Origin of the sequence: Croceicoccus esteveae (genome assembly GCF_031846435.1) — a bacterium.
GTDB classification, from domain to species: domain Bacteria; phylum Pseudomonadota; class Alphaproteobacteria; order Sphingomonadales; family Sphingomonadaceae; genus Croceicoccus; species Croceicoccus esteveae.
In genome coordinates, this window is sequence record NZ_JAVRHS010000011.1 from 1 (window position 1) to 57,671 (window position 57,671).

Sequence of the window (57,671 nt, forward strand, 5' to 3'; positions counted from 1 at the left end):
ACGTTAGACGTGAGAAGCTCGATGAAACCGTTTTCCGCGCTGTTGAGAAGCGCTTACTCGGGCGTGGGCGCCTGGAAGAGCTCCTGAAGGAAGTTCTGGAACTGGCCGACGACAAGCGCCAGCGTATGGAGCAGGAGCTCACCCAAGCCAATGCAGAGCGCACCAGGAGGCGCACTGCCATCGATCGCCTGCTTGGTCTGATCGAAGAGGGTATTATGAAACCCAGCGATCCCGAGTTCGCACAGCGGCTGAGCGAGAATCGCGAAGCCGTCGCGGCGATCACATCCCGTATCGATGTTCTGGAAAGCCAGCTTGTGCGAGGCTCCAGAAGAATCACTCCCGCCGTGTTGAAAAAATTCTCGCGGCAATTGTCGGCCAAGCTGCATGATGAAGACAGCACCCTGCGGAGCGCCTACCTGCGGATGCTGGTATACGAGGTGAGAGTGTCGAAGGATCGCGTCACGATCACGGGCTCGAAATCGGTGCTGGAGCGGGGACTGGCGAAGGGACTCCCCCGTTTGGAAGGGAGTGTTCCCATCTTTGACCAGAAGTGGTGCCGCTTACAGGACTCGAACCTGTGACCCCCGCATTACGAATGCGATGCTCTACCAACTGAGCTAAAGCGGCAATGTCGTGCGCCTTATCGCCTGATCCCGCTCCGGGCAACGGTTTTGATGCTGCTCGAGGCAGTTTGCAAAGGCAATCTTCAACTTGGAAAGTTAATCTTTGTAGCTCGTGTTTTGTTTGTGTCAGGCTTAGTTTAGATCCTCAGCACTGGCTGAGTCATCGCCATTCCAGCCGTCACGATTGGTGCACGCGCAGGCTTCTGGTAAGTGCCAGTTGCAAATCTGGTTCCGCGCTCTGATCCTGATATGTTTTGACGAAAAAAATTGATGAATGCAAAACGTCTGAAGTTTTTCTACCAGTAGAAACTTTTTTGAGTGCGGAAAATTCGACGCGGTGCGAAGGTTTCCGGACTTCTCTTCCCAATGCAGCAATATCGTGAGCCGTTCCTGATATGGGGTGATGAGAGTAATTAAGAACTTGCCGAATTGGGAGGCGATCCGCCTACTCGGTATTTTCATTCAGACCCAAATTTTCGTTCCTAGGAGCGCTAATCTTCATCATCCGTATGGAATGAATGTTTGTAAGCAGATCGACTGCGCAGGCTAACGGACATCCCGATTTAATCATCGTATCCGGCAACGTAACTGTTTTAGTTACCCATCCAGACAATCTTATGACGGAATCATTTTGTGTTCCTTTGAATTTACCAGCAGATGCCTCTGACGATTCTTCTATCGGGTTTCGCGAATGGTCAATTGTCACGGACCACATGGGTGATGAGATTGAACTATGGAGCTCTTCCCGACAATCGCCCAAATCCGATCAGTAGCTGACCTTTCAACTTGGCCAACAGGGCAGTGCTAAAGACGGTTTTCCGTCACGCACAGAAAATACCTTTCGGGATCAATGATGACTGATCTCCTAGCTGCTCTCCGGCAGTAAACCTCAAAATTGCTGGAGGCAGATAGCAATGCGGTTGGAAGTGGCACTGGCTACGCGCCTGATTGGGTAAAGATAGCCGAGTGGTTCGTTTGCGAACACATAGGAGAGGAGCGTCAGCGCGCTGTAGCGCTCTTCGACCAGATACCTCGCGTACGACCTCCAATACCTATACTAACATTGTCCACCTTCGGGCCCGACAATATCGAGCAACGTAGCTGGGCCGAAGCTGCCCTGGAACCCTCCGGATCGGATCAACAGGAGAAAAGCATTGGAGGCCCGAGCCGGAATCGAACCGGCGTGCGAGGATTTGCAGTCCCCTACGTAACCACTCCGCCATCGGGCCTCTCGAACGCGCACGCATGCGTGTTCACAAGGCGCAATTAGCGTGCAATCTGCAGCTGTGCAATGCGGCAGCGGGGAAATTTATGCGCCGCCAGGTTGATTGACCCCCATGGTCTGAAGCCAGCGTTTCACATTCCGGGCAGCCTGCCGCAGGCGCTGCTCGTTTTCAACCATGGCAATGCGCACGAAGCCTTCGCCCTGCTCGCCGTAGCCTACGCCGGGGGCCACCGCCACTTCGGCCTCGGTCAGCAACTGCTTGGCAAATTCCAGACTGCCCATCGCCTTGAGCGCCGGTGGCAGCGGTGCCCAGGCAAACATGGACGCACGCGGCGGCGGGATATCCCAGCCGGCCCGGCCAAATGCCTCCACCATGACATCGCGCCGCTTGCGGTAAAGCTCCCGGTTGCGTTCCACAATATCCTGCGGGCCGTTAAGCGCGGCACAGGCGGCGGCCTGTATGGGGGTGAAAGCGCCGTAATCGAGATAGCTCTTCACGCGCGTCAAAGCTGAAATCAGCTTGCGATTGCCAACGGCGAATCCCATCCGCCAACCTGCCATCGAGTAGGTCTTGGAAAGAGAGGTGAACTCGATTGCAATATCCTTTGCGCCCGGCACTTCGAGTATCGAGCGAGTCGGATTGCCATCGTAGTAAAGTTCGGAATAGGCCAGATCCGACAACACCCAGACCTTGTTTTCCCGCGCCCAGGCGACGACCCGCTCATAAAAGGCAAGGTCGACTGTCTCGGCCGTGGGATTGGACGGATAGTTGACGATCAGCACCGTGGGTCGCGGCACTGAATGGCGCATGGCGTTATCCAGTGCGCGAAAATAGTTCTCGTCAGGCGTGGTGGGCACTTCGCGGATGGAAGCGCCGGCAATGATGAAGCCGAAGGTGTGGATCGGATAGGAGGGGTTAGGCGCCAGGATGACGTCGCCCGGTGCCGTGATCGCCGTGGCAAGGCTTGCCAATCCTTCCTTCGACCCCATCGTGACGACAACTTCGCCATCGGGGTCAAGATCGACGCCGAACCGTCGGTCGTAATAATTGGCCTGCGCCCGCCGCAACCCCGGTATGCCGCGCGATTGCGAATAGCCGTGCGCCCCTGGTTTTGCCGCCACTTCGCAGAGTTTCTCGATGACATGAGCAGGTGGCGGCAGGTCGGGATTGCCCATGCCAAGATCGATGATGTCCTTGCCCGACTGGCGTGCCGCGGCTCGCATCGCGTTGACTTCCGCGATCACGTAAGGGGGAAGGCGCTTGATGCGGTAGAATTCGTCGTCCATCGTCCGGTTTCGGGTTTGCGGGGGTCTGAACCCGGCAGGTGAAACAAAATTGCGCAGAATGCAGGCTTTGGGTTGAGAAACGAGACTGTTCAAGGCAATTCGGCATGACCCTGAAAAAGTTTCGCGCGATCCTGTGACCAGGACAAGGCGCAACGGCTATCTGGCCGGCGGAGCAGGCGCAAGTACGCACACAGAGCGGGAGAGATCACATGACCAGCACACCTTCCAATGAAGGCACGACGCAAGAAAGTGGTGCGCCTTCAGACAGCCCGGCGCCAGACAGTGCGAATGCAGATCACGCACAGGAAGGCGGCCCGCAGGCGAGGTCGGGTGGCTGGTTGCCGACGATGATGGCAGGGCCGTTTGCTTCCATGATGGCCGGGCCAATGAAGGAGATGGTTGCGATGCAATCTTCGGCAGCGCAGGCCATGTTCAACGCCATGCTCGGCACGCCTGAAGCAGGCGCTGGCGGCGACAAGGGTGCCGACGCGCAGGATCAGACGCAAGAAGCGTGGCAGCAGGTAAGCGAACAGCTCGCTGACATGTGGGCGCGGTTCCTTGAAGAACGACCGGGCAGCGGTGATGGGCCTTTCGCCGATCCGGCCCGGTGGATGGAGCTTGCCACCGGCTGGATGAGCGGGTCTGCACTATCCAGTGCAAAGGCGCAGCAGCGTTTCATGAGCGACAGCATCGCTCTTTGGCAAAGTGTGCTTGGTCAGTACGGCCTCACCGGTGATCGAACGGACGAAGATCGCGAGCAAGGTGGTGTGCAATTGCCACGCTCGGACCGTCGGTTCAAGGATGACAAATGGCGCGAGCAGCCTTTGTTTGCCATGTTGCACCAGGCCTATCTGTTGATGGCCGAACAGATGCTGTCGGCGGCGGACAAGGCAGAAGGCCTGCCGGCCGACCGTAAGGCGCAGATGCAGTTCTTCACCCGACTGGTTGCCGAATCGCTGTCTCCGGCACATTTCCCGTTAACCAATCCGCTCGTCATTGAGCGCACGCTGGAAACAGGTGGTAAGAACCTGCTGCGCGGAATGCAGCATCTCATTGCTGATTTGAAAGCGGGGCAGCTCAGCCACACTGACAAACAAGCCTTCGAGGTGGGTGTCCACATTGCCGCAACACCGGGCAAAGTGGTTCATGAAACCCCTCTGTTCCAACTGATCCAGTATACACCCACCACGAAGGAAGTGCTCAAGACGCCGCTTGTCATCTTTCCGCCCTGGATCAACCGGTTCTACATCTTGGATCTCGGGGAGAAGAAAAGCTTCGTTCGCTGGGCGGTCGAGCAGGGCCTGACGGTATTCATCGTCTCTTGGAAATCCGCCGATGCAGCCATGGCTGAACTGACGTGGAGTGACTACGTCCGCGCGCAGATCGAAGCGGTCGACCTCGTACGTGCACGCCTGAAGGTGCCGGCCGTGCACACGGTAGGTTATTGTGTCGCCGGCACTACGCTGGCCGCCACACTGGCCGTTCTGGCCCGCAGGAAGGAAGAGGAGCGCGTCGCCTCGGCCACCTTCTTTACCGCGCAGGTGGATTTTTCCGAAGCAGGTGAGCTCAAGGCTTTCATCGATGATCAGCAGCTTGCGATGGTGGATGCGCTGGCGAGCGACGGGGTGGTCGATGGCCGCTATCTGGCAGCGGCGTTCAACCTGCTACGCAGTCCCGACCTCATCTGGAACTATGTCATCGACAATTACTTGCTCGGCAAGGAATATCGAGCGTTCGACCTGCTGCACTGGAACGGTGATGTCACCAATCTTCCCGCGCGCTGGCACCGCGAATATTTGAAAGACCTTTACAAGGACAACCGGCTGGTTCAGCCCGATTCGATGGTCGTGGACAACACACCGGTCGATCTGCGTCTGATCAAGACACCCTGTTACATCCAGGCCGGTCGGGAAGATCACATCGCTCCGCCGCAAAGCGTCTGGAAAATGACAGGGCATCTGTCGGGACCGGTGCGCTTCATGCTGGCAGGTTCGGGGCATATCGCAGGGGTGGTCAACCCGCCGGAAAGCGGGAAATACCAATATTGGACGCTCGATGACGAGAAGCTGCCTGACACGCTGGATGCGTTTTGCGAACAGGCGCAGGAGCGGCCGGGCAGTTGGTGGGGCGACTGGATCGACTGGATCCGCAGTCAGGATGAAACGACCGTGGCAGCGACAGGCCGACGCAAACCCGGCGGTAAAAATGATGCAATCATCGAGGATGCGCCGGGCCGCTATGTGAAAACCCGCTGACGAGCACCATCCCGTGGTGAAGCGGTAGCTTCTGCGTGCTGCACCGCACAATGCCTGTTGACACTGGTCGTGCGAAGTTATATTGTTGCAGCGCAGCATATGTCGAATTGGCTGGATTGCCGCTGCGGTTTCGTCGGGATCGTGCGGTATCAGTCGTATTTGATAACGCAGAAGAATTATTGGAGTTCAGGCCCATGGCTGATGACAAGACAAACGGCTCGCCCATTCCCGCTCCGCAAGAGGCGCTTGCAAATGTGCCTGAGGAAAAGGCAGCAATCGACATTCTCGCGGCCGTGAATTCGGCTGGGCAGGATCGCCCCGTGCTGCATAATGCAGGCAGCGGATCACCGGTTCTTGCGGCTGACGCGACGCGCGACATGGCGACCGCGTCAGTTGCAGTAGCCCGTCAGATCGTGCGCAACAAGCCTGCGGCAGTCAAAGGTAGCGGGCAAGGCAGCGGCGCTGCTGTCGATGTTCCCGAAGCCAAGCCTGCTCCGGTTCCGGTCAAGCGCAACGACGAGACCCGCAAGAGCCAGCCGGCAAAGGGTGCTGCCAAGAAGGACAAGGTGCAGCGTCAGGCAAACATGATCAAGGCTTCCGCAAGACGTGATGCTGCTGTCAGTGCGGGTACGCGCGGTCATTCCGGCAATTCCGATGCTGCAAAAGCGGCCATCACCACGAAAACCAAGACATCCCCTCAGGAGAATACCAAGATGAGCACTTCCGAAACGATTGGCAACAACATGAAGGCCGGCATGAGCGAGATGAACGCTCGGACCCGCAATGCCTATGAAAAGAGCACCGAGCTTCTGTCGCACGCGGGTGAATTTGCCCGTGGCAACATGGAAGCCGTTGTCGAGGCGAACAAGATCCTGGCCGCTGGCCTGCAGGATATGGGCCGTACGGCGCTTGCCGATGGCAAGACGGAGTTCGAGGCATTGACCGCTGACATGCGGGAAATGGCCGGTGTGCGTTCACCGACTGATCTGTTCCAGCTGCAGAGCACGATGATGCGCAAGCAGTTCGACAAGGTAGTGGCGCTGGCTTCGAAGAACACCGAATCCATGCTGAAGCTGGTCAATGATGCGTCGCAGCCACTTTCCAACCGGGTAAGCCTGGCGATGGAAAAGAGCCGCGCCGCCTGATCGGATCTTATTGGCGATTGCAGGGACGGGCGGGGAGGCCACCATGCCTGTTCCTGCGATCCCAAACCGATGTTGCGAAGCCGGCAGTGGAACACCCGCTGCCGGCTTCAGCTTTGTGCAAAGCGGACGCAGGGAGGTCATCATGACAGGTGTCATCATGCCGGCAACAATGCCTCATTTTTCAAAAACGGCGCTGCACCTCTTGTCCCATTCGCATGCAATACGATATTCTGCTCAGGTTATGATAATCGATCGTGAACTTTGGGGCATTGTGCCTGGCATGGACCGGGGCTGTAGCTTGGCGCTGCGGCCATGTCTGCCGTGCGCGACCTGCAGTGCCGAGCGGTCCTGCGGAAAAACCTTGGGTCAGGTGTGCAGCAGCGATGGCGACACAGATGGCGACAACGGTCAGCCTGGTCAGGGACAGTTGGGTGTAGCGACCCGGACGCGGGCAAAGCCCAAGAAGCCAAGCCAGTTCAAGGTCCTGCTGCTCAACGATGACTATACACCCATGGAATTTGTGGTTCTGGTGTTGAAGCGGTTCTTCCGCATGGACATGGAGCAGGCCACTCAGGTCATGCTGCACGTCCATCAGCGTGGAGTCGGGGTCTGTGGCATCTATCCTTACGAGATTGCCGAAACCAAGGTAAACCAGGTGATGGATTTCGCCCGCGAGAACCAGCATCCGCTGCAATGCACGTTGGAAAAAGCGTAGCGAGAAAGGCGCGCTTTGCGTCTGATACGGCGACGCCTTGCCCGCACCATGGCGGGTGACCCCGGCTTGCCGTAAATCGGGTGACCCGGCAGCGGTTTGTCTATAGAGGGTTCAAACGCAAACGCCTCCCTGATCAAAGCAGCAAGATTTGTTTACCAAGCTTTTCCCGGCCATCGATCGCTACATCTTCCGGCTCGTGCTGGTTCCGATGATCGGAACGCTGCTGCTGGCGGCATCCCTGCTGATCCTCGACAAGATGTTGCGCCTGTTCGAAGTCGTGGCCGACGAAGGTGGACCGATTGGCGTGGTGTTCCGCATGCTGGCCAATCTGCTGCCCGAATACATGGGGCTTGCCATTCCGCTGGGACTGATGCTGGGCATCCTGTTTGCATTTCGCAAGCTGGCCACGTCTTCAGAGCTGGACGTGATGCGGGCCGTCGGGCTGAGCTATACCAGACTGCTGCGCATACCATATCTCATCACCTTGCTGCTGGCGGGATTGAACCTTTTGATCGTCGGCTATCTGCAACCGTTGTCGCGTTATGATTACCAGCGGCTGTCCTTCGAACTGTCGTCAGGCGCGCTTGGCGCATCAATCAAGGTCGGAGAGTTCAATACGCTGCAAGGGCGCACTACGCTGCGGATCGAAGAGAGTAGCGACAACGGGCGGCGGCTTGGCGGGGTCTTTGCCCGCGTTACGCAGGACAGCGGCGACATGCTTTCCATATCTGCGCGCGAAGGGCGCTTCATGGCGCTTGAGAGCGAGCCCAACACCATCGTGCTTCGGCTGAACGACGGCACGATCATCCAGGACCAGCAGGCCAATGAGATGCCGCGGGTGCTGACCTTTTCCAGTTATGACCTGCCGATCGACCTGCCTGCTGTCGAACGGTTCCGCACCCGCGGCGGGGAAGAGCGGGAATATGTCCTGCCTGAACTGTTCAAGCTTGGCTGGAGCCAGGACGTCGACGCCGGCACCCGCGACGTGACGCGGGCCAGCCTCAATTATCGACTGGTCGAGGTGGTGATGATGCTGCTGTTGCCTTTGCTCGCAGTGGCGCTGGCGATTCCGCCCAAACGGTCGAGTTCCGCGCTGGGCGTCTTCGTCTCCATCGTCATGGTCGTCGCCTATCACAAGATCAACCAGTACGGGCAGGATGTGGCGGCGCTGGGGCTGGTCAGTCCGCTCGTTTCATTGTGGGTGCCGTTCCTGGTATTCGCGGCGCTGATCGTGTGGATGTACTGGCGGGTCGCGTATGTGCCCGGCGGACAGGCGATTGGCTGGTTGGAAACGGGCGCCGCGTTCGTCGGCCGCCGGATCATGCGGCTGTTGCGCAGGTTCGGCATGGGGCGGCGGGCATCCAGGTCCGGCGTAACGGAGGAGGCGCCCGTTGCGGCTTGATTTCTTCCCGTCCCGGCGGTTGACGATCTATCTCGGCAAGCTTTTCATCGTGCGGATCGTGGCTGTACTCGCCATGCTCGTGCTGATCCTGCAGATCCTCGATCTGCTCGGCGAAAGCGGCAAGATCCTTGGTGCGCCAGGAAATGGCGAAGCACAATTATGGACCTACGTGTCGCTTCGCGTGCCGCAACTCGTCGCCCGGTTCCTGCCGTACTCGGTGCTGCTTGCCACCTTGCTGACGCTCGTCACGCTCAATCAGAACAGCGAGGTAATCGCCATGAAGGCGGCCGGGCTTTCCGCGCATCAGATCCTGGCGCCGCTGTTGCTGTCCGCTTTGCTCATCGCCGGGATCAGCTTTGCCTTCAATGAGAAGGTGGTGACGAGCACGACAGCAACGCTTAGCGCATGGCAGAAGGTGGAATACGGGCCGCTCGCGATAGGAGAGGACACCCGCACCGACATCTACATCGCACAAGGTTCGGACATCCTGGCGGCGCAGCTTGCCAGCGGCACCGGCGATGACACCATCCTCACGGGCGTTACCTGGTACGAACGTGACCCGACGCTCATGCTGTCGGAACAATGGCGTGCCGATGAGGCCCTGTGGACGGGCGAGGGATGGCTGCTGCGCGACCCGGTGCGTTTTCGCGTTGCCACCGCGACACAGGAGCAGATGCCCGACACCATCGTGGCACAAGGCGTAACGCCGCAGGAAATTGCCATCAGCCGGGTCAATCCCGATGCGCAGGATCTTGGCCAATTGTCCCGCTCCATCGATGCGCTGCAGGCGGCCGGGCTGCGCACCGCAGAGCTTGAGGCAAAATGGTGGCACAAGATTTCAGGCCCGCTGTCATCAATGCTGATGCCGCTGCTGGGTGCGATCGCCGCTTTCGGGCTGGCGCGGTCAGGGCAGCTGTTCGTCCGGGCGGTCATTGGCATGGCGCTGGGTTTCACCTTCTTTGTTGTGGACAATGCAGCGCTGGCCATCGGCAATTTCGGCGGGTATCCACCGTTTCTGGCTGCATGGGCGCCGTTCTTTCTGTTTGCGCTGATCGGCGAGGCTGTGCTGATCCGGACAGAGGAATGATGACTATGATCCGTTGCGATCATCCCTGAAGCCGCACGCCTGAACTGACTGACAAACCCTTGCACAAGAAGCGCAGCACATGACCGAACTTCTCAAGATCAGCCTTCCTGACGGCACCCTGCGCGAAGTCGCGCCCGGCAGCACGCCTGCGGATGTGGCTGCTGCCATCGGTCCGGGCCTGGCCAAGGCGGCGTTGGCTGCACGCGTAAATGGCGAATTGCGCGATATGGGTCGGCCGTTCGACGGCGATGCGCGGCTGGAACTCGTCACTGGCAAGGATGAGGCAGAAGCGCTGGAACTTGCGCGTCATGATTTTGCGCATGTTTTGGCAGAAGCGGTGCAGGCGCTTTGGCCCGATACGCAGATCACGTTCGGACCATCGACCGACGATGGCTTCTATTATGATTTCGCGCCGGGTGCGCGCGGACCGTTCACGTCCGACGACCTGCCGGTGATTGAAGAAAAGATGCGCGACATCATCCGGGCAGACAAGCCGCTGCGCCGCGAGGAATGGACGCGTGATGATCTCATCGCTCGGTTTCGCGAGCAGGGCGAAACCTTCAAGGCGGAATGGGCGGCCGAACTGCCGGCGGGAGAGCCGCTGACCGTCTATCATTCGGGTGAGGACTGGCTGGATTTGTGCCGGGGGCCGCATCTTGCCTCCACCGGCAGGCTCGATCCGCAGGCGTTCAAGCTGACGCGCGTGGCGGGTGCGTATTGGCGCGGCGATCAGAACAATGCGATGCTCAGCCGGATCTACGGCACGGGCTGGCTGAACAAGAAGCAGCTTGCCGCCCATCTGCTGCGGCTGCAAGAAGCGGCAAAGCGTGACCATCGCAAGCTGGGCGCGGAAATGGACCTGTTCCATTTTCAACCCGAAGCGCAGGGCAGCGTGTTCTGGCACCCCAAGGGTTACATGATCTGGCGCGAGCTGGAAGCCTATATGCGCCGCGCGCTCGATGGCGCGGCCTATGCCGAGATCAAGACGCCGCAATTGATGGATGCGCGGCAATGGGAAAAGTCGGGCCATTGGGGCAAGTACCGGGAAAACATGTTCGTGGTGCCGGACGCCATCCCCGGCGTCGACGATGATGCGCCGGTAATCTCGACCGACGCCGACATGATGGCATTGAAGCCGATGAACTGCCCCGCGCATGTGCTGGTGTTCAAGCAGGGCATCACCTCCTATCGCGATCTGCCAATCCGGCTGGCGGAGATGGGCTGCTGTCATCGCAACGAACCGCATGGCGCGCTGCACGGGTTGATGCGGGTGCGGCAATTCACGCAGGACGACGCGCACATCTTCTGCACCGAGGATCAGGTGGTGGCGGAGGTCCGCGCCTTTTGCGACCTTGCCGACCGGGTATATCGCGATCTGGGCTTTGCAAAATATTCGATCAAGCTGGCGCTGCGGCCTGAACAGAGGTTTGGATCGGACGCCGATTGGGACAAGGCGGAAGGTGAACTGCGCAACGCCGTGGCCGAGGCCGGCATGGCGACCGCTGAATACGGGTGGGAAGAACTTCCGGGCGAGGGGGCATTCTATGCGCCCAAGCTGGAATGGCATCTGACCGACGCCATCGGCCGTACCTGGCAGGTCGGCACGATCCAGTCGGATCGCGTGCTGCCCGAACGGCTGGACGCAAGCTATGTCGGCGAGGATGGGGCGCGTCACCGCCCGGTGATGCTGCACCGAGCGATCTTCGGCAGTTATGAACGGTTCATCGGCATTCTGGTGGAACATTTCGCCGGTCGGCTGCCGGTGTGGCTGGCCCCGGTGCAGGCGGTGGTCGCCACCATCGTGTCCGACGCGGATGATTACGCAGCCGAAGTGCTGGCGAAGCTGAAGGCCGCGAATATCCGCGTCGAAGGCGATCTTCGGAACGAGAAGATCAACTACAAGGTGCGCGAACACTCGCTGGCCAAGGTTCCCTACATGCTGGTGGTCGGCAAGCGGGAGGCGGAGGAAGGCACTGTCGCCGTGCGCATCCTTGGCGACAAGGACCAGCAGATGATGTCAGTCGACGAAGCCATCGTCATGCTGAAGGAAAAGGCAACGCCGCCGGACCTCCGCTAAAGCTTAGCGGAGCCGGCCTTTATACCTGCTCCACCTCGAAGGTCTCGATCACCCAGTCCTCTTCTTCGGATGCGGCGATCCATTGCTGCATCCAGTCGTGTTCCCACACCGCCTGCATGTAGTTCTGCGCAAAGCCGGGTACGCCGATGCCATAGGTCATGAAGCGCGATACCACCGGCGCATAAAAGATGTCGGCGGCGCAGAAGGTGCCGAACAGGAACGGCCCGCCCTGGCCGAACCGCGCGCGCGCTTCTGCCCACAGGCCGAGGATGCGCACGATATTGCTTTTGGCATCGTCGCTGATGCCAGCGGCCTTGACGCGGCGGCGCACGTTCATGGGCAGTTCGCGGCGCATCGGCTGATAGGAACTGTGCATTTCCGCCACCATCGCCCGGGCGAGGCCGCGCGCGACGTCGTCCTTGGGCCAGAAGCGCTCCCGGCCGACCTTGTCACCCAGGTACTCAAGGATGGCGAGACTGTCCCAGATCACCACGTCACCATCCCAGAGCACCGGCACCTTGCCCGATGACGGTTGCACATCGTCCCATCGCTGTTTGGCGTCTTCCCAATCTTCGCCGGAGATATTGACCGTGATTTCCTCGAACAGAAGGCCTGATTGCTTTGCCGCCAGCCAGCCGCGCAGGCTCCAGCTCGAGTAGTTCTTGTTGCCGACAATAAGTTTCATGCATGCGTCTCACATTTGCAGCAGGATGCCGTATCTGCCGGCATGAAGCCAGGATCAGCTTTGCGTGCTGTCGAGAACAAAGCCACGCAATGCGGCAATGCCCATCCCCTTTTCAGAAGAAGTAATCGAAATGTCGGGGTGAGCGGCAGGCCGCTTGCGTATCGCTGTGCGAGTCCGTTCCGCCACGGCATCGAGCGCGGTTGCCTTGATCTTGTCTGCCTTGGTCAGCACAATCCGGTAGGAAACCGCTGCGCCATCCAGCATGTCCATCATGTCGCCATCGACAGGCTTGATGCCATGGCGAGCATCGATCAGCAGCAGTGTCCGCTTCAGAACGACGCGGCCGCGCAGAAAATCATTGATTAAGAAACGCCAGTTGCGCACGACAGCCGGTGGTGCCTTGGCAAATCCATAGCCGGGCATGTCCACCAGCCGCAGCACCACAGGTTCACCCACATCGAAATAGTTAAGCTCCTGCGTGCGCCCCGGCGTCACGGACGTGCGGGCAATCGCCTTGCGCCCGGTCAAGGCGTTGAGCAGTGACGATTTGCCGACGTTGGATCGGCCCGCAAAGGCAATCTCCGGCACATCGGGATCAGGCAGGAAGCGCAGTTGCGGCGCCGATCGCAGGAAACTGATCGGCCCCGCGAACAGACGGCGCGCCTGTTCCTCTATCTCAGCCTGCCGCGCCGCAAGCGCCCGACCTTCTGCATCCGGTCCCGGTCCGTTCTTGGCCATATCAGCCGTCGGCAGACTTGGCAGGCGTAGCGGTGTTCGACGCCTTGGCCTCGTCTGCCTGCGTTGCCTGCAATTGTGGATGACGCAGATAGAGCAGTTTTTGCTGCGCGATGGTCAGGAAATTGGACGTTATCCAATAAAGGAGCAGGCCTGCTGCAAAAGGAGCCATCACAAACATCAGTATCCACGGCATGATCATGAATATCTTTTGCTGCTGCGGATCCATCTGCGCCGGATTGAGCCGGAATTGCAGCCACATGGAAAGGCCGAGCAACAAGGCGAGGATGCCGATGGACAGGAATCCCGGCGGGGTGAAATCCAGCAAGCCGAACAGGTTCAGGATCATGGCCGGGTCGGGCGCGGACAGGTCGCGGATCCACAAGGCGAACGGCTGGTGGCGCATCTCGATTGCCAGCATCAGCACCTTGTAAAGGGCGAAAAACACCGGAATCTGCAGGAACATGGGCAGGCAGCCTGCCAGCGGGTTGACCTTCTCCCGCTTGTAGAGCGCCATGACCTCCTGCTGCATGACTGTGCGGTCGTCCTTATGACGCTCCTGCAGCGCCTTCATCTTGGGCTGCAGCGCCTTCATCGCGGCCATAGACTTGAACTGGCGCTGCGCCACTGGAAACATGATCAGCCGCACCACGAAAGTCAGCGCGATGATCGCCACGCCGAAATTCCCCGCAAGGTCGAACAATTCCTTCAGCAACCAGAAAATCGGCTTTTCAAACCAGCGAAACCAGCCCCAGTCGATCGCCAGACCGAAATTGGCAATCCCCGCATCTTCATAGGCGTCGAGGACTTCACTTTCTTTTGCACCGGCAAACAGCCGGGTCGTGCGGGAAAATTGCTTGCCAGGTACAATGGTCACCGGATCGTAGATCAGATCGGCACGCACATTGCTGCCGCCAAGCGCCCGGAAAGCCGCATCTGTGGCAACCTGAGGATCCGGCACCAGCGCCGACAGCCAGTAGATATCGGTGAAGCCAACCCAGTCGGTGCGCCCTGCAGGCTCGATCAGGCGGCTGTCGACGATATCCTCATAGTCGTTGTCGAACGCGACCGATCCGTCAAAGGCGCCAATAGGCCCGGAATGCACGGTCCAGGTATCGGTGCTGGCCGTTTCGCTGGTCCGGTTGATGAAGCCGTATGGCTGCACCGCGACCGGCCCACTGGCAGTGTTGGCAACGGACTGCGTGACGGTGATCATATATTCATCGTCAATGGTGAAGCGCAGCTGGAAGATCTGACCCGATCCGTTATTCCAGGTGAGCGTGACCGGACTGTCGCTGGACAGGGAGCCGCCTTCAGTCTCCCACACGGTTTCGGGACCAGGCATGGCGATGCCGGTGCCCACAAAGCCGAATTGCGCAAAATGCTGCGCCGGGGTGCCAGCCGGCGAAAACAGGCGCACCGGCCCTGAATTCCTGTCGATCGTCTCGCGATGCGTTTTCAACGTCAGATCGTCGATCCGCGCGCCAACCGGGTTGATCGAACCCGACACCTTTGCCGAATCGATCGGAACCCGCGAAGTGTCGGCAAGCTGCGTGCGCAGGTCGCGGCGCTCCTCGGCAATGGCGACAGGGTTGGTCAGGCCGCCTTCGCGTGTGCGCCGGACATCTTCGTCCCCCGCCTGCGCCTGCTCGATCACTTCTCCTTTGGGAGCAGGGTAGAAATATTGCGTGGCGGCATCCCAGCCGAACAGCAGCAGGATGACAAGCGCCATCGCCAGGATCAGGTTGCGCTGATTATCCACGTCTTTTCCCAGTCGTCTCACCATGCACGATCATGCCTGCACGGCAGCTTTCAAGATGGTGCGCGGCAATCATGGCACCGGATCGTGGCCATGTCCGCCCCACGGATGGCAGCGCAATAGCCGCTTGGTCGCCAGCCAGCCACCCTTAATCGCGCCGTGCTTGCGCAGAGCCTGAATGGCGTATTCCGAACAGGAGGGCGCAAAGCGGCAGGACGGCGGCAGGATGACAGAAGGGCCGAGCTGCCAAAGTCGCGCAATCGCGATCAGCACATGCTTCATCGTCTGCGCCCGGTGCGCGGTTTGCGCGGTGGGTCTCCCTTGCCTGCATGCACGCGTTGCAGCGCTGCATGCAGTTCAGTAGCAAGCTGCTGAAAATCGCGTTCGATACCGCCTTCGCGACCAATCAGCACATGATCGTGACCGGCAAGGCCTGCATCAGGAAGAATTGACCACAATAATTCGCGAAATCGGCGCTTCATGCGATTGCGCACGACAGCATTGCCGATACGTTTTGTCACGGTAATACCATAGCGCATGACAGGCGGGTCAAGCCCATTTGGCCGCGCAAGAAGAATGAATCCGGGTCGTGCAACCCGCAGACCCCGATTCGCTGCAAGGAAGTCGGCACGCCGGAAAATTCCCGATGGCCGGCCCGGTTGCTCCGGGTTTAAGGCGGCCAACGGAACGATAAGTCTGTCTTAGGCGGACAGCTTCTTGCGTCCACGCGCACGACGCGCGCGCAGGATGTTGCGGCCACCTGGCGTCGCCATGCGGCTGCGAAAGCCATGGCGCCGCTTGCGCACGAGGTTGCTCGGTTGAAAAGTGCGCTTCATGGCGAAATCCTGTACACTGCATGATTGTGCGTTACTGACGGCACGCGAAACAAGGCCGCCGCAATGGCGACCATAATGATGGTGGCGATCTAAAGTTTGGCGTCTGGCAAGTCAAGCGCAGTGTAGCCTGAACCCAGGAGGATCTTCACCGGCATGTTCGGGACGGGTTTTCACAGCAGGATCTGGCCGCAGGCAAAGCCGGTCATCGGCCCCTCGACAGCCGGTGCCGGTGGTGCGATGGGTGATCCGTAACTCCTATCCGGCTGCTTCATGGGCGCCGTGACGCAGCAGGCAGGAAAGACGATGGTCGCGCTGGTATCGACGCTTGCCTATCTGGGGCTGGAGGCGCGCAGCGTCGAGGTGCAATGCCAACTTGCCTCGGGGTTGCCGGCATTCAACATGGTCGGCCTGCCGGACAAGGCGGTGGGGGAAAGCCGCGAACGTGTGCGTGCCGCGCTCGCGGCCATGGGTCTGGCTTTGCCTGCCAAGCGGATCACCATCAATCTCGCTCCGGCAGACCTGCCAAAGGAGGGTTCACACTTCGACCTTCCCGTGGCGCTGGCACTGCTGACCGCGATGGGCATTGTCGATGCTGAACATCTGGCCGATTACGTGGTTGTGGGGGAGCTTGCTCTTGACGGGCGGATCATCGCCACGCCTGGCGTATTGCTGGCAGCGCTGCATGCAGCGCAGGCGGAAAAGAGCCTTATCTGCCCTGCTGCGCAAGGCTCCGAAGCTGCGTGGACCGGCGGCGCTGGCATCGTGGCAGCGCCCGATCTGGTTAGCCTGCTCAATCATCTCAAAGGCACGCAGCAACTGCCGCCGCCAGCACCCGGCAAGATGGCCGCGACAGCAGCGCATCGCGATCTGAACTGCGTCAAGGGGCAGGAAACCGCCAAGCGTGCGTTGGAAATTGCCGCGGCAGGCGCGCACAACCTCCTGATGATCGGGCCGCCAGGTGCGGGTAAATCGCTGCTGGCAAGCTGTCTGCCCGGCATCCTGCCCCCGCTGAGCGCGGATGAGGCGCTCGAAACCTCTCTCGTGCAATCGGTCGCAGGTCTGCTTGATGAAGGGCGCATCAGCCGCGAACGGCCATTTCGCGCGCCGCACCACTCCGCCTCGATGGCGGCGTTGACAGGTGGCGGGCTCAAGGTGCGGCCAGGCGAAGTCAGCCTCGCGCATCTGGGCGTGCTCTTCCTTGACGAACTGCCGGAGTTCCACGGCATTATGTAGCAAACGCACCAATGCGTAGGTGGTTGTCTGCGCTGCTGATTGCGGCTGTCATCGTCTGTGGGGCAGCAGGCATGTGGCGCCTAAGCTACTCTAACATATCCAATTCGGCCGGTTTTAATATTATCCCTGTTCATAATCACTCCACGGGGAATAGGGTTGCGCTGCTCCCCATAGCCAAATTCAAACCAAGCGCTGGTCTGAGCGTGTTGCCCATTCGACAATTGGTAGTTTACAATCACCAAGACTTCAGGGTGAGTGAACGTTCCTGCCATAACCGTATGATAAATTGCTTTTGGGTTGATTTGCATTCGCTCGGAAGAATCGGGAAGAATTATACGGCTGTAAGGCTCATCGTAATTACCCATCATATTGGCGGAAATTTCCTTAAAATCCTCGGCTCGGCCAAACATCACATCGCCGAAGGTTTCATTAAAAACACTTACGTTATACGCTGGCGAGCGGCCAATATTAGTTATCGTGATGTTGCAGAAAAGCAGCGATCCATGTTCGTCAGTAAAATCAAAATTAAGATCAACAGTGAGCCAAGGTCTTTGAGCCTGGTCCGCAATCCTGTTGGCTTCTTTCATCGCGTCAGTGGCTATTTCAGCGCCTTTGACGGCAGCCAATGTCGCATCAAGCGTGCGTTTCACATACCAAATACCGATAGCCGTAACAGCTATGGTTACCAGCGATGCGATGAACATCAGAAGGGCATAAAAAGCCATGTCCTGCTGAGCTTGCAAATCGGTTTCTGCGCGTTGCTCTGCGCGTTGGGCTTGCGCATCACTAGATATGGTTTCAATCGCGGTGCGGTTGGCGATGAGCACCGTCTGCTTTTCGCTGCGACTAGCATTAGTTTGGTTATTTTCGGTGGATTGATTTTCAGCTTGAGCCTGACATTCGCCATTTTGCTGCTCCGCTAGATGCGGACTTCCTGCGCCCCGATTGCTTCCAAGCATTGAACCAAAAACACCGCTGTAAATTTACCCCGGCTGATCTTGTTGCGGATGTTAGGCTCAGAGTCCATCACGCCAATGTCAGCCAGCTTTCCGACAAGCTGCGCATAGGTAATCCCTTTTCGCGCAAGCTCGCCTTTGAGCAGCAGTTTGACCTTGTTTTCCCATTCTTTTTCAATGACAGGCATGTCCTACTCCTATGATGCGATATGCCATCATAGGCGATACATTCGTCATTGACAACGGCGTCTGATGCCATCATATCTAGTGCATAAGCACTGGAAACGATGACATGCAACACTTTCTCCTATCTGCCACCGCCCGCACTTTGAGCCTTAAGGCTGTATTCCGCATGACGGAAGAACGCGCCTACTCAACATTCTGCGAGCTGCGTTGGCCAGAAACAGAAGGCGAGGCGGTCTGCCCTCGTTGCGGATGCACGGAAGCTTATCACATCAGCACACGTCGCAAATTCAAATGCGTTGCGTGTCACCACCAATTCAGCGTCACTAGCGGCACGATCTTTGCCTCGCGCAAAATGTCGTTCGGTGATCTGTTGGCCGCTATCGTGATCTTTGTGAACGGCGCAAAGGGCATTGCCGCCCTACAGCTTAGCCGAGATCTGGACTGCCAATACAAAACGGCATTTGTCCTTACGCACAAGCTGCGCGAAGCCATGGCACAGGAACAGGCCGACCGTGAATTGAATGGCATTGTCGAGATCGATGGTGGCTATTTCGGTGGCTATGTGAAGCCGGAAAATAACAAAGCCGACCGCAAGGACCGCCGCCTATCGTTTAACCGTTCCGGCAAGCGCCAGTGCGTTGTCATCATGCGTGAACGGGGAGGGAAGTCACTACCTTTCATCGTTCGCAATGAAAGCGATGCTGTTCCTTACGTCCGTGATCATGTTGGCACCCTTGCCACCATCCATGCCGACGAAGGCACTGGATGGGACGCGCTTCACGCCGGTTGGGATACTCACCGTGTCAACCATAGCGTTCGGTTCATGGACAAGGGTGTTTGCACCAATCAGGCGGAAAGCTTTTTTAGCCGTCTTCGCCGCATGGAAGTTGGGACGCATCACCATATCGCAGGGCCGTATTTGTTCGCTTATGCCGGTGAAGCCTCATGGCGCGAAGACAACCGCCGTGTGGATAATGGTTCGCAAGCGATGATGGTTGCTAGCGCTGCAATGGAAGCCAAGGTTAGCCGGACTTGGAAAGGTTATTGGCAGCGAAGTGGTTAATTTTATTTAGGGTTTGCAATTGCGTATGCCTTCAGCCGATCCTCTTTGCGCAATAATGCCCACCACACCAGTTTAAAGCGGTTTGGGGCATTTTCAGGATGTGGTATTTTTGACCAGCGCTTGTACAACCAAACGCACTCACAAAATACCGAAGGGCGTTGTTCGCGAACCTTATTTATGTATTTCTCAAGACTGCGATAATCTCGTTGAAATTGGTCTTGAAACCACAATTTATAAAGCTTCTCGTCAAACAGTCTCTTACGTATTCCAAGAGATATAAGCTCATACTCATTGAGTTGCGCGCGAAGAGTTTGGCGGTCATCGCTAGGCGGACAATTTGGGTCGGCAAACCCCATGATGTCGAGTTGCTCGCTATCGCCGTTATAGCGATGCATGATGATTTTGAAGGCGGCATAGCGGCTCTGCCCGTCTTCATCGACAAATGTCTTGAGAACCATATCTAGTGTGGCACGTCGCCGAGTAACTTTGCGAGCATGCCAAAAGGCTATAAAAGCAACCAATGCCGATATAGCAGCCACTATAACACCTAAAATTGGAGCTGCGGCCTTCCAATTCCCCAGACATTCAATCACACTGTCGCCCCTCAACGCAAAACGCCCCGGCGTTCATAGCCGAGGCGTCACGTTTGTCTAGTTAGAGGTGGTTAGTCTCCACCCCAACCTTCGTACGAGATATGGGTCATATGCTGCTTCCTCATCGGTAGTTGATCTTTGTATAAGCGTTAACGTTCAGACCGTGCCGCCCCAAGTTTCAAACTTGATTATTATGATCTTTCTCCTTTTTTGTAATCGCAAAGCTTGCGATTCTTCCTTGAAACTCAAAAAGACTTTATGTTGTTCCAAAAGTTAAGGGCAGATGTGCGTCATCTTTAAAACGCAAATGGCATGAACCGGTATATGAATCTCTATCCAAATTATCAAGACAATATATGCTCACCTAGCAATCCCCCACACCAGCAGCCCGCTTTTTCCCGGCTCTGAAAAAACCAGCGCCCGCTCACGAAGATTGCGCAACGCGGCTCCTATGCGCTTGTGAAAAGCCTTTTGCAGATCTGTGTCGTTCAAGTTCAATTCTCGTTCTGCCATCAGGCGCAGCGTGATAGCCCTGCCGTCCATCGCACCTTCCTTTCGCAGCATGGCTAGGATTGCCCGCGTCACCTGCCCTTTGAAGGCCCTGTGCCTTGGCGGTAGTGGCTTGGGCTTTATTTCTTCTAACTCAATATCAGGATCAAACATGCGCAAGCTGGCGTCTATATGGTCCATATCGATCATTGCTTGCCGTAGCTGATCCTGTAGCGCGTCAATCCGACCGGCCAGTTCCCCGCGCTTGTCTCGGAGTGCGCTTACTACGTGTGTGTCTGCCATATAATGACATTAGACCGCTTGGCCGGTGGCATCCATAATGCTATTGGTGCGTTTGCTACATAATGCCGGAGTTCCAGCGCGCAGTCCTGGACTCGCTGCGCCAGCCATTGGAGACAGGAACGATCAGCGTGGCACGCGCCAACGCACATGTGACCTTTCCCGCCAATGTTCAGCTCGTCGCAGCCATGAACCCGTGCCGCTGCGGCCATCTGGGCGATCCCGCGCTTGCCTGCTCCCGCGCGCCGAAATGCGCTGCCGATTACCAAGGCCGGATTTCGGGGCCTCTGCTCGACAGGATCGACCTCCATGTCGAGGTCAATGCCGTGTTGGTGCGCGATCTTGCCTTGCCGCCACCTGCAGAAGGATCGGCGCAAGTGGCTGCGCGCGTCGCCGCTGCGCGCCATGTGCAGGAAGAGCGGTTTCAAGGGGCTGCGGCCCGCACCAATGCGGATCTCGACGGCGACCTGCTGGAGCGGTTTGCAACTCCCGACGAGGCAGGGCGCGAACTTTTGTTGAAGGCAGCCGACGCAATGCGTCTCTCGGCGCGGGGCTATACGCGCATCTTGCGGGTGGCTCGTACCATTGCCGACCTTGCCGGATCGCAGACCGTCACGCGCGCCCATGTTGCAGAAGCACTTGGATACAGACGACAAGCACCGCGCGCCTGATCAAGCGACTTGGCGGGTTTCCCACAGGCGTATATGACGCTGGCCAACCACGCCAAAAACCCGCATGATGACAACCTTGACGCGCAGTTCGTCAAAGCTGCGCGCATCTTGCGGGAGCGGCAATGTATATATTCCTGATTGCACTTGTTGTGCTGGTGTTCATCACCCTGCTGTCCGCAGTGCGGGTGGTACGCCAGGGTTATGTCTATACCATCGAACGGCTCGGCCGGTTCACCAAGCCCGCGCATCCCGGCCTGCATCTTATCGTGCCGTTTGTCGATCGTGTCGGCCGCAAGATCAATGTCATGGAACAGGTGCTCGATATCCCTGGCCAGGAAATCATCACCCGTGACAACGCCATGGTCGGCACCGATGCCGTGGTCTTTTTTCAGGTGCTGGACGCGGGCAAGGCGGCCTATGAGGTCAGCGACCTCTATAACGCCATCCGGGCGCTGACGACGACCAATCTGCGCACGGTGATGGGATCGATGGACCTTGATGAAACCCTGTCCAAACGTGACGAGATCAACGCGCGCCTCCTGTCAGTGGTCGATCATGCGACCTCGCCCTGGGGGCTGAAGATCACGCGGGTCGAGATCATGGACATCCGCCCGCCCAAGGATATCTCGGACGCGATGGCCCGGCAGATGATCGCAGAACGGGTGAAGCGCGCTCAGATACTGGAGGCGGAAGGCAGCCGGGCGTCCAACATCCTGCGCGCCGAAGGTGACAAGCAGGCCCGCATCCTCGAAGCGGAAGGTCGCAAGGAGTCTGCCTTTCGTGATGCGGAGGCGCGCGAACGCGAGGCGCAGGCAGAGGCGCGTGCAACGCAGGTCGTGTCCGATGCGATTGCCACGTCGGGAACGCAGGCGCTCAATTACTTCGTCGCTCAGAAATATGTGGGCGCTGTCGAGGAGTTTGCCCGCTCTCCCAATGCCAAGACCATCCTGTTCCCGGTCGAGGCGACACAGCTCATCGGTTCGCTGGGCGGGATCGGTGAACTGGTGCGCGATGCCGTCACTCCGCCTGCCGGCGCTGCGCAACCTGGTTCAGGGGCAGGGCCTTCATCACGCGCAGTGAAGTCCAACGTATTCATGCCTCCTACTGGCGTGACACGTTCCGATGGTGGATTGGGGTGATGGACTGGCTTGATGGTCTGGGCGGTCAATGGGCGTGGCTGCTCGCAGGTGTGCTGCTGGCAACGGCAGAACTCGTGGTTCCTGGCTATTTCCTGATCTGGATGGCAGCAGCAGCGTTCGTAACGGCCTTTGTTACCGGGGTTGCTGGTGTCGGCATCGAGATACAGGTGCTTTGCTTTGCAGTCTTTTCCATCTTCGCAGTGGCGGCAGCGCGGCAATGGCTGTCCGCCTATCCGATCGCGTCAAGCGACCCGTTGATGAATGACAAGGGTGGCCGGCTGGTGGGGCAAAGCGTTACTGTCACGCAGGCGATCGAACATGGCAGCGGCCGCGCCCGGCTTGGTGACAGCGAATGGCCCGTGCGCGGTGCCGACGCGCCAGTCGGCACAAGGCTGGTGGTGACCGGACATGAAGGGTTGGTGCTTGTTGTCGATCGCCCGGTTGCAACCCATATAGGCAGTGAAACCAAGATAATGCCCTGAGGAATTGCAGATGGACGACAAGATGAAGCTCACCGACGCACAATGGCGTGAACGGCTGGCCCCCGAAGCCTTCGATGTGCTGCGCAAAGGCGGGACCGAGCGTCCCTTTACCGGTGAGTACAATGGCAACAAGCAGCCCGGCATTTATGAATGCGCAGGCTGCGGCGCGCCATTGTTCACCTCGGAAACCAAGTTCGACAGCGGTTCGGGATGGCCCAGCTTCTATGCGCCTGTGGCCGACACGGCTGTCGATGAACACAGCGATGCCTCGCATGGCATGGTCCGCACCGAGGTGCGTTGTGCCAGATGCGAGGGCCATCTTGGCCACGTATTTCCTGATGGCCCAAATCCGACCGGACAGCGCTATTGCATGAACAGCGCGGCGCTGGATTTCAAGCCGAAGGACGACTGACCTGTCGCCCGATTGTGGCAGCGGCGCATTTGTCGTTCGTGCGGTTCGGTATAAATCAGCGGCTCTGTTCAGCACAGGTTCTGGCATCGGCCGCCATCTGCCGCTACTGCAACAGGCAGGGGCGGGATGTTTTCGCGTCGGTCGACAATTGATGGACGGCAATGGCGAGACAAAGCGGCGGGCGAAGCAGATCTTCGCACCAGCCGAAGAAATCTGAACGACGCAAGGCCGGTTGGTTCGCCCGGCTGATCGGCTGGCTTGTCGCAGCAGGCGTGCTGGTCCTGCTGGCGATGGTGCTGGCGGTGACGGTCATGGCCCGATCGCTGCCCGACTACGCGCAATTGCGGGCCAGCGAACACGGGCAGATGATCGTGGTGCGCGCGCGGGATGGAGCCGAGCTGGTCTCGTTGGGGCCAAGCTATGGGCAATGGCTGGAAGCAGGCGAGATCCCGACCGTAATGAAAGGCGCCATGATCGCGGTGGAGGATCGCCGCTATTACGCACATTATGGCGTCGATCCGATCGGCGTTCTGCGTTCCTTGTGGGTGCGCGCACGCGATGGCAGATGGCGCCAGGGTGGATCAACCATCACGCAGCAGCTTGCCCGCAACATTTTCCTTAACAACAACCGCACTTTTGATCGCAAGGTCCGCGAAGCCATGCTGGCGCTGGCGCTGGAGGCAAAGTTTTCGAAGCAGCAGATCCTCGAGCTTTATCTCAACAAGGTTTACTTCGGCGGCGGAGCCTATGGCATCGATGCTGCCAGCCGGCTGTTCTTCAGCCACCCTGCCACCAGCCTCTCCACTGCAGAGGCGGCAATTATCGCAGGGCTGGTCAAGGCGCCCTCGCGCTATTCTCCCACCGCTGATGCAGAGGCCGCGGTGTCGCGGGCGCGCATTGTGCTGCGCCTGATGGAGCAGGAAGGCGTGATCGGCCCGGGCGAGGCAGCCGCAGCCGATCTCGATACCGTGCAGCTCAAGCAGGATCATGGGCAGAACTCGGTCCGCTATTTCACTGACTGGGCGTTGCCGCAGCTCGACATGCTGCTGCCGCAGACGTTCGAGCCAATCGAGGTCTGGACCACGCTCGACATCGGCATGCAGCGTGCCGCAACAGCCGCAGTGCAGACCAACGTTCCGAAAGGCGCGCAAGGAGCCTTGGTCAGTCTCGATCGCGACGGTGCGGTCCTGGCCCTGGTTGGCGGAACGGATTACGTCGCTTCCAATTACAACCGGGCTACGCAGGCAGTCCGGCAGCCTGGTTCGGCCTGGAAACTGTTTGTCTATCTCGCTGCCCTTGAAGCCGGGTACACGCCTGACAGTGCCGTCACCGATGCGCCTGTCACCATCGGCGGGTGGAGCCCGCGCAATTCAGGCGGGCGTTATGCCGGCACCATCAACATGCGCTCTGCCTTTGCCTATTCGAAGAATACCGTCGCGGCGCGGCTGGGTGACGATGTCGGGTTCGGCACCGTTGCGGCAATGGCCCGCAGGTTCGGCATCACGACACCCATTGTGACAAACCCGAGCATGGTGCTTGGCACCTCGGAGGTGCGGTTGATCGACATGACGCAGGCATTTGCTTCGGTCATGGACCGGGGCCGCTCCATTGCCCCATATGGCATTCTGAAGGTGACGTCGGCCGGGGGAGAAATGCTTTACCGGCACGAGCCCCCGCGCGACCAGATGCTGGTCGCTCCGCATGTCGCGGCAGGCATGACCGACCTGTTGCAAACCGCTGTCAGCACCGGAACGGGACGTGCAGCGCAGATCGGACGCCCGGTCGCGGGCAAGACCGGCACGACCAGCTCCAACAAGGATGGCTGGTTCCTGGGTTTTTCAAGCGGCATTGCCACTGGGGTATGGATGGGCCGCGATGATGCGCGCGCAGTAGCAGGCTTGCAGGGAGGCACGGCTCCGGCACGTGCCTTTGCCGATTTCATGCGATTTGCCACGGCGAAGCGGCCGATAGAGCGGTTTGAAACCGAGCTTGTTCTCCCGGAGTGGCAGCTTGAGCCCGATGACGAAAGCTGGTTTGGCAATCCGGAAGATTACTACTTCATTGATGAATATGGCGAACGTGCAGACCCGTTCGGAAGAGGCGTGCCGCCTGATGATGAGCGTTACAGCGACGAGTTTCCGACCCGATTGCCTGTCGATCCTGTGCGTGATCCATCACGCGATGACCGCCGCCCCGAGCCCTATCCCGATGACCAGTTGCGACCGCCTTTTCCGGCACCATCTGCGGCTGGCCAGGACCTTCTGGATCGAGCTACTGGGCGCAATACCGCGCCGCGAGAAACGAGCCGGGTGCAAAGCCAAGCGGAGCCGCGCTTGCGCCGACCGGCCGATACGCCGCGCGAATAAGGACGACACATGAAAAAGGCCGCTCCGAACGATGGAGCGGCCTTTTCTTTTTCAGCCCCGTGCCGGTGTCAGCGAAGCCGCAGCGGGATGTAGATTGCCGGCTGTCCGCGCCGTTGCACACGGACCAGCACCGCAGCGCGATTTTCGCTGCGCGCGGATCGGATTACCGCCTCAAGCTCGGCATTGCTGGAGACCGTGCGATAATTGGCGCTCAGGATGATGTCTCCACGCCGCAGGCCCTTTGCAGCCGCATCGGACGATTGCGAAACACCGGCAATGACCAACCCGCCGGCAGTTTCGGAAACGCCAAGCTGCCGGGCGATCTGCGGCGTCAATGGCGTGACGGATATGCCAAGCGCGGTGCCGATGACCGACTCCTCGTCGCTGGGCTGTGCAGAGCCCATGCTCTCTTCTTCGTCACCTTGCGGAGCAGCAAAGCTGTTTTGCTCGGCAAGCTCTTCCTGAGTTGGCCGCTGGGCCACGGTCGCCTGCAGCGACAACTGCTTGCCATCGCGTATGATTTTCACAGGCACTCTGGTGCCAGGATTGGTGTTGGCAACAATGAAGGACAGCGTCTGATCAGGCGTGATGGTCTGACCGTTGATTTCAAGCACGACATCACCTGCACGCAGCCCCGCCTGCGCTGCCGCACCGCCAGGAACCACTGACTGGACGAACTCGCCACGCTTGCGCGCTATGCCGAGCGAGGCCGCAAGATCGTCACTGACCGGCTGGATCTGAATGCCAAGGTAGCCGCGTTCGATGGCCTCGCCCCGGATAAGCTGCTGCACGATGGGTGCTGCAGTTTCAGCAGGAATGGCAAAGCCAATCCCTACACTGCCGCCTGTAGGAGAGAAGATCGCGTTGTTGATGCCAATGACATTGCCCTGCATGTCAAACATCGGTCCGCCCGAATTGCCCCTGTTGATCGCGGCATCGGTCTGCAGATACCGGTCATAAGCGCCGCCGCCGCCGGTGGCGCGATAGACAGAGGAGATGATGCCGGAGGTTACCGTGCCGCCAAGTCCGAAAGGATTGCCGATAGCGATGACCCAGTCCCCTACACGAGCGTCACGCGAATTGCCGAAATTGACGAAGGGAAACGCCTGCGGCCGGCTGATCTTGAGCACGGCAAGATCGGATTCTGCATCATTGCCGACCAGCTTTGCTTCATATTCCATGCCATCAGGCAGAGTGACCGTGATTTCCTCGATCGTGGCCGGTCCCTGGGCAGTGACCACATGATTGTTGGTCACCACATAGCCATCGCCGCTGATGATGAAGCCTGAGCCCAGCGACTGCGCCTCGCGCGTCTGGGGCTGTCCGCCGCCGCGATTGCCGAACATCCCTTCGAACGGTGTGCCCGCAAAGGGATTGTTCTGCACCTCCACCCGCTGGCGTGTGGATATGTTCACCACTGCCGGTGCGAGCTGATCAGTCAGATCGGCAAAGCTTGCCGGCGCGCCTGAACGCGGCACAACCCTTGAAATAGCCGCATCGTCGTTCTGAGCGATCTGCGCCCCGGCCGGATAGCCGGTGGCCAGGGTTACAGCAGCGCCGCCCAGAAGCAGCGCACTGGTGACCGTATAGACGTATCGCACAAGGAAATCCTCTTTTGTTGTTCAGCAGACTTGCGGCCGGCGCCGATGTTCAGTGCACTCAGCACGAGCCATGCCAGGAGTTTGCCGTTGGCTTGCAGAAGTGACCATGAATGCAGATTGAACTTTTCCGATCCCCGCGAGGTCAGCGGCCGCCGCGAAACTGGCGCAGATATTCATTGTCAGGTGACATGATGATCGAACTGGCGCCACCCTGATTGGTAAACACCACGTCATAGCTCTGCATGGCGCGGTAGAAATCGTAGAACTCGGGATCCTGGTTGAACGATTGCGCATAGGTGTTCGATGCTTCCGCCTCGGCACCCGCACGAATGATCTGTGCTGCCTTTTCGCCCTGTGCCCGGATGGTATCCGATTCCTGTTTACGCGCCGTTTCCATGCGCGTGAATGCGGTTTCCAAAGGTCGGCCCGCTGGAAGATCGGCACGCTTGATCCGCACGTCGATCACCTGCGCGCCATATTCACGCGCCTGCAGATCAAGCCCGCGCTGGATTTCCTCCATCGCTTCGCCACGCTCGGCGGTGAGCAATGCCTGAAAACTGCGCGTACCAAGTCTTTGGCGCAGGACAGAGTTCAGGATGGGCTGCAATTGCTCGGCCACCCGCTCGGTCGATCCTGCCGTCTCCACCATCAGCACAGGATCGATGATGCGGAACCGCGCATAGGCATCGACTTCCAGCCGGCGCTGGTCGCGCGAAAGGACTTCCTGGCGCTGCATATCGACATCGAGCACACGCTTGTCGACCAGCACCACCCGCTCGATCAGCGGAATGCGTGCTGCCAGCCCTGCGCCCGCGCCACCGAAGTCATTGTTCGGCTGAAACCGGTTCACGACCCGATCGGGTTTACCGTTGCGGATGATGACCGCCTGTTGCGTTTCAGGCACAACGATGATCGCGGACATGGCAATGATTGCAACAATCAGCGCAGCGATGATCAGCGCCCGGTATCGATCCCAGATGGCGTTCATCGACGAACCTCCCTTGCAGTAGCATTTGTCGCCGGCGGTGCGGCCGGAGTGGCAGCAGGAGCGGATCCCCGGTTGGTGCGGTTGACCTCGGGCAGAGGCAGATAAGGCACGACGCCATCTGCTTCGACGATGGTCTTGTCAGTCTGGCTCAGCACGCGCTCCATGGTTTCATAATACATGCGTCGCCGTGTCACCTCGGGTGCAAGCCGGTATTCCTGGAAGACCTTGTCGAACGCTTCGGCCTCACCTTCGGCACGGGCGGTAACCTGCTCTGCCCAGGCACGCGCACGGTTGATGTCCGACTGCGCGTCCTGCTGTGCTGCAAGCACTTCCTTGAAGGCGTCGATCACCCGCGTCGGCGGATCCGCCTTCTTTATTTCCACGCCTTGCACGGCAACGCCTGCCCTGTAGGCATCGAGCAGTTCCTGCATGCGGATACGCACGTTCTGTTCCACTTGCGCACGCCCGGAACCGGACAGCGCATCATCAAGCTTCACTTCGGCAATGGACGCCCGCATCGCTGCCTCGGCAACCTCCAGCACAGTCTCGTTCGGCTCGGCAAGCTGGAAGGTATAAAGCTTCAGGTCCTTGATGTTCCAGCGGATCAGATAGGACAGGTCGACCAGGTTCTGGTCTCCGGTCAGCATCAGCTTCTCCGCGGTGCCTTCAGGGATATTGTCCCGCCTGATCGAAGTGACATCGGTGCTCTGCACGTTTTGAACGGGCCACGGCAGCGTCAGGTGCAATCCGGGGTTCAAGGTGCGTTCGTATTTACCAAAAGTGGTGACAATGCCCTGTTCCTTGGCATTGATCTGATGAATGGAGGTAAGACCAAGCCACAGCAGCGCGATGCCGGCCAGAACATAGGGCGTCCAGCTCTTGCCGCCGGGCGCCTTGGGAAATCGCGGCGGGTTGCCGGGGCCGCCGGAACCACGCCCGGTCTGGCGCAGCCGGAACAGCTCCTCCACATTGGAGCCCCTTGGCCGCTCGCCTTGCGGGCCATCGCTTCTGCCGCCCGGCAGCCAGGGATTTTTCGGCTTGCTACCTTTGTCATCGAGCCCGGTTTCAACCTGACCGGGGATGCCGGGCCGTGTGGGCGGCGCATTGCCGCTGCCGTTGCTGCCGTCAGGTCCTGGCGCAGAACCCCAAGGGTTGCGCCCGGCCATCGCCATAATCCTGTTTTTCAGGAACCCACCCGTATTGTCCATGCTTTCTTTATAGGTATCCGCAAGTTCAAGAACAGGCCTGACCTGCGCTTTTTGTCATGCTAGGTGCCGAAATGTCGTCCATGTCGCCATCTGGGCATGGCCTGAACCCAGACCAGGAGTTGCCGCCATTACTGCGCCGTCGCATCTTGAAGCCGATATTCGCCAGACGCTGTCGCAGGTCGTCGGCGATCGCCTTGCCAGCGTGGGTGCAAAAAACGGCATTGTCTCTCTGGTCATAGACGTTGGCGGGTTGGATGCACAGGATCGCGAACGGATCGAAAAAGATGTCCGTTCAGCGCTTGCTCGATTGAACCTGCCGGACCTGCGGATCGCCATGACTGCCGATCGCGAACAATCTTCGCGCAATGCATCTACCTCAGTTTCGTACACGCCCGCTTCTTCGTACACACCGGCCTCTGGGTCGTCTGTGCCGCGCCTTCTGGCAGTCGGCTCCGGCAAGGGTGGTGTGGGCAAATCGACCCTGGCAGCCAATCTGGCGGTGGCGATGAAGCGGGCCGGGGTGCAGGTTGGCCTGGTGGACGCTGATATCTACGGGCCGTCTCAGCCGCGCCTCATGGGAAGCGAGGGAATGCGACCTACAGCGCGCGAAGACAAGCTGGTGCCGGTGCGCGGCGTCGTGGGCATTCCGATGCTCTCGATGGGGCATCTGGCAGAGGAAGGGCAGGCGATTGCATGGCGCGGCCCGATGGCGGGCAATGCGCTTGGGCAGCTTGTCGATGCGCATTGGGGTGACGTGACCGATCTTGTCGTCGATCTGCCGCCCGGTACCGGCGATGTGCAGCTTACCATGGTGCAGCGGTTCAAACCTGCCGGTGCGGTCATCGTGTCCACTCCGCAGGATCTTGCGCTGATGGATGCGCGCAGGGCCATTGCCCTGTTCGAGAAAGTCAATGTTCCCATCATCGGCATGGTGGAAAACATGTCGGGCTATGTTTGTCCGCATTGCGAAAAAGTAAGCGATCCGTTCGGAAGCGGCGGAGCGGAAAACGCCGCACACAGCCTCGATCATCCGTTCCTTGGACGCATACCACTTACCCTCAGGCTACGGGAAGACAGCGATGCCGGCGCCCCGCCAGCGGCAGGTGAAGGCGATATCGCCCGGATCTTTGCAGCACTCGCGGGCAAGGTCATTGCTTTCACGAACGCTGACCGGCCCGGAGTCGATCGATGAACACGCCAGCCAGTCCGCCTGTCGTTCGAGTGCCAGCCAACGATCCGCCGCCAAATCCCGCGCCTGTTGAACCTTCGCAAGGGCAGCGGCGGAGCACGTTGAACGCTGCTGCAACACCGATGCCAAGGCCGGTCGATCATCCGGCAACAAAGACCGGCAGAGTCGGAGTTCTGCTTGCCAATCTTGGTACGCCGGACGCCGCTGAAACAGGCGCAGTCCGGCGGTATCTCAAGCAGTTCCTGTCAGACCGGCGTGTGGTGGAAATCACACCGCTTGTGTGGCAGCCGATCCTGCGCGGGATCATTCTCAACACCCGCCCGGCCAAATCCGCTCATGCCTACAAGCAGGTCTGGGGAGCGGACGGCTCCCCGCTTGCTGCGATTACCGCGCGTCAGGCAAAGGCGCTGCAGGAGCGTCTGGGCAGCGCTGTGCAGGTCGATTGGGCAATGCGCTATGGCAATCCATCGATAGGCTCCCGCCTGGCCGCCATGAAGGACAGCGGCTGCGACCGTATCCTGTTTGCTCCGCTTTACCCGCAATATTCGGGCGCTACCACGGCTACGGCCGTGGATGCGCTGGGTGCTGCCCTTGCGTCGATGCGCTGGCAACCGGCGATCCGTACCCTGCCGCCCTACCATGATGATGCTGCCTATATCGGCGCTCTGGCAGAGGATGTGCGACGGCAATTGTCTGCCCTGCCGCACATGCCGGAGGTGCTGCTGCTCAGCTTCCATGGCATGCCCGAGCGCACGCTCCATCTGGGGGACCCCTATCACTGCCACTGCCGCAAGACCGCACGCCTGCTGGCGGCTGCGCTTGCAGATGATTTCCCGGACCTGCGGATCGATACCACGTTTCAGTCCCGTTTTGGGCGCGCCAAATGGCTGGAGCCTGCGACCGATACCGTGCTTGAGCACGAAGCGCGGACCGGAACGCGGCGGCTTGCGATTGCGGCACCCGGTTTTTCCGCAGATTGCCTGGAGACGCTGGAAGAGCTGGCGATCCGCGGCCGGGAGAGCTTTGTCGATAATGGCGGCGAAGATTATGCCACATTGTCCTGCCTGAATGACAGCACCGCCGGAATGACCATGCTGGAAACGCTTATCAAGCGGGAGCTTGGCGGCTGGATCTAGGCGTCGAGTTCGACATCCCAGTATAGCCAGTCCCGCCACGTTTCGTGCAGGTAATTGGGCGGGAACGCGCGTCCGCGTTCCTGCAACTGCCAGTTGGTCGGGCGAATGGGTGCGGATTTAAGATGCATCTTGGCCTGTGCCGGCGTCCGGCCGCCTTTCTTCATGTTGCACGGTCCGCAAGCCGCAACGATATTTTCCCAGATGGTGCGCCCTCCCATTCGGCGCGGCACGACATGATCGAATGTGAGATTTTGTGCGCTGCTGCAAAACTGGCATTCGAACCGGTCGCGCAAAAACACATTGAACCGGGTAAACGCAGGAAATTGCGAAGGACGCACATATTGGCGCAAGGCGATGACAGACGGCACCGGCATGTCGAGTGTGGGAGAGCGCACAAGACGGTCGTAGCTTGCCACAATGTCCACCCGATCCAGGAACACAGCCTTGATCGCGGTCTGCCACGGCCAAAGCGAAAGCGGATAATAGGAAAGCGGCGTGTAATCGGCGTTCAGCACGAGAGCAGGGCAGCTACCCAGTCCGCGCGAAGAATCTTCCTCCACGGTGCTGAAGTGGAAGCGGGTGGCGATCAGACGATCGTCAAGCATGCCCGCTTCCGGCAATTGGCTCAACAAGCGCTTCTGTCGAGAGCTTGACGGCCGGCGGCAATGACAAGACCGGACATCGCGGGCGCAGCCGCCGCAGATCAGCCATGGTCGGATTACAACCCATTGCCAGTATTGGTGCGACCTGCATCACCACCCGTCAAGCACAATGACGTTTCAGCACGGAAGGGCAGCCGATGGCAACATCAGGCGGCTGTGCGACGCATCACCCCGACAATGTGCTGCAACCGGATCGCAATATGCTTTGTGCCCGAGGCCGAACACCTGTTCCTTGTCACCACCGTGCACTAGATGATGGCGATGATTGCCTCTGATCAGAACAGGCCGCCAGACCCGCTCAGTCGCGCGCCCAGCCGCAACGGCTCGGTTCCGGTAACCCGGTTTGCACCCAGTCCAAATGGTCCCTTGCATCTTGGCCACGCTTATGCCGCGATGATTGCGCATGATACCGCGCGGGCAGGAAACGGGCAGTTTGTCCTCAGAATCGAGGACATGGATGGTGCCCGCAGCCGAGCGCACTATGCACAAGATGCAGTGGCGTCGCTCGACTGGCTCGGACTGGTGCCCGATCGGCCAGTGGTGCAGCAATCAACAAGGTTGGACCTTCACCGTGCAGCCTTGCAGCGTTTGCAGGCGGCCGGTCTGGTTTACCCCTGCAGATGCACAAGAGCGCAGATAGCCGCCGCTGCACTCACGAAAGGGCCGGATGGTCCGGTTTATGCGGGCATCTGCCGCGGCCGTTCCGCCTCGCATGGCGGCACCGCGCCGGTGGCGTGGCGCCTGGACATGGCGCGAGCGCTGGCGCTGGCAGGACCGCTTGCTTGGCATGATCTGCGCAAGGGAACGTTGCAGGCCACCCCTGAAATCTTCGGCGATGTGGTGTTGTGGCGCAAGGATACGCCGGGAAGCTACCATCTGGCGGTGACCTGCGACGATGCCGCCGACAGGATCACTGTCGTGACGCGCGGCATGGACCTGTTTGCCGCCACTCATGTTCACAGGCTGCTACAGGCTCTGCTTGACTTGCCCGTGCCCAGATGGCTGCACCACGATCTGCTGGTGGAGCGCGATGGTCGCAAACTTGCCAAGCGGCGCGGATCGCCTTCCTTGAAGGATTTGCGGGAGCAGGATGTGGACGGCCACGCGATCATCGAACAGTTGCGCGCACTTTGTCTGCCGCCCGAGTTAGAATTATCTGGCGAATGGCACCATTAGTTCTTATCTCGTCGATCATGAACACTTTGCTCTTCATTGTTATCCTGGTGCTGTCCATTCTGGTGGTCGTGTCCCTTGTGCGCGGCATCATTGCATTCATGCAGACCACCAAACTTGACCTTGAAGGTGGCGATGAACGGATCATGGATATGCAGATGCGGCAGAACAAGGCGATGTTTGCCCGCATTAAATATCAGGCTGCGGCCATTCTGGTGGTCGCCGTGCTGCTGCTTGTGAACCGGTGATCGATCTTGGTAAAGCTGAACAGGATCTATACTCGCACGGGTGATGACGGGACTACGGGGCTCGTCGACGGATCGCGCGTCGCCAAGGATGACGCGCGAATGGAAGCGATTGGCGCCGTTGACGAAGCAAACAGCACCATCGGCTTTGCCATTGTCGCGCTCGAAAGCAATGCACTCGACCATGATACACAGCAGGGCAGTGCGGCAGAGATTGCCGGCAAAGCCGCACAAGTGCTGCGGCGGGTTCAGAACGATTTGTTCGACCTGGGCGCCGACCTTGCCACGCCGGGCGATGACTTCGCTCCTTCCGAAAAGCAGTTGCGAATGACGCAGGCACAGGCGGTCTGGATCGAGCGGTGCATCGATGCAGTCAATTCGGACCTGCAACCGCTTGCCAGTTTTATTCTGCCTGGCGGAATCGAAGGCGCGGCCCGCATGCATCTGGCACGCAGCCAAGTGCGTCGAGCCGAACGCGCGATGGCTGCGCTGGCGTCTACGGCAGCAATCAATCCTGCGGCGCAGCAATATATCAACCGGCTGTCGGATCTCCTGTTTGTGCAGGCACGCGCGTTGAACAATAGAGGCATGGATGACGTGCTCTGGACGCCGGGGGCGAATCGCGGCTGAGGTTTTCCTGCTCCCGAATCCACTGGACGGCATGGATGGTTTGCGGGAACCGTGCGTCGTGTCGGTCCGTTGGGTTTCAAGACACGAGCAGGATAGATCTTATGGCAGACCCCACGAACGATAACGCCTTTGAAAACGTGAATACCGAGCAGCGTGACAAGGATGCGCAGGCGCAGACCGTGGCGCAACAGGCAAAGGGTCGCAGCGCTTCTAGTTACGTGCTTGACGAAAACAGCACCAAGCCTGCGCCCGGCATCACCGATGATGAGAACAGCACTCCTGACCTTGTCGACAAGATCAAGCAGATGGACACAGGCGGGATCGACATGAGCGCCTATCGCGGTGAGCCCAACCACGATGACAACGAAAAGAAATATGGCAAGTCGAACATTATGAAGGATGAGCCGGGCAATTCGGACAGCTGACTGTCCAATTCTCTACCGATCACGCTGATTTGTAGCTCCTATCCACGCCCTCTGTCCGGCCCATGGCTCTGCCGCTGCGCGACAGGCAAACGTATCAAGGTTGGGCAGGGCAGGTGTGGCAGCTTGGACAGTTTCCTGCGATGATGGTCCGAACTCCCACGCTAACCTTAGTCCTATTAAGGGACCTCTTTCAGCAGAATCAAAGCGGCGCCAAGCTGGCCAGCAACAGCGACGACGCGATGCTGATCCCCGGGGCCGCAACGGCGAAGGTGTTTAACCAAAAAAATTCGTCCAGGTGACGTGATCCTCTGATCTTCGACAAACTATGGCGTTTGGCCGCGTCGCCGAAGCTTGTGGCGGCATCTCACGTTCTGGCATAAAACTTATGATCGAGCACGTAGCAGCCGGCCAGGGCATGAAGCCGGCGCGCCTCAAAAACCATGCTCCTGCTATGAATTCATTTGAAGCCTCAGGCGCGTGCTTCGCGGGTAAGGTCATAAAGAATGTCGAGCGCGTCCTTTGGCGTGATGGCGTCGACATTGAGTGACTGCAATTTCTCGCGCAGGGTATCGCACTGATCTTCCTCCGCCTGTTCGGCAGCAGCAAACAGCGGCAGTTCGCCTAATCCTGCTGCCAACCCGCCGGTTCTTGCCCTGCCCTCTTCCAGGCGGCCCAGGACAACGCGTGCCCGGCTGATCACTTTTTGCGGCAGCCCGGCCAGTCGCGCAACGGCAAGGCCATAGCTCCTGTCGGCGGGCCCTGCGGAAAGCTCGTGCAGCAGCACCAGCTCGCCTTTCCATTCGCGGGCGCGGACGTGATGAAGCGACAATGCGTCGCAGCTTTCAGCCAGCTTTGCGAGTTCATGATAATGCGTTGCGAACAGGCAGCGACAGCCAATCGCGTCATGTACATTTTCCGCCACAGCCCATGCCAGTGCCAGTCCGTCGTAAGTGGAGGTTCCCCGACCCACCTCGTCGAGAATCACAAAGCTGCGCGCGGTCGCCTGCGTCAGAATGGCCGCGGTTTCGACCATCTCTACCATGAATGTGGAGCGGCCTTTCGCCAGATTATCCGATGCGCCGACCCGGCTGAAAATCCTGTCCACAAGACCGATCCTGGCATTTTGCGCAGGCACAAAACCGCCGGCCTGCGCCAACAGGATGATCAATGCATTCTGGCGCAGGAAGGTTGACTTGCCGCCCATGTTGGGCCCGCCGATCAGCCACACACGGTCTGTGTTGTCGAGCGTGCAATCATTGGCGACAAACCGCCCGGAACCTTCTTCCAGCGCGGCTTCGACTGCGGGATGTCGACCGCCGGCAATTTCAAGACAGATCTCATCGGCAAGGGCAGGTTGCGTCCACCCGCCCTGGGCTGCACGTTCGGCCTGTCCTGCAGACACGTCAAGCCTGGCCAGCGCGCGAGCGGTCTGCGCAATCGCCTCTGCCGAACGGCAGGCGCGTGCGACCAGATCCTCGAAATGCGCTGCTTCGGCGACCTCTGCACGACCGCCGGCTTCTGCAATGCGCGCAGCTTCCTCATGCAGGGCAACAGCGTTGAAGCGTACCGCGCCTTTCATGGTCTGGCGATGGGTGAAACCACTGGCGGGCTGCATCAGGGCTTCGGCGTGGCGCTGCGGCACCTCGATGAAATAGCCGAGCACATTATTGTGTCGGATCTTCAGCGCAGCAATGTTCGTGCTGTCGCGAAAGGACTGCTCCAGCGTGGCAATGGCGCGCCGGCCTTGCCGTGCGGTAATTCGCAGTTCGTCCAGGCCGGTGTCGTAACCTTCGGCAATGAAGCCGCCCTGCGACCGGTCGGCGGGCGGATGCTCGATCAGTGCGGATTGCAAGGCGCCGACAAGGTCGTGATGCCCCGCAAGGTCTGGCAGCAATCCTTCCACCAGCGCCGGGATGTCATCGCGTCCGGCGATCCGTTCCCGCAATGTGCCGCCAAGCAGCAGGCCATCGCGAAGCTGACCAAGATCGCGCGGGCTGCCCCTGCCGGCGACGAGCCGCGCCAGTGCACGGGCAAGGTCGGGCGCTTGGCGCAGCATGGTGCGCATATCTTCTCGCCAGAGTGGATTGTCGACAAACCAGCGCACGGCATGCAGCCTGGCCCGGATATTGGCAGCGTCGGTGAGCGGCGCCGACAGATCATGGGTCAGCAGACGCGCGCCTGCGCCTGTGACGCACCTGTCGATGCATGCGACCAGACTGCCCTTGCGACCGCCGCCGGCCGCCTCCACGATTTCGAGGCTTGAGCGTGTGGCTTCATCCATCATCAAGAGATCGTCGCTACCGCGTGCGCGCGGCGGCAGAAGCAGCGGCAATCGCCCGCACCCCACATGCTCGAGATAGGCAATCAATCCGCTCGCTGCGCCAAGTGCTGCTGTATCGAAACTGCCAAACCCGTCCAGAGTGGCAACGCCATGCAAGTCAAGGAGCCGTGCCTTGCCTTCCCGTGCAGAAAAATGCGCGGCGGGCCGCAAGATCGCGGGCAGATCGCTGTCTGTTTCGCATCTCCTGTCATCGGGCATGATGATTTCAGCCGGATCGATACGCGCGAGCGCGGCTGCGACATCGCCAGCAAGATGGCTTTCCAGCAGCATTTCACCTGTAGACACATCGACACAGGCAATGCCCGTGCGGCCCCGCAGCGGCGCTACCGCAGCAAGGACATTGGCGCGTCTTGCGTCGAGCAGCGTGTCTTCCGTGAGGGTGCCGGCAGTCACGAACCGCACGATTTCGCGGCGGACCAGCGTTTTCGTGCCGCCACGCGCCTTTGCCTCTGCCGGGCTTTCGACCTGTTCGGCAATGGCCACGCGGCACCCGGCACGGATCAGCCGGGCGAGGTATTGTTCGGCCGCATGCACCGGCACCCCGCACATGGGAACAGGCGCGCCTGCATGCTCCCCCCTGCTGGTCAGCGCGATGTCGAGCACGGCTGCGGCATGGCGGGCATCGTCGAAGAACAGCTCGAAAAAATCGCCCATGCGATAAAACAGCAGGCTGTCGGGCGCCTGCTCCTTCAAGGCCAGATATTGTGCCAACATCGGCGTGGGATTTTGTGCGCTGCCCATGGTTGCTGGCTCCTTAGGCGAGCCGGCCGCCGTTTGGCAAAGCAATGCTGCCGGACTGCCAATCTGAGCTGCGTCAGGGCTGCGTCAGGGCTGCACCAGAGGGGGCAAGAGCTTGCCCCTTATCGAAACGCATCCGATCCGATATAGGAGGGCGGAACGCATCTTGAGGAGGGATATTTGGCGAACGACGGCGGAGACGACAACACCAGCTTCACGCAGCGCGAGGCGCTGTTTTATCACAGCACCATCCGCCCCGGCAAAATCGAGATCATTGCGTCCAAACCCATGGCGACGCAGCGTGACCTCAGCCTTGCCTATTCGCCGGGCGTCGCCGCACCTGTTCAGGCAATCGCCGATGATCCTGCCTGCGCCGCGATCTATACCGCCCGCTCCAACCTTGTCGCGGTCATCTCGAACGGCACCGCAATCCTCGGCATGGGCAATCTGGGCGCGCTTGCCGCAAAGCCGGTGATGGAAGGCAAGGCCGTGCTGTTCAAGCGTTTCGCTGACGTCGATTCCATTGACATCGAACTGGCTACAGAAGACCCCGAGGCGTTCATCAACGCCGTCGCGCTGATGGAGCCGAGCTTTGGCGGGATCAACCTTGAGGATATCAAGGCGCCCGAATGCTTCATCATCGAGCAGGCGCTGCGCGACCGCATGAACATTCCGATCATGCACGATGATCAGCACGGCACCGCCATCATTGCGGCAGCCGGGCTCATCAACGCCCTGCATCTGACCGGGCGTCGTATGGAGGACGTGAAGATGGTGGTGAACGGCGCGGGCGCTTCGGCAATTGCCTGCACCGCCCTCATCAAGGCTATGGGTGTGCGGCATGAGAATGTCATCATGTGCGACCGGTCCGGCCCGATCCACGTCGGCCGTGACAATGTTGACCAATGGAAATCCGCTCACGCCGTTCACACCGATGCGCGATCGCTGGAAGAAGCGCTGGTCGGCGCGGATATTTTTCTCGGCCTGTCGGCGGCAGGAGCGCTGAAGCCGGAATGGGTCGCGAAAATGGCCAGTCGGCCGATCATCTTCGCCATGGCCAATCCCAACCCCGAGATCCTGCCCGAAGAAGCCCGCGCGGTGAAGCCCGATGCGATCATCGCCACCGGTCGGTCGGACTATCCCAATCAGGTCAACAATGTCCTCGGCTTTCCCTTCATCTTCCGCGGTGCGCTGGACGTGCAGGCCACCACGATCAACGAGGAAATGAAGATCGCGGCCGCCGAGGCGATTGCCGCTTTGGCGCGCGAGCGTGTTCCTGAAGAAGTGGCGGCAGCCTATGGGGTCGATCGTCAGTTCGGAGAGGATTACATTATTCCGGCGCCGTTCGATCCGCGTCTCATGGAGCGGGTCTCTGCCGCCGTTGCCAAGGCGGCGATGGATTCCGGCGTCGCGAAAGCCTGTATCGAGGATCTGGAAGCCTACAAAATCTCGCTCAAGGCCCGGCTCAACCCGACCACATCGGTGCTGACCAAGGTTTACGAAAGCCTGCAAAAGAACCCCAGGCGCGTGATATTTGCCGAAGCGGAGGAGGATGTGGTGATCCGCGCTGCAATCCAGTTCCGTGACTTTGGCTACGGGACGCCGGTGCTGGTTGGCCGCACGCATGCTGTGCGGGACAAGTTGCTGAGCCTTGGTATCAAGGATCCCGACCAGTTCGAGATACAGAACTCGGCCGATTCCGAACATGTCTCGCAAATGGTCGACCATCTTTACCAGCGGTTGCAGCGGCGCGGTTACACTGAACGCGACGTGCGGCGGATGGTGAACCAGGACCGCAATGTGTTTGCTGCCCTGCTGCTCGCCATCGACAAGGGCGATGCAATGATTACCGGCCTGACCCGGCCGTTTGCCCAGACGATAAAGGAAGTGGGGCTGGTAATCGACGCCAAGGAAGGCGAGCTGCCCTTCGGCGTGCACATGATGCTCGGCAAGAATTACACCGTGTTTCTTGCCGACACCACGGTGAACGAGCGGCCCGATGCGCAGATGCTGGCGCATATTGCGACCGAAACCGCCAAGGTTGCCCGGCGGCTCGGGCATGAACCGCGGGTTGCGTTCCTGTCATATTCGACATTTGGGAACCCGTCGGGCAAATGGCTGGAGAACATCCGGGAAGCGGTTCACATCCTTGATGAGCGGCAGCCGGGATTTGAATACGAAGGCGAAATGGCGCCCGATGCCGCGCTCAACCCCAAGGTCATGGCGCTTTATCCGTTCAGCCGCCTCTCTGGCCCGGCCAATGTGCTGATCATGCCGGGGCTGCAATCCGCCAATGTGTCGGCCAAGCTGCTGCGCGAACTGGCAGGCGCAACCACGATCGGCCCGATGCTGATCGGCATGGAAAAGCCGGTGCAGATCGCGCCGATGACCTCGATCGCGCCCGACGTGCTGACTTTGGCCGTGCTTGCCGCCGCCAGGGTCGTGGGGTGATGCGATAAGGCGGGCTGGACGTGGAGCAGGGCGGCGTTAGCCGGGCGGCGGTCGGTTCGGGCCGCTGCACCAAGGAGAGGCAAGCCGCTCTGCTATCGGCGCCCTGCTATCGGCGCCCTGCTATCGGCGCCCTGCTATCGGCGCCATGCGCCAGCGACCATGCTTGCGCGGGTTGCAAGGGCAATTGACCTTTTGCCATTTGCATCACGGCGGCGCGAACCCACATGCTGCGGGACGCACAAGCTGGTAACGCGCCTGCCTGTCCTGCCATGTAAATGGCGGCTGGCAAGGTCGCGCTGATGGCCGCAAACTGTTGCCATACATCCCGCTTCGATGGCGAGGAAAAAGCAGATCATGTTTGAAAATGCCGACGCCCTGATCCTCGCCCGCATTCAATTTGCCTTTACCATCAGCTTTCATTTCATTTTCCCCGCCTTTTCCATCGGGCTGGCAAGCTATCTTGCCGTCCTGGAAGGGCTGTGGCTGAAAACGGGCAAGCAGCTTTACCTCGACCTGTTCAAATACTGGCTGAAGATATTTGCCATCGCCTTTGCCATGGGCGTGGTGTCGGGCATTGTCATGTCCTACCAGTTCGGCACCAACTGGTCAGTATTTTCCGACCGTGCAGGCCCGGTGATCGGCCCTTTGATGGCTTATGAAGTCCTGACCGCTTTCTTCCTGGAGGCAGGGTTTCTGGGCGTCATGCTGTTCGGTATGGAGAAGGTCGGCAAGAAGCTGCATTTCGCCGCCACCTGCATGGTGGCGTTCGGCACCTTTATTTCAGCCTTCTGGATCCTGTCGGTGAACAGCTGGATGCAGACGCCGGTCGGCTTCGAGATGGGCGCCAATGGCCAGTTCCTGCCGGGGCCAAGCTGGTGGGACATCGTCTTCAATCCAAGCTTTCCCTACCGGCTGGTGCACACGGTCATCGCGGCCTATCTGACCACGGCTTTTGTCGTGGGCGGGGTGGGCGCCTGGCACCTTCTGAAGGACCGCACCAGCGCCCATGCGCGCAAGATGTTTTCCATGGCGATGTGGATGGCAGCGCTGGTGGCACCAATCCAGATTTTCGCCGGCGACATGCACGGGCTCAATACGCTTGAACATCAGCCACAAAAGGTCATGGCGATGGAGGGGCATTATGAAAGCCATCCTGACGGTGCGCCGCTCTATCTGTTCGGCATTCCCGATGATCGGGAGCAGCGGCTGGATTATGCGGTGGGCATTCCCAAGGCATCTTCGCTCATCCTGAAGCATGATCTGAACGCGCCGATGGCCGGGCTCGACACTATTCCCGATGATGAACAGCCGCCTGTCGCAATCGTCTTCTGGTCGTTCCGCATCATGGTCGCGATCGGTTTTGCCATGTTGGGCATCGGCCTGTGGAGCCTGCTCGCTCGCTATCGCAAGCGGCTCTACGACTGGAAGCTGCTGCACCGCGCCGCCGTGTTCATGGCGCCGGCCGGTTTTGTGGCGGTCATTGCTGGGTGGATCACGACGGAGGTGGGACGGCAACCATACGTCATCTACAACGTGCTGCGCACTGCGGACGCTGCCAGCCCGCTGGCCGCGCCTGCGGTTGCGACATCGCTGCTCGCCTTTGTCATCGTCTATTTCTTCGTCTTCGGCATTGGCACCTGGTACATTCTGCACCTGATGCGGAGCACGCCGCACACGGGCGAGAAGGGCGTGAAGCGGGGCGACACCGGTCCGATCCGCACCGCCGGCTTTACCCCCGGTCCTACGCAGGACCCTACCGGCAGCGGCGGTGACGGCACGCTGGCGGATCGCAACAAGGCCGCGGACCGTCAGGAAGGCACCACCGGCAGCAAGCCGGTCGATCTGTGGGGCGATAGGGGCCAGCCAGACAGGCGCGAAGGAGATGGGCAATGAACATCAATTTCGATCTGACCGTCATCTGGGCGCTCATAATTGCCTTTGCGGTGTTCGCCTATGTGGTCATGGATGGCTTCGATCTGGGTATCGGCATCCTGTTCCCATCCTTCTCCGCCGGCGTGGAGCGGGATCAGGCGATGAATACCGTCGCGCCTGTCTGGGACGGCAATGAAACCTGGCTGGTGCTGGGCGGCGGCGGGTTGCTTGCAGCTTTTCCGCTGGCCTATGCCATCATCCTGCCGGCGACCTACCCGCTGATCATCGCCATGCTGCTGGGGCTGGTGTTCCGCGGCGTCGCGTTCGAGTTTCGCTGGCGCGATGCGCGTCACCAGCGTTTCTGGGACTTTGCGTTTTTTGCAGGATCGCTGGTGGCAGCAATGGCGCAGGGAATGACTCTTGGGGCGCTGTTGCAGGGGATCGAGGTGGCAGATCGCGCCTACGCCGGAAGCTGGTTCGACTGGTTCACGCCATATACCCTGCTCACCGGGCTGGGCGTCGTTGCGGGCTATGCGCTGCTGGGCGCGTGCTGGCTCGTCTGGAAAACCGAAGGCAACGGTCAGGACCATGCCTATCGGCTGGCGAAGCGCGCAGCCATCGTCACGCTTGCGCTGATGGCCGCAGTGAGCCTCTACACACCGTTTCTCAAGGAAGCCTATTGGCAGCGCTGGTTTGAAATGCCGAACATCCTTATCGCAAGCCAGATACCGCTCCTCACTGCAATTGTGGCGTTTCTTCTGTTCAGGGGGCTTGCCAGGCGCCAGGATTATGCGCCGTTCTGGCTGGCACAGATCCTTTTTCTGCTCGGCATGATCGGGCTGGGCGTGTCGATCTGGCCCTATGTCGTGCCGGGTGGCGAGATCACCATCTGGGAAGCGGCGGCACCGGAACGCAGCCAGGTGTTCATGCTGATCGGCACGGCGATTACGATGCCGCTCATCATCATCTATACTGGCTGGGCCTATTGGGTGTTTCGCGGCAAGGTGGGGCATGAAGGATACCATTGATGACAAATGATGCAGACCGGGCACCGCTGTGGCGCCGGCTCGGCTGGCTGGCGCTGATCTGGGCGGCAAGTGTTGCCGTGCTGGGGATGGTGGGGCTGGTGCTCAGATATTGGCTGGCGCCGTAAAAGGCAGGATTGGGCAGGAATTTGCAGGATCGTTCCAGCAGTGCCGCTGCGCCACAGCGGGATCGTTTGCGCACGCGACTGGGTGTCGCAGCGGTGGTCCTCCTGTTGCACGTCGCGGCAATTGCCGCTTTGCTGAGCGCGTTCGACGTGGTCACGATCCCCGGTGCGGGTGAGGCGCTACAGTCGTTCTCGGTCTCTCTGGACCAGCCTGCCCCCAAACCGCCTCAGCCCCCCCCGCCCGATGAACTGCCGCCCGATGAACTGCCGCCAGAGCCCAGTGTGGAACCAACAGCTGCTGCCCCGCCGGCACCTGTGGCACAGCCGCGGGATATCGCCGCGCCGGTCCCACGCCTTGCGCCGGTGCCGAAAAATCCGGTACCGCCCGTGCGCGCAGAGGGCACGGAAAACCGCGCCGGTTCCGCCGAAGATGGGACCGGACGGGGCGGTGCAGGCGAAGGTATCGGAATAGGCAGCGGGGGTGCAGGAGCCGGTGGAGCAGGCAGGGGCACTCCTGCCAATTCTGCGCAGAAGATTGCCGGAGAAATCAGGGCGCAGGATTTCCCCCGATCCAGCGCTTCGCAACGCGACGGTGCTTTCATCATCGTGCATTTCACTGTGGGCACCGATGGGCGTGCTTCCAATTGTCGGGTCATCCGGTCGAGCGGCATTGCGCAGGTGGACCGCATCACTTGCACGCTGGTGCAGAAAAGGTTTCGCTACCGTCCTGCTACTGATCGGGAGGGCCGACCCGTGGCGCAGATTGTCGGATGGAAGCAGCAATGGTGGCAGTGATCGGGCAATTTCAGATGTCATGAGCCTCAGATGACAAGGCATCTGCAATGCTGCGCATGCGAGCACGATTAAGCCCTGATAAGTTTGGCGTAACATAATGAACCGGAATCGATAATCGGTTTGCAATGCACGGCGAGCTGCGCTGTTCGTGCCGCACCTGCGAGGAACCATTTGGCTACCGTATGGATTGAAGGTTTAACTTCTTTTTAAAGGTGGTGGGTATGGTTCAAGGCAGCACGTCGGGCGTGGTGGCAATGTTCTGCGACAACAACATGCCTAACCGCAGAGTTGCGTCCGCGACGCAGAAGTCTGTCCGGCAGATCGCGATGGTCGGCACTTACCCGCCGCGGCGTTGCGGCATCGCCACCTTTGCCAGTGACGTTGTCGAAAAGATGCAGGAGTTCCACCCGGAGGTGCGGATCTGTGTCTATGCGATGGTCGATGAAACCGACGAGGATCCGGTCGCGCATCATGGCGATGTGATTGCCGGCACGATTGGCGAACAACGTCCTGACGATTATCGGCGTGCGGCACGGCAGATCAATGAAAGCGGCGCCGATGCTGTCTGGATTCAGCACGAATACGGCATTTTCGGCGGAGAGTGTGGCGATGCAGTTCTCGATCTGGTCGATCGCGTCGCAGCGCCTGTCATTCTTACTCTGCACACAGTGCTAGCCGAACCTTCAGAGCGGCAAAGCATGATCCTTGCGCATTTGCTCGATCGTGCTTCGCGCGTGATGGTCATGTCGCGCCATGGCGCCAATCTGCTCAAATCGCTTTATGGTGTGGGAGAAGATCGCGTAACCATCATCGAGCACGGCGCGCCTGACCGGCCCTTTGGGCGGCAGTCGGTCTTCAAGGAAAAGCTTGGCCTTGCAGACCGGCGGGTGCTCACCACCTTTGGCTTGCTTGGCCCCGGCAAAGGGCTGGAGCAGGCGATCAGGGCTTTGCCGCGCATCGTGAGCCGTCATCCCGATGTCATCTATCGCATCGTCGGTGCCACGCACCCCCGTCTCATCGCGCGTGATGGCGAAGGCTACCGCATGTCGCTGGAGAAATTGGCGCAGGAACTCGGCGTGGCGGATCATCTGGTGTGGGACAACCGCTTTGTCGACACTGACGAACTGCTGGACCAGCTCGAGGCCTGCGACATCTACATAACGCCTTATCCCGGTATGCAGCAGTCGACTTCGGGCACGCTCAGCTACGCGGTCGCGCTTGGCAAGGCTGTCGTATCGACGCCTTACCTGCATGCCAGGGAATTGCTGGCCGATGGTGTCGGCGTGCTGATTGATCCTGACAATGCCGATGCAATCGCCACCAGCGTGATTGATCTTCTCGACAGTCCGCAACGCCTCGAAGCGGTGCAACGGCGCGCCTATGCCCGCGGACGCCAGACGATCTGGCCCTGCTTTGCCGATGCGGTCGCAACCTTGATCGAGGGAGCTGTCACCAACGCCCCACGCATGGTGCAGCCGCTGCTGGCGACGCCGGGGCTCGCCGGATTTATGGCAATGTGCGACGATTGCGGAATGTATCAGCACGCCGTCGGCACTGTTCCGGACCGGCTGCGCGGCTATTGTCTTGACGATAACGCCCGCGCGCTGATGCTTGTCAATGTTGCCGATGCCATGAGCGATGCTGAAGCAATTCAATGGGCACACCGGTTTGCTGCTTTCGTGCAGCATGCATGGGATCCGCAGCTTGCAAGATTTCGCAATTTTCTCGGCTTTGACCGCCAGTGGTGTGAAGCTGTCGGCTCAGATGACAGCAATGGACGGGCCTTGTGGGTGCTGGGTCAGACCGCCGCGCAGGCTCGTAATGGCGAACTGGTCTGGTGGGCCAAGACGCTGTTTGACGAAGCTGTGCCCATGATCGAGGAACTGCAATCACCACGCGCCGTCGCCTTTGCCATGTTGGGGGCGGTCGGCAGGCTGGAGCACGAGAGCGACAACGCCCCGGCGCGTGCCTTGCTGGAGCGTGGCGGAGCGTTGTTATGCCGTCTGCTGGCAGCAGCGCGCCGGCCTGACTGGGCGTGGTTCGAAGCGGTGCTGGGGTACGATAATCCGCGTCTTTCGCAGGCCCTGATCGAGGCCGGGCGGATCTGCGGCAACGAGGAATGGCTGCAGGCGGGCTTGTCGAGCCTGCGCTGGATCAACGCGCAGCAGGTATCGGCAAAAGGCTTTTTCAGGCCAGTTGGTTCCGATACACATGGGCGGCTGCATGATTTTCTGCCCTTCGATCAGCAGCCGCTCGAGGCGCAGGCGACGATCGAAGCCGCGGCAAGTGCATATCTTGCAGAACCTGATCCGTTCTGGTTTGATCATGCGCGCATGGCGTATCTCTGGTTTTTCGGGCAAAACGACCGTGGCGCGGTTCTCGCCGATCTGACCGATGGGCGCTGCAGGGATGGTATTACCGCACGCGGACCGAACCGCAATTGCGGAGCGGAATCAATACTGGCATTCCAGCTGTCTCACTACGCGATTGCGGGCCTTGCAAGATTGCAACCCGGCGACAAACAGCCTGACAGAACGCAGGCAGACCGAAAGAGGGGAGATGTTCTTGCACGGCACCAAAAGCGTGAAGTCGCCGCTGAAGATTTGCGATGAACGGCTTGATGCCGATCCTTCGCGCGTTGTCCTGAGGCCGTTTCATCTTGGCTGGCAGGCCAGCGGTGCCGGAGGCAGCCGGGCCATGCAACTGGTGGACGATATCGCCGCGCTCTCTCCGAATTGTGTCGATCGGGAATACAAGCGAGTCCTCAAGGATTTTTCGGAACGCCATTGGCAGACTGAAAACATGTTCGTGAAGCGCTATGACGAGGTGGAGCAGGCGCTGGCGCTGGATCCGGCCCGTTTCAGCGCCAAGCGCAAGAAGCTGATCGGTGCCTTCTTCTGCCATGAATACAGCTATGCCGCTGCGGCCATCATGAACCCGTCGATTGTGCCCCATCCCGACCAATCGGGGCTGGAGCCTGATTGCTGTCGCTTTGTATTGAGCTTGCGGACCGTTGGAGAGGGGCACATCAGTTCAATCGCCTTTCGCGAAGGTATCCTTGATTGTGACGGGTCGTTCAAGCTGTGGCCGCAGGCAAGCTTTGCCACCGCACTCGACGGCAGGGACGCGCACAATGCTGGCGAAGGAGCGGTTACCGTGCACCGCCAGAAAGATACCAACCTTTCCAACACCGTCATCTTCCCTGTTACCGAGCAGCAGGCAGGGGGCCTGGAGGATCTGCGCCTGACCCGCTTCGACCACGGCAATCAGGATTATGAATGGATTGGCACCTATACTGCTTATAACGGCAAGGGCATCCGCTCAGAGCTTTTGCGCACCTGCGATTTTCGCAGCTTCACGCTCGAACCGATCGAGGGACAGGCCGGGCGCAACAAGGGAATGGCGCTGTTTCCGCAGAAGATCAGCGGCCGCTATGCCATGATCGGTCGCCAGGACGGCAAAAACCTGTTCCTGATGTTTTCCGACCGGATTGACCGTTGGGATGATGAAGGTGTCTTGTTGATGGAGCCGCAGTTTCCGTGGGAGCTCATCCAGATCGGCAATTGCGGCAGCCCGATCCTGACCGAGCATGGCTGGTTGCTTTTCACTCATGGCGTAGGCGCGATGCGGAAATATTCGCTCGGTTGCGCGTTGTTGGATCGCGATGATCCTTCGCGGGTTTTGGCACGCAGCCGAACCCCGATATTGTGGGCAGAGGATGCAGATCGGTCCGGCTATGTTCCCAATGTGGTATACAGTTGCGGAGCGCTCGTCGTATGTGAGCGGGTTCTGCTTCCTTACGGCATATCCGACAGCGCGGTCGGCTTTGCGACCGTAACGATTGATGAGCTGCTGCAATCACTCGACTGGTCCGGACCTGTCGCGAAATGATGAGATGACGATATGACGACAATGGTTCCGGTGGTGCTTTGCGGCGGAAGCGGCACTCGGCTGTGGCCACGGTCGCGCACGGCGCGGCCAAAGCCTTTCATTCCGCTCGTGGATGACACGCCCTTGTTCTGCAAGACACTCGAGCGGTGCAGCGATCCTGATCTGTTCACCACGCCAGTGGTTGTCACGAACGAGGCCCAACTCGATCTTGTCGAACAGCAGTCATGCGGCACCGAAGTGCGGATCATCGTTGAACCCACTGCCCGCAACACCGGCCCTGCAATCGCGCTTGCGGCCTTTTCGCTGCCAGCCGACGCTGTCATGCTCGTCTGCCCCAGCGATCACCACATCGAGGACACCCAGGCCTTCATCGCGGCGGCACGCAAGGCGGCAGAACTGGCTGCACAGGGGTGGCTGGTGACCTTCGGTATTGCCGCCACACATCCAGAGACCGGCTTTGGTTATCTGCGGCAGGGCAAGCCGATCGGTGATCTGGGTTACCAGGTCGAGCGTTTCATCGAAAAACCCGATGTTGGCACTGCACGGGAATTGCTGGCGACGGGTCAATATAGCTGGAACGGCGGAATTTTTGCCTTCCGCGCCGGCACCTTTGTTGATGAGCTGGTCAGCCATCGGCCCGAAATGGCAATCGCGGTCGAAGAAGCGATCAGGAGCGGCCAGACTGACGGGCAGCGGTTCTTCCCCGACGCGAACAGCTTTGCCGATGTACAAGGCGAATCGGTTGATCATGCAGTCATGGAAAACACACGCGCAGCAGCCATGGTGCCGGCCACGATGGGCTGGTCTGACATCGGAAACTGGCATGCGTTGCGCGCAGTCAGGACCGCGGACGGCGATGGCAATGTGCAGCGCGGCAAGGTGGAACTGGTCGATTGCCGCAATGTCATGGTGGACACCGACGGACCTTCTGTGTCGGTGATCGGGCTTGACGACGTGATTGTTGTTGTGGATGGAAATGACATCTTGGTGACCACGGCACTTGGCGCGCAAAAGGTTGGCCATCTTCGCGGAGTGGAACGCTGATGGGCATTACACCTTCATTGCTCAAGACCAGCCGCGTAAAGAAACCGTGGGGCCGATTTGATCTGCCCACGCCGTTTAGCAACAGCGGCGACGAACGAATTGGGGAAATCTGGTTCGAACCCGATCCGCTCTTTGACGCCTTGCTGGTAAAGTATCTCTTCACCGATGAAAAGCTGTCGATCCAGGTGCATCCGAACGGCAGCCAGGCTCGTGCTTCGGGTGCCGGGTCGCGTGGCAAGGATGAATGCTGGTACGTGATCGACGCGCAGCCGGGCGCTACCTTGGGCGTAGGGTTTGCCGAAAGGATCGAGGCGGACGCAATGCGTCGTGCCGCGCTCGATGGTTCCATTGAGGAATTGTTGGTGTGGCACCCGGTGGCGCGCGGCGATTTCTTCTATATTCCGGCAAATACCGTGCATTCGATAGGGGCTGGTGTCAGCCTGATCGAAGTTCAGCAGAACAGCGACATCACATATCGACTGTTTGACTATGGCCGGCCGCGCGAACTGCACCTTGACCGGGGAATTGACGTTGCCAGAGGTGAGCCGCACGACAGCACCTTGCGTCGGCACCTGCCTGAACGCGGAGCGCAGCGGCTGGTCAGCGGGCCTTATTTTCTGCTCGATCGCCTGGACGGATCACCTGATGATGCCGTGCGTCAGGATTACAAGCGGCCGCTGCTGGTGATCCCATTGGACCGGAGCGTAATTGTCGGAGAGACCGAGGTGGAGCCCGGCGCGTGTGGCATGGCGCCGACCATCGAAGCCGTCCAATTTGCCCAAGACGGGTTGTGCCTGATTGCTCGCCCCTGTTCCTGACAATGTCTCAGTTCCTGACGTGACACGGTTTCTGACATGACACGGTTGCTGAAGTTACACTGTCGCTGATGTTCGACGAAGGTCGAAGCTGCTTGTCATCAGACTCGTTGCCGTCAAACGATCAGGCGAGCAGTTTGCGTCCCTTCTCCTCGAGAGAGCCTTTGATCATCGGCTCGACAAAGGAGAGGGCAGGCGGCAGTTCGATGTCGAAGACCACCTGATTATCCTCAATGTCGACATGGCCCGTAAGTTGCTGCCCCATGGCACGGATGATCATCAGCATCCGATCCTCGCTTTGCCAACGCGTCTCGATGTCGGCCATGCCGCCCGGGACAAAAGAGGCCAGGCTGTCCTGCTTGGCGTCCAGACGGCGGCGCACCTCTGCGCGGGTAAGCGAATGGGATACGGCAACACGCATTAGTCGGGCTTCCTTTGGTCGATCTGCGTCGCGTCGGTGCCCCCTGCTTTGGGCTGCGTCAAGAGCAGGCCTCTTGCGCCGGTGTCCGCAACGTCTGTCTCTTCACCTGGTGGTGTAAGTTCGTCGCCATAACGATAATCCAGAAAGCGGGTGCGCACTGCCAGATCGTCCAGTGCGCCTTCGGCAAGCTGGCGCGTGACCCGGTCGATTTCCGAGCTGATCCGGGTCAGACCATCCTCGAGCTGACGGTGAGGAGTTGCGCCGCCATGCTCCTCGCTGCGTAACTGCTGCGGAATGGCAGAATAGCTGGAGACGACCTGCGGCAGATGTTCAGTGACCAGCCGGCGGATATCGGCCGCAGAAGGAGTGTTGGCTGGCACATGCTGCAACTGTTCGCTCAACCCATCAAGCTGCAAGCCGATCTGGTCGATTATCCGGATAGCAGGCGCCGGAAGCATGGGACGCTGTGCTTCCAGCCACAGTTCAGTGCGTGCGACATTCTGCTGCAGATTGCCGCGATCAAGCGTGTCACGCGTTGGCGCAGTCAGACGTGGAAATTTCGACAGCACGAATATAGCGACGATGATGGCAAGGATTGTCACGAACAGGCCTTCAAAACCCAACGCACCGACAAACAGGCCGACCCCCATGGCGGCAATGACGATCGCGAACACCGCCATCAGCATGCGGGTCAGCTTTGCCTTGCGATGCGTTGCGCGCAATTGTGCCGAACCCTGCCCGATCGAGCGTCTGCCCCCTTTGCGCTGATCGACAAGCGAGCGGCGCGCTGCCGCCATGATCCGGTCGCTGTCGCGTGTGCTGTCGGCCATCAGCCCTCGATGCTCAGTGCAGAGCTGTTGCCCTCGATTCGCGCCTGCGAGGCACCTTCGGCGCGGGCGATGTAGCCACGTGACTTCTCGACCTCGTCGGACAGCGTGTCCACCGTCTGTTTCATCGCATCCAGCGCCTTCAGCTTGAAGGCATCGATGTTGTCCATCGTCTCGTAGATGTTCTGGAACGCGCGTTGCAGCGTCTCAAGCGGGATCGTGCTCGACGCAGCCTGTTCGTGAATGCGGCCGGTCTGTTCACGCAGCAGAGTGCCGGTGGAATCGATGATGCCGGCGGTTGTTTCGTTCAATGCAGTGATCTGGCCCAGCACCAGCCGCTGGTTCGTCATCGCCTGCGCAACCGTCACTGCGGTGCGCAACGCCGCCACGGTGGTCGTGCTGGCACGATCGACACCCTTTACGAGTTCGACATTGTTCTTCTTCACCAGGTCGAGCGCCAGATAACCCTGCACCGAAACCGCCATCTGCGTCAGCAGGTCCTGCGTGCGTTGCCGCGTGTAGAACAAGGCTGTTTCACGAAGCGCTTTTGCCTTGGCAGGCTCGGAAATATCGAGATCGCTGGCGGCTTCTTCCAGCGTGGAGTCCATGGTGCGCGACAGGTGGATCATCTGTTCAAGATCGCCCATCGCTCCCCAAAGCTTCTGGCGCTCCACATCGATGCTGGCGTTGTCCATCAGCAATTCGTCCTTGCCCGACGCTAGCCGGGCAAGGATCGCCTGGATGTGCCCTTGCGCCGAACCGTAGCTGTCAAAATAGCGTTTCAGCTTGTTGCCGAACGGGATGATGCCAAGGATCTTGCGCGGCGCGGACAGTTTGCCTTTGCGGCCGGGGTCAAGATCCTCCACCGTGCGGCGCAGTTCGGCAAGGTCGGCGCCTACGCCATTGTCCTTGTCCATGGCGCGAACGGGGCGGTCGAGAAAGCGGTTGGACTGGTTTGCGGCAGCGGCAATTTCCTTGCGGCCCATATTGGTAAGCTGGTCGATCTTCTTGCCAAATTCCGGCGAATTGGCATCATGCGCAATGAGATCGGCAACGAAATCCTCGACCTTCTCATCGAGCCGGGCTTTCTTTTCGTCAGTTACAGGAACCAGCCCCGACGCCCTTTCAGGCTTCACATGGGGCACAGGTTCCGGCGCGTCGAGTTTCAGCTCGATTGCCTGGGCAGTAGCGGTTTGGGTTTCGGCCATGAATTTCCTGTCTGGCGGAGTGTGCGCCCGTTATTTCTGCTGTCCGAATTAGCGGTCGCAGCGCCGGGGTTCAAGCGGCGAAGCCACCTTGTCTCTTGACGGCGCCTGCAATTGCATGATGTTGCCGGCACAAGACAGGGCATAACCTGACCAGAGGATACAGCACCACCCATGCGACGGATAAAACAGGCAGGCGCATTGACCCTGATGATGACAGCAGTTTTCGTGCTGACCGGCTGTAACACGGTGCGCGGGCTCGGTCAGGATCTGCAATCAATCGGGAACGCTGGCGAAGAAGCGATAAACTGACCGCAACTGACGTCCTCAGCGATATTCGTTCCAGCTTTTCGTCAGCATGACAGCGCAATTGATGATCCCGACCAGCGAATAGGTCTGCGGGTAATTGCCCCATAGCTCGAGTGTGCGCGGGTCGATATCCTCGCTCAACATGCCGGCACCGGTGCGCCGGTCGAGCATGATTTCGAACAGCACCCGCGCCTCGTCCGCCCGCCCGGTGCGGTAAAGGCTCTCGATCAGCCAGAAAGTGCAGACATTGAACGCGCTGTGCGGCACGCCGAAATCATCCTCGCTGTCGTAGCGCAGCATGTAATCGCCACGGCGCAGGGCATCTTCAAGCGCGGCAAGCGTGGAATGAAAGCGCGGATCGTCCTTGGAAATGAACCGCAGGTCCAGCAATTGCAGCACGCTGGCGTCACGCGTGTCGCCGTCAAAGGTGGCGGAAAATGCCTGGCTGTCCTCGCGCCAGCTGTGCGCGATGATCTGCTCGTGCATGGCGGCGGCATGCTGTTTCCAGTATTCCTCCCGTTCCGGCAGGTTCAGGATCTGCGCTGCGTGCGCGAGCCGGTCAGCTGCTGCCCAGCACATGGCGGCGGAATAGGTGTGCACATGCACTGAATTGCGCAATTCCCACAAGCCGGCGTCGGGGGTATTCCAGACCCGGAGCGCATATTCGCCAACTTTTTCGAGCGAACAGAAGTCCTCCCTTCCTGAAAGGCGCAGCAATCGTCGGTCGGCAAAGCCCTGCGCCGACGACAGCACGATCTGGCCGTAAACATCATGCTGCACCTGCCGCCAGGCATCATTGCCTACGCGCACCGGCCCCATGGCGCGGTAGCCGGCAAGGTGCGGCGCCTCCCATTCGAGGAGTTCGGCGTTGCCACGCACATCGTAAAGCGGCTGGATCTTGCCGCCATGCGCATTGTCGACGATGTTGCGCAGATAGCCCAGATAGCTTTCCAGGACATCGAGCGCGCCGATCCGGTTCAGCGCCTGCACGGTAAAATAGGCGTCCCTGATCCAGCAGTAGCGGTAATCCCAATTGCGGCCACTGTGCGCATGTTCGGGAATGGATGTCGTCATCGCGGCAACAATGGCACCTGTATCCTCGTGCTGGCAAAGCTTCAGTCCAATGGCGGCGCGAACGACGGCGTCCTGCCATTCGAAAGGGATCGCCAGCCCGCGCACCCAATGCTGCCACTCCTTGATCGTCTGCGTCAGCATCTCCTCGATGCCCGCCGCGATCGACACGGCAAAACTCTCGTCCGGGCCAAAGAAGAAGTGCAGCGGGCTTTCGACCCGGAACGGCGTTTCCTGCTGCACCAGTCCGACCGGCGCGTCGGTGGTCAGCCGCATTGCCATGATCGGATGGCGAAAGGAGACATGGCTCGACCCGAAACTGCGCTCCGGCGCATCCGCACCCCAGTTGCTGGCGGGACGAAGCGCCATGCGCAGGCGCGGGCTGCCGGTGATCGGCCGCACGATGCGCACATAGGCGACCGGACGATACATGCGCCCCTTGTGCCGCAGCCTGGGACAGAAATCGATGATCTCCATCGCATTGCCTTCATCGTCGGCGTATTCCGTCCTGAGGATCGGGGTATTGCGGATATATTCCTGCGCAATGACCCGGCCGCCTTCGAGCGTGGCTTTCCAGAAGCCGATTGCATCGTCGGGGCTGCGGCCATGATCAAGCAGCGAGCAGAACGCAGGGTCACCATCTATCCGCGGCAGGCAGCCCCACACGAAGCTGCCCTCGCGATCGATCAGCGCGGATGCCTGGCAATTGCCGATTGGCCACAGGTCGAGAGTGGGGAGAGACGGCTGCGGCGCGTCGGCCTGATTCGGTGTTGTCATGAACCACTGCATAAGGCGCACAGACGATATGGAAAGGCGGCAATGTGCGTCACCGCGACGCTGCCAGCATGATGCCAGAGCAGCCAGATCGGCATGGCAGCGGGATCAGTATGGCAGGCCGACCGCCATGAAGATCAGGATGGGCTGGCGCGGTTCCCTGTAGCTGGACCTGCATCGGTCCTTTCCTCAGCCCGCTTCACAGCGGCACCGGCAGTCAGCCCGTGGACCATCGAGGAAAGAAGTATGGTAAGCGCGACGATCGCCCATAGCTCCCCTTCGTTCTGGAACTCCAGGTGAACAGCGGCGAAACCCAGATAATAGATCGACCCGATACCGCGTACGCCATAGAATGCCACAACGAGCCGGTCGCGCGCAGCAAGTCCGGTACGCGTCAGCGCCAGCATGCCGGCAGCCGGACGGATGATGAACACAAGCGCCCCCGCGATCAGCACTGAACCAAGCGTCTGTTCGCTCCACAGACTGGGAAAGATGCCACCGATCAGCACCAGCAGCAGCGAGGTAAGCGCGTGTTCGATGGCCTCGTTGAAGTCATGCAGGCGCTTGTGAAAGGCATGGTCGGCCTCTACCCGGCGCAAGGCAACACCAGCAACGAAGCAGGCAATGAACCCATACCCCTCGACCAGTTCGGTAACACCATAGACGAGGAGCACGCCTGCCATTGCCACAACTGCTGATCCTGTCTTGGCCAGCGAATTGCCCGACGGCATGCTGAAGATTATACGTCCCAGAACCCAGCCGATGAATGCTCCGAGCACTGTTCCCACAAGAATGCGGTAAATCACATCCTGCGCTACCCATGTTAAGAGGTCAGACGCACTGGCCACGCCGACGGAACCCAGCAACAGGCCAAGATACACAAAGGGAAACGCCAGCCCGTCGTTCAGCCCGGCTTCGGTTGTGAGCGTGAAGCGGATCGGATGCTCGCCCCCCTCGGTGGGTGGGCCCACCTGGATGTCGCCCGCCAGCACCGGATCTGTCGGGGCCAGCACGGCACCCAGCAGCACAGCACCGGCAACGGTCAGCCCTGCGGCCCACCAGCCAAGCAGGGCAACGGCACCAATGGTGAGAGGCATGGCCACTGCCAGCATACGCACCGTCGGCCGCCAGCGTGCCCAGTTCGAAAGGGTATCGATCTTCAACCCGGTGCTGAACAAGGCAATGATGACTGCCAATTCGCTCGTCAGTTCCCATAGCGCTGGTGTATCGCGGGGATCGATCGCGGACGGCAAGCCGGGCACGAACGCAAAGCTCACCATGCCGAGCACAATAAGCAAGGCAGACGCTGCTGGTTGCTTGCGGGAAAGGAACCGCGGCAGCCAATAGGCAAGGATGATGACGGCGCCTGCTGTTGCAAGCGTGGTGTGGTATGGGTTCAACCCAAAAAACGGTTCATTTTCCATTGGCAGGAGCAGAACGTCCAGTGCCTGTTTTGGTGCCGGACGAGGTTGTATTTACATCGGTGCCCCGCTCGGTCCTGTTTCAAGCGCGTCCAGTACTGGATAAGCTCGACAGGGGATCACCTGCCGCGATATGGGCGCGCAACACGACGGTGCAGGCAAGCATGGCCTGTTGAAACAGGAAAACGCAATGGCCGATGAGCCCTGGACCGCAGTGCGATTGCGCGACAGCTGGAAAGATGCCGTGCTGTCATGGCGGCTCTGGTGGCAACACAGCGTCACTGCCAGCGTCGACCAGACCGAAGTAATTTCCGCCCGTCGCGAAGAAGCGATGATGTCTGCTCGCTATCTGTTCATGCTGGCGATGTCGGCGGGCATCGCGATGCTTGGGCTGCTGCTCTCCTCTCCTGCGGTGGTGATCGGCGCTATGCTGCTTTCGCCGCTGATGGGGCCGATCATCGGCCTTGGATTCGCGCTCGCAACGGGTGACTATCTGTGGTTGCGCAAATCACTGCGTGCGCTGGTGCTGGGCAGCCTGCTGTCGATCGCGTTTTGCGCGCTGATCGTCGCGCTGTCTCCGCTACAGACTGTCACGCCGGAAATCGCCGCCCGCACCCGTCCCAACCTTTTTGACCTTGGCGTGGCGCTGTTCTCCGCACTTGCTGGCGCCTACGCAATGATCCGCGGGCGTGAAGGCGCTATTGTCGGAGTGGCCATTGCAACTGCGTTGATGCCGCCGCTTGCCGTTGTCGGCTTTGGTGTAGCGACCTGGAACTGGACCGTATTTTCAGGTGCGTCGGTGCTGTATCTCACCAACCTTGTCACCATTGCGCTGACGGCAATGGTCATGGCCAAGTTATATGGGTTCCGGGTCGGGCAGGGCGGCAAGAACGAAACTCGCCTGCAGGGGATGATCGTGGTTGCAGCCTTTATCGTGCTGATCGTGCCGCTGGGGCTGTCGCTGCGCCAGATTGCCTGGGAAGCCAATTCGCAGCGGCTTGTGAACGGTGCCATTCTGAAATTTTTCCCCGAGCAGGCGCGCATCTCCGAAATAAATGTCGATTTCAAGGCTGAACCAATCCTGATTTCGGCAACTGTTCTGACGCCGGACCTCAAGGATGGGGCGCAGGCGACGGCGAACCGCTACCTTACAGACCTGATGGGGACGACAGTCAGACTGGATCTGGAACAATTCCTCGTCGGCACGACCGCAAGTGCGGCCGAGGCTGCGGAGATTGCCGGTGCGCAGGCTCGCCGCCGTGCGGGCGCCGATCAGCAGGTCCGGGATCTGACGGAACGTATGGCATTGATTGCCGGTGTGTCCGAAGAAGAAATCCTGATCGACCGTGAGCGTCGCCGTGCCACTGTCCGGGTGGAACCGCTGCCGGGTGCCGGCCTTGCGACTTATCGGGCGCTTGAGCGGCGTATTGCCGTCCGCGTTCCTGACTGGTCCATCATGCTTGACCCGCCTGCAAGGCCTCTGCCTGAGGTGACGTTTGCCGATGGCGCCCCGACGCAGCAGGGCCTTGCCGCTCTCGGCCTGGTCGCCTGGGCGGGGCGACGCATTG

The 57,671-nt window shown here is 59.8% G+C and carries 52 protein-coding genes, 2 tRNA genes and 2 pseudogenes (1 of these 56 running past the window's edge); 32 read left to right on the forward strand and 24 right to left on the reverse strand.

Annotated features, from left to right (window positions below):
• On the forward strand, positions 1-581 hold a 581-nt coding region (locus RM533_RS11320; RefSeq protein ID WP_311341343.1), incomplete at its 5' end, for a hypothetical protein.
• Here the strand turns inward: RM533_RS11320 and RM533_RS11325 are convergent.
• The 3 genes from RM533_RS11325 to RM533_RS11335 all read right to left on the reverse strand — a co-directional run bounded on the left by RM533_RS11325 (position 552) and on the right by RM533_RS11335 (position 3,135).
• A tRNA-Thr gene (locus RM533_RS11325) sits at positions 552-627 on the reverse strand. The two genes, RM533_RS11320 and RM533_RS11325, sit on opposite strands and share 30 nt — an antisense overlap.
• Before the next feature lie 1,151 nt (positions 628-1,778).
• Positions 1,779-1,852, reverse strand: a tRNA-Cys gene (locus RM533_RS11330).
• A gap of 80 nt (positions 1,853-1,932) precedes the next feature.
• A complete protein-coding gene (locus RM533_RS11335; protein ID WP_311341344.1) occupies positions 1,933-3,135 on the reverse strand; it encodes an LL-diaminopimelate aminotransferase in 1,203 nt (400 codons plus the stop codon).
• A gap of 347 nt (positions 3,136-3,482) precedes the next feature.
• Between RM533_RS11335 and RM533_RS11340 the strand changes: the two genes are divergently transcribed.
• From RM533_RS11340 to thrS, 6 genes are all read left to right on the forward strand, one after another.
• Positions 3,483-5,390, forward strand: a complete 1,908-nt coding sequence (locus RM533_RS11340) for a PHA/PHB synthase family protein (RefSeq protein WP_432265070.1) — start codon at positions 3,483-3,485, stop codon at positions 5,388-5,390.
• Between the two features lie 194 nt (positions 5,391-5,584).
• Positions 5,585-6,535, forward strand: a complete 951-nt coding sequence (locus RM533_RS11345) for a phasin family protein (RefSeq protein WP_311341346.1) — start codon at positions 5,585-5,587, stop codon at positions 6,533-6,535.
• A gap of 370 nt (positions 6,536-6,905) precedes the next feature.
• A complete protein-coding gene (gene clpS / locus RM533_RS11350; protein ID WP_311341410.1) occupies positions 6,906-7,250 on the forward strand; it encodes an ATP-dependent Clp protease adapter ClpS in 345 nt (114 codons plus the stop codon).
• Between the two features lie 148 nt (positions 7,251-7,398).
• Positions 7,399-8,652: an LPS export ABC transporter permease LptF gene (gene lptF / locus RM533_RS11355; protein ID WP_311341347.1), complete on the forward strand. Its 1,254-nt coding sequence runs from the start codon at positions 7,399-7,401 to the stop codon at positions 8,650-8,652.
• Entirely contained in the window at positions 8,642-9,739 is a 1,098-nt protein-coding gene (gene lptG, locus RM533_RS11360) for an LPS export ABC transporter permease LptG (RefSeq protein ID WP_311341348.1), read from the forward strand. The genes lptF and lptG overlap by 11 nt, the downstream gene beginning before the upstream one ends.
• 79 nt (positions 9,740-9,818) lie before the next feature.
• Positions 9,819-11,816, forward strand: coding sequence for a threonine--tRNA ligase (gene thrS, locus RM533_RS11365; protein WP_311341349.1), 1,998 nt, complete (start codon positions 9,819-9,821; stop codon positions 11,814-11,816).
• A 19-nt stretch (positions 11,817-11,835) separates the two neighbouring features.
• On the opposite strand, the gene RM533_RS11370 is transcribed toward thrS, so the two are convergent.
• The 6 genes from RM533_RS11370 to rpmH all read right to left on the reverse strand — a co-directional run bounded on the left by RM533_RS11370 (position 11,836) and on the right by rpmH (position 15,831).
• On the reverse strand, positions 11,836-12,501 hold the full coding sequence (locus RM533_RS11370) for a glutathione S-transferase family protein (protein WP_311341350.1): 666 nt from the start codon (positions 12,499-12,501) through the stop codon (positions 11,836-11,838).
• A 54-nt stretch (positions 12,502-12,555) separates the two neighbouring features.
• Positions 12,556-13,239: a ribosome biogenesis GTP-binding protein YihA/YsxC gene (gene yihA, locus RM533_RS11375; RefSeq protein WP_311341351.1), complete on the reverse strand. Its 684-nt coding sequence runs from the start codon at positions 13,237-13,239 to the stop codon at positions 12,556-12,558.
• Between the two features lies 1 nt (position 13,240).
• The gene (gene yidC, locus RM533_RS11380; protein WP_311341352.1) at positions 13,241-14,998 is read right to left on the reverse strand and encodes a membrane protein insertase YidC; all 1,758 of its coding nucleotides are present in this window, start codon (positions 14,996-14,998) and stop codon (positions 13,241-13,243) included.
• A gap of 69 nt (positions 14,999-15,067) precedes the next feature.
• Entirely contained in the window at positions 15,068-15,277 is a 210-nt protein-coding gene (yidD, locus tag RM533_RS11385; protein WP_311341353.1) for a membrane protein insertion efficiency factor YidD, read from the reverse strand.
• The gene (gene rnpA / locus RM533_RS11390; RefSeq protein ID WP_311341411.1) at positions 15,274-15,636 is read right to left on the reverse strand and encodes a ribonuclease P protein component; all 363 of its coding nucleotides are present in this window, start codon (positions 15,634-15,636) and stop codon (positions 15,274-15,276) included. The genes yidD and rnpA overlap by 4 nt, the downstream gene beginning before the upstream one ends.
• A gap of 60 nt (positions 15,637-15,696) precedes the next feature.
• Complete coding sequence (rpmH, locus tag RM533_RS11395) at positions 15,697-15,831, reverse strand: 50S ribosomal protein L34 (RefSeq protein WP_311341354.1); 135 nt, start codon at positions 15,829-15,831, stop codon at positions 15,697-15,699.
• Positions 15,832-16,134: 303 nt separating this feature from the next.
• Here rpmH and RM533_RS11400 point away from each other — a divergent pair.
• A pseudogene (locus tag RM533_RS11400) lies at positions 16,135-17,049 on the forward strand (YifB family Mg chelatase-like AAA ATPase); the annotation flags it as partial.
• A gap of 95 nt (positions 17,050-17,144) precedes the next feature.
• Here the strand turns inward: RM533_RS11400 and RM533_RS11405 are convergent.
• Both RM533_RS11405 and RM533_RS11410 read right to left on the reverse strand, forming a co-directional pair.
• Positions 17,145-18,023 carry a DUF8453 domain-containing protein gene (locus RM533_RS11405; RefSeq protein ID WP_311341355.1) on the reverse strand — a complete coding sequence of 293 codons (879 nt, stop codon included), beginning with the start codon at positions 18,021-18,023 and terminating at the stop codon, positions 17,145-17,147.
• Positions 17,984-18,208, reverse strand: coding sequence for a DUF6471 domain-containing protein (locus tag RM533_RS11410; protein ID WP_311341356.1), 225 nt, complete (start codon positions 18,206-18,208; stop codon positions 17,984-17,986). The genes RM533_RS11405 and RM533_RS11410 overlap by 40 nt, the downstream gene beginning before the upstream one ends.
• A gap of 104 nt (positions 18,209-18,312) precedes the next feature.
• On the opposite strand from RM533_RS11410, the gene RM533_RS11415 reads away from it, so the two are divergent.
• Positions 18,313-19,269 carry an IS1595 family transposase gene (locus RM533_RS11415; RefSeq protein ID WP_311341357.1) on the forward strand — a complete coding sequence of 319 codons (957 nt, stop codon included), beginning with the start codon at positions 18,313-18,315 and terminating at the stop codon, positions 19,267-19,269.
• A gap of 2 nt (positions 19,270-19,271) precedes the next feature.
• On the opposite strand, the gene RM533_RS11420 is transcribed toward RM533_RS11415, so the two are convergent.
• Both RM533_RS11420 and RM533_RS11425 read right to left on the reverse strand, forming a co-directional pair.
• The gene (locus tag RM533_RS11420; protein WP_311341358.1) at positions 19,272-19,862 is read right to left on the reverse strand and encodes a DUF4760 domain-containing protein; all 591 of its coding nucleotides are present in this window, start codon (positions 19,860-19,862) and stop codon (positions 19,272-19,274) included.
• A gap of 360 nt (positions 19,863-20,222) precedes the next feature.
• Entirely contained in the window at positions 20,223-20,561 is a 339-nt protein-coding gene (locus RM533_RS11425; protein WP_311341359.1) for a hypothetical protein, read from the reverse strand.
• Positions 20,562-20,716: 155 nt separating this feature from the next.
• Here RM533_RS11425 and RM533_RS11430 point away from each other — a divergent pair.
• A pseudogene (locus RM533_RS11430) lies at positions 20,717-21,322 on the forward strand (ATP-binding protein); the annotation flags it as partial.
• On the opposite strand, the gene RM533_RS11435 reads toward RM533_RS11430, so the two are convergent.
• Complete coding sequence (locus RM533_RS11435; protein WP_311341360.1) at positions 21,323-21,445, reverse strand: hypothetical protein; 123 nt, start codon at positions 21,443-21,445, stop codon at positions 21,323-21,325.
• On the opposite strand from RM533_RS11435, the gene RM533_RS11440 reads away from it, so the two are divergent.
• The 4 genes from RM533_RS11440 to RM533_RS11455 all read left to right on the forward strand — a co-directional run bounded on the left by RM533_RS11440 (position 21,445) and on the right by RM533_RS11455 (position 25,721).
• Positions 21,445-22,461: an SPFH domain-containing protein gene (locus RM533_RS11440; protein ID WP_311341361.1), complete on the forward strand. Its 1,017-nt coding sequence runs from the start codon at positions 21,445-21,447 to the stop codon at positions 22,459-22,461. The genes RM533_RS11435 and RM533_RS11440 overlap by 1 nt on opposite strands.
• Complete coding sequence (locus RM533_RS11445) at positions 22,461-22,943, forward strand: NfeD family protein (RefSeq protein WP_311341362.1); 483 nt, start codon at positions 22,461-22,463, stop codon at positions 22,941-22,943. The genes RM533_RS11440 and RM533_RS11445 overlap by 1 nt, the downstream gene beginning before the upstream one ends.
• Before the next feature lie 10 nt (positions 22,944-22,953).
• Positions 22,954-23,355, forward strand: a complete 402-nt coding sequence (msrB, locus tag RM533_RS11450) for a peptide-methionine (R)-S-oxide reductase MsrB (RefSeq protein ID WP_311341363.1) — start codon at positions 22,954-22,956, stop codon at positions 23,353-23,355.
• 161 nt (positions 23,356-23,516) lie between these two features.
• Complete coding sequence (locus tag RM533_RS11455) at positions 23,517-25,721, forward strand: transglycosylase domain-containing protein (protein WP_432265066.1); 2,205 nt, start codon at positions 23,517-23,519, stop codon at positions 25,719-25,721.
• Positions 25,722-25,789: 68 nt separating this feature from the next.
• On the opposite strand, the gene RM533_RS11460 is transcribed toward RM533_RS11455, so the two are convergent.
• The 3 genes from RM533_RS11460 to hflK all read right to left on the reverse strand — a co-directional run bounded on the left by RM533_RS11460 (position 25,790) and on the right by hflK (position 29,476).
• Positions 25,790-27,322, reverse strand: coding sequence for a Do family serine endopeptidase (locus RM533_RS11460; protein WP_311341364.1), 1,533 nt, complete (start codon positions 27,320-27,322; stop codon positions 25,790-25,792).
• Between the two features lie 142 nt (positions 27,323-27,464).
• Positions 27,465-28,310, reverse strand: coding sequence for a protease modulator HflC (gene hflC / locus RM533_RS11465; RefSeq protein ID WP_311341365.1), 846 nt, complete (start codon positions 28,308-28,310; stop codon positions 27,465-27,467).
• Positions 28,307-29,476: a protease modulator HflK gene (gene hflK / locus RM533_RS11470; protein WP_311341366.1), complete on the reverse strand. Its 1,170-nt coding sequence runs from the start codon at positions 29,474-29,476 to the stop codon at positions 28,307-28,309. Before hflK ends, hflC begins: the two co-directional genes overlap by 4 nt.
• Before the next feature lie 244 nt (positions 29,477-29,720).
• Between hflK and RM533_RS11475 the strand changes: the two genes are divergently transcribed.
• Positions 29,721-30,710, forward strand: a complete 990-nt coding sequence (locus tag RM533_RS11475; protein ID WP_311341367.1) for an Mrp/NBP35 family ATP-binding protein — start codon at positions 29,721-29,723, stop codon at positions 30,708-30,710.
• Between the two features lie 119 nt (positions 30,711-30,829).
• Positions 30,830-31,843 carry a ferrochelatase gene (hemH, locus tag RM533_RS11480; protein WP_311341413.1) on the forward strand — a complete coding sequence of 338 codons (1,014 nt, stop codon included), beginning with the start codon at positions 30,830-30,832 and terminating at the stop codon, positions 31,841-31,843.
• Here the strand turns inward: hemH and RM533_RS11485 are convergent.
• The gene (locus tag RM533_RS11485; RefSeq protein ID WP_311341414.1) at positions 31,840-32,448 is read right to left on the reverse strand and encodes an HNH endonuclease; all 609 of its coding nucleotides are present in this window, start codon (positions 32,446-32,448) and stop codon (positions 31,840-31,842) included. The two genes, hemH and RM533_RS11485, sit on opposite strands and share 4 nt — an antisense overlap.
• A gap of 309 nt (positions 32,449-32,757) precedes the next feature.
• On the opposite strand from RM533_RS11485, the gene gluQRS reads away from it, so the two are divergent.
• The 5 genes from gluQRS (at position 32,758) to RM533_RS11510 (ending at position 35,277) form a co-directional block, all read left to right on the forward strand.
• Complete coding sequence (gene gluQRS, locus RM533_RS11490) at positions 32,758-33,681, forward strand: tRNA glutamyl-Q(34) synthetase GluQRS (RefSeq protein ID WP_311341368.1); 924 nt, start codon at positions 32,758-32,760, stop codon at positions 33,679-33,681.
• A 17-nt stretch (positions 33,682-33,698) separates the two neighbouring features.
• A complete protein-coding gene (locus RM533_RS11495; protein ID WP_311341369.1) occupies positions 33,699-33,926 on the forward strand; it encodes an HIG1 domain-containing protein in 228 nt (75 codons plus the stop codon).
• Between the two features lie 6 nt (positions 33,927-33,932).
• Positions 33,933-34,553 (forward strand): cob(I)yrinic acid a,c-diamide adenosyltransferase, encoded by a 621-nt coding sequence (locus RM533_RS11500; RefSeq protein ID WP_311341370.1) that lies wholly within the window; start codon positions 33,933-33,935, stop codon positions 34,551-34,553.
• 101 nt (positions 34,554-34,654) lie between these two features.
• Positions 34,655-34,978, forward strand: coding sequence for a hypothetical protein (locus RM533_RS11505; RefSeq protein ID WP_311341371.1), 324 nt, complete (start codon positions 34,655-34,657; stop codon positions 34,976-34,978).
• A 62-nt stretch (positions 34,979-35,040) separates the two neighbouring features.
• On the forward strand, positions 35,041-35,277 hold the full coding sequence (locus tag RM533_RS11510; RefSeq protein ID WP_311341372.1) for a hypothetical protein: 237 nt from the start codon (positions 35,041-35,043) through the stop codon (positions 35,275-35,277).
• A 170-nt stretch (positions 35,278-35,447) separates the two neighbouring features.
• Here the strand turns inward: RM533_RS11510 and mutS are convergent, their stop codons facing one another.
• Positions 35,448-38,060, reverse strand: coding sequence for a DNA mismatch repair protein MutS (gene mutS, locus RM533_RS11515; protein ID WP_432265067.1), 2,613 nt, complete (start codon positions 38,058-38,060; stop codon positions 35,448-35,450).
• Positions 38,061-38,237: 177 nt separating this feature from the next.
• Between mutS and RM533_RS11520 the strand changes: the two genes are divergently transcribed.
• From RM533_RS11520 to RM533_RS11560, 9 genes are all read left to right on the forward strand, one after another.
• On the forward strand, positions 38,238-40,508 hold the full coding sequence (locus RM533_RS11520) for an NADP-dependent malic enzyme (RefSeq protein WP_311341373.1): 2,271 nt from the start codon (positions 38,238-38,240) through the stop codon (positions 40,506-40,508).
• A 354-nt stretch (positions 40,509-40,862) separates the two neighbouring features.
• Positions 40,863-42,401, forward strand: coding sequence for a cytochrome ubiquinol oxidase subunit I (locus RM533_RS11525; protein WP_311341416.1), 1,539 nt, complete (start codon positions 40,863-40,865; stop codon positions 42,399-42,401).
• A complete protein-coding gene (gene cydB, locus RM533_RS11530) occupies positions 42,398-43,408 on the forward strand; it encodes a cytochrome d ubiquinol oxidase subunit II (protein ID WP_311341374.1) in 1,011 nt (336 codons plus the stop codon). Before RM533_RS11525 ends, cydB begins: the two co-directional genes overlap by 4 nt.
• Entirely contained in the window at positions 43,408-43,533 is a 126-nt protein-coding gene (locus RM533_RS11535; RefSeq protein ID WP_311341375.1) for a DUF2474 domain-containing protein, read from the forward strand. Before cydB ends, RM533_RS11535 begins: the two co-directional genes overlap by 1 nt.
• A 21-nt stretch (positions 43,534-43,554) precedes the next feature.
• Positions 43,555-44,325, forward strand: a complete 771-nt coding sequence (locus RM533_RS11540) for a TonB family protein (RefSeq protein WP_311341376.1) — start codon at positions 43,555-43,557, stop codon at positions 44,323-44,325.
• Between the two features lie 221 nt (positions 44,326-44,546).
• The gene (locus tag RM533_RS11545) at positions 44,547-46,937 is read left to right on the forward strand and encodes a glycosyltransferase family 4 protein (RefSeq protein WP_311341417.1); all 2,391 of its coding nucleotides are present in this window, start codon (positions 44,547-44,549) and stop codon (positions 46,935-46,937) included.
• Complete coding sequence (locus RM533_RS11550; RefSeq protein WP_432265068.1) at positions 46,909-48,216, forward strand: glycoside hydrolase family 130 protein; 1,308 nt, start codon at positions 46,909-46,911, stop codon at positions 48,214-48,216. Before RM533_RS11545 ends, RM533_RS11550 begins: the two co-directional genes overlap by 29 nt.
• 12 nt (positions 48,217-48,228) lie before the next feature.
• Positions 48,229-49,260 carry a mannose-1-phosphate guanylyltransferase gene (locus RM533_RS11555; protein ID WP_311341378.1) on the forward strand — a complete coding sequence of 344 codons (1,032 nt, stop codon included), beginning with the start codon at positions 48,229-48,231 and terminating at the stop codon, positions 49,258-49,260.
• Positions 49,260-50,078, forward strand: coding sequence for a class I mannose-6-phosphate isomerase (locus RM533_RS11560; protein ID WP_311341379.1), 819 nt, complete (start codon positions 49,260-49,262; stop codon positions 50,076-50,078). Before RM533_RS11555 ends, RM533_RS11560 begins: the two co-directional genes overlap by 1 nt.
• Before the next feature lie 121 nt (positions 50,079-50,199).
• Here the strand turns inward: RM533_RS11560 and RM533_RS11565 are convergent, their stop codons facing one another.
• Genes RM533_RS11565 through RM533_RS11575 form a run of 3 tightly spaced genes read right to left on the reverse strand, consistent with a single transcriptional unit; the run spans position 50,200 to position 52,531 of the window.
• Entirely contained in the window at positions 50,200-50,496 is a 297-nt protein-coding gene (locus RM533_RS11565; RefSeq protein WP_311341380.1) for a polyhydroxyalkanoic acid system family protein, read from the reverse strand.
• A complete protein-coding gene (locus RM533_RS11570; RefSeq protein WP_311341381.1) occupies positions 50,496-51,326 on the reverse strand; it encodes a hypothetical protein in 831 nt (276 codons plus the stop codon). The genes RM533_RS11565 and RM533_RS11570 overlap by 1 nt, the downstream gene beginning before the upstream one ends.
• Complete coding sequence (locus RM533_RS11575; protein WP_311341382.1) at positions 51,326-52,531, reverse strand: toxic anion resistance protein; 1,206 nt, start codon at positions 52,529-52,531, stop codon at positions 51,326-51,328. The genes RM533_RS11570 and RM533_RS11575 overlap by 1 nt, the downstream gene beginning before the upstream one ends.
• A gap of 171 nt (positions 52,532-52,702) precedes the next feature.
• Between RM533_RS11575 and RM533_RS11580 the strand changes: the two genes are divergently transcribed.
• Positions 52,703-52,840: an entericidin A/B family lipoprotein gene (locus tag RM533_RS11580; protein ID WP_432265069.1), complete on the forward strand. Its 138-nt coding sequence runs from the start codon at positions 52,703-52,705 to the stop codon at positions 52,838-52,840.
• A 15-nt stretch (positions 52,841-52,855) separates the two neighbouring features.
• On the opposite strand, the gene RM533_RS11585 is transcribed toward RM533_RS11580, so the two are convergent.
• Both RM533_RS11585 and RM533_RS11590 read right to left on the reverse strand, forming a co-directional pair.
• Positions 52,856-54,685, reverse strand: coding sequence for a glycoside hydrolase family 15 protein (locus RM533_RS11585; RefSeq protein WP_311341383.1), 1,830 nt, complete (start codon positions 54,683-54,685; stop codon positions 52,856-52,858).
• Between the two features lie 134 nt (positions 54,686-54,819).
• Positions 54,820-56,082, reverse strand: a complete 1,263-nt coding sequence (locus RM533_RS11590) for a cation:proton antiporter (RefSeq protein ID WP_311341384.1) — start codon at positions 56,080-56,082, stop codon at positions 54,820-54,822.
• A gap of 211 nt (positions 56,083-56,293) precedes the next feature.
• Between RM533_RS11590 and RM533_RS11595 the strand changes: the two genes are divergently transcribed.
• A protein-coding gene (locus RM533_RS11595; RefSeq protein WP_311341385.1) for a DUF389 domain-containing protein crosses the window boundary here: on the forward strand, positions 56,294-57,671 show its 5' portion. 170 nt of this gene lie beyond the right edge of the window; only the first 1,378 of its 1,548 coding nucleotides appear in the window; its start codon is at positions 56,294-56,296; its stop codon lies off the right edge, out of view.

Coding starts and splice junctions, on each gene's coding strand:
- RM533_RS11335 (WP_311341344.1), bottom strand. CDS start 3,135: ATGGACGACGAATTCTACCGCATCAAGCGCCTTCCCCCTTACGTGATC.
- RM533_RS11340 (WP_432265070.1), top strand. CDS start 3,483: ATGATGGCAGGGCCGTTTGCTTCCATGATGGCCGGGCCAATGAAGGAG.
- RM533_RS11345 (WP_311341346.1), top strand. CDS start 5,585: ATGGCTGATGACAAGACAAACGGCTCGCCCATTCCCGCTCCGCAAGAG.
- thrS (WP_311341349.1), top strand. CDS start 9,819: ATGACCGAACTTCTCAAGATCAGCCTTCCTGACGGCACCCTGCGCGAA.
- RM533_RS11370 (WP_311341350.1), bottom strand. CDS start 12,501: ATGAAACTTATTGTCGGCAACAAGAACTACTCGAGCTGGAGCCTGCGC.
- yihA (WP_311341351.1), bottom strand. CDS start 13,239: ATGGCCAAGAACGGACCGGGACCGGATGCAGAAGGTCGGGCGCTTGCG.
- yidD (WP_311341353.1), bottom strand. CDS start 15,277: ATGAAGCATGTGCTGATCGCGATTGCGCGACTTTGGCAGCTCGGCCCT.
- rpmH (WP_311341354.1), bottom strand. CDS start 15,831: ATGAAGCGCACTTTTCAACCGAGCAACCTCGTGCGCAAGCGGCGCCAT.
- RM533_RS11405 (WP_311341355.1), bottom strand. CDS start 18,023: ATGCTTGGAAGCAATCGGGGCGCAGGAAGTCCGCATCTAGCGGAGCAG.
- RM533_RS11410 (WP_311341356.1), bottom strand. CDS start 18,208: ATGCCTGTCATTGAAAAAGAATGGGAAAACAAGGTCAAACTGCTGCTC.
- RM533_RS11415 (WP_311341357.1), top strand. CDS start 18,313: ATGCAACACTTTCTCCTATCTGCCACCGCCCGCACTTTGAGCCTTAAG.
- RM533_RS11425 (WP_311341359.1), bottom strand. CDS start 20,561: ATGATCGATATGGACCATATAGACGCCAGCTTGCGCATGTTTGATCCT.
- RM533_RS11440 (WP_311341361.1), top strand. CDS start 21,445: ATGTATATATTCCTGATTGCACTTGTTGTGCTGGTGTTCATCACCCTG.
- RM533_RS11445 (WP_311341362.1), top strand. CDS start 22,461: ATGGACTGGCTTGATGGTCTGGGCGGTCAATGGGCGTGGCTGCTCGCA.
- msrB (WP_311341363.1), top strand. CDS start 22,954: ATGGACGACAAGATGAAGCTCACCGACGCACAATGGCGTGAACGGCTG.
- RM533_RS11455 (WP_432265066.1), top strand. CDS start 23,517: ATGGCGAGACAAAGCGGCGGGCGAAGCAGATCTTCGCACCAGCCGAAG.
- hflC (WP_311341365.1), bottom strand. CDS start 28,310: ATGAACGCCATCTGGGATCGATACCGGGCGCTGATCATCGCTGCGCTG.
- hflK (WP_311341366.1), bottom strand. CDS start 29,476: ATGGCCGGGCGCAACCCTTGGGGTTCTGCGCCAGGACCTGACGGCAGC.
- hemH (WP_311341413.1), top strand. CDS start 30,830: ATGCCAAGGCCGGTCGATCATCCGGCAACAAAGACCGGCAGAGTCGGA.
- RM533_RS11485 (WP_311341414.1), bottom strand. CDS start 32,448: ATGCTTGACGATCGTCTGATCGCCACCCGCTTCCACTTCAGCACCGTG.
- gluQRS (WP_311341368.1), top strand. CDS start 32,758: ATGATGGCGATGATTGCCTCTGATCAGAACAGGCCGCCAGACCCGCTC.
- RM533_RS11495 (WP_311341369.1), top strand. CDS start 33,699: ATGAACACTTTGCTCTTCATTGTTATCCTGGTGCTGTCCATTCTGGTG.
- RM533_RS11505 (WP_311341371.1), top strand. CDS start 34,655: ATGGCAGACCCCACGAACGATAACGCCTTTGAAAACGTGAATACCGAG.
- RM533_RS11510 (WP_311341372.1), top strand. CDS start 35,041: ATGGCTCTGCCGCTGCGCGACAGGCAAACGTATCAAGGTTGGGCAGGG.
- mutS (WP_432265067.1), bottom strand. CDS start 38,060: ATGGGCAGCGCACAAAATCCCACGCCGATGTTGGCACAATATCTGGCC.
- RM533_RS11525 (WP_311341416.1), top strand. CDS start 40,863: ATGTTTGAAAATGCCGACGCCCTGATCCTCGCCCGCATTCAATTTGCC.
- cydB (WP_311341374.1), top strand. CDS start 42,398: ATGAACATCAATTTCGATCTGACCGTCATCTGGGCGCTCATAATTGCC.
- RM533_RS11535 (WP_311341375.1), top strand. CDS start 43,408: ATGACAAATGATGCAGACCGGGCACCGCTGTGGCGCCGGCTCGGCTGG.
- RM533_RS11545 (WP_311341417.1), top strand. CDS start 44,547: ATGGTTCAAGGCAGCACGTCGGGCGTGGTGGCAATGTTCTGCGACAAC.
- RM533_RS11555 (WP_311341378.1), top strand. CDS start 48,229: ATGACGACAATGGTTCCGGTGGTGCTTTGCGGCGGAAGCGGCACTCGG.
- RM533_RS11560 (WP_311341379.1), top strand. CDS start 49,260: ATGGGCATTACACCTTCATTGCTCAAGACCAGCCGCGTAAAGAAACCG.
- RM533_RS11565 (WP_311341380.1), bottom strand. CDS start 50,496: ATGCGTGTTGCCGTATCCCATTCGCTTACCCGCGCAGAGGTGCGCCGC.
- RM533_RS11570 (WP_311341381.1), bottom strand. CDS start 51,326: ATGGCCGACAGCACACGCGACAGCGACCGGATCATGGCGGCAGCGCGC.
- RM533_RS11575 (WP_311341382.1), bottom strand. CDS start 52,531: ATGGCCGAAACCCAAACCGCTACTGCCCAGGCAATCGAGCTGAAACTC.
- RM533_RS11580 (WP_432265069.1), top strand. CDS start 52,703: ATGCGACGGATAAAACAGGCAGGCGCATTGACCCTGATGATGACAGCA.
- RM533_RS11585 (WP_311341383.1), bottom strand. CDS start 54,685: ATGACAACACCGAATCAGGCCGACGCGCCGCAGCCGTCTCTCCCCACT.